Genomic DNA, 55,387 nt, shown 5'->3' on the forward strand with positions numbered 1-55,387 from the left:
CCGGTGGGTGGGAGCGGGGGTGCGGGGTACCCCCGCCACCCCCTGAGGAAGCGGCGGCTTCGCGCCGCCAAGGAGTCGCTCCATTGCCCACCCCGGAGCACCCACGGCAGCTTCGCGCCGCCGGGGAGCCGCTCCGCTCCCCCGCCGGAGCACCCACAGCAGCATCACACCGCCAAGGAACCGCTCCATTCCCCCGCCGGAGCACCCACAGCAGCATCACACCGCCAAGGAAGCGCCCCCTGCCCCCGCAGCACCCACGCCCACGTGGGAGCCTCCGCTCGCTATCGCAGGTGCGACGTGTCGTTCAGCAGTCTCAGTGACGCGTTGCCGTCCGCGTAGTACGCCACCGCGGACACCGAGGCCGCCGAGAGTTCCATACGGAACATGGCTTCCGGCGGGGCGCCCAGCGCCAGCCGGACCAGGGTCTTGATCGGCGTCACATGGGTGACCAGGAGGACCGTGCGGCCCGCGTAGCGGGCGGTGAGGCGGTCGCGGGTGGCCGCGACGCGGCGGGCGACCGCGGCGAAGCTCTCGCCGCCCCCGGTGGGGACCGCCTTCGCGGAGGCGAGCCAGGCGTCCAGGTCGGGGCCGTAACGCTCACGCACCTCGGCGAACGTCAGACCCTCCCAGGCGCCGAAGTCCGTCTCGCGCAGGCCGTCCTCGATCCGGACCTCCAGGCCGAGCCGGGCCGCCACCGCGGCCGCTGTTTCGCGGCAGCGGCGCAGCGGGGAGCTGACGATCTCCTCGATCGTGCCGCGGGCGACCAGCGACTGGGCGATGCGTTCGGCCTGGTGGCGGCCGGTCGCCGAGAGTTCGGGGTCGCTCCCGCCGCTGCCCGAGAACCGCTTCTCGGGGGTGAGGGCCGTCTCGCCGTGCCGGAGCAGTACGAAGGTGGTGGGTGCGCCGAGATCGGGCGCAGCGGCCCAGCCCACCTGGGGTGCGCTCGGGGATGCGGCAGCCGTGGCCGTTGCCGTGCCCGTCCCGGCTCCCGGGCGGGAGGCCAGGGCCGCGCGGGCCCTGGCCGCGCCCGCTGCCGCGTCGCCGGGCGGGCCGGAGACGGGCGGCAGGCCGGCGGTCGTCGAGGGCCGGGGGGTGTCGAGGGCGGCCGTCGACGACGACGGCTCCCACTGTTTGCCACGCTTGCCCGCGTCCATCGCCTCGTTGGCGAGCCGGTCCGCGTGCTTGTTCTTCTCGCGCGGGATCCACTCGTACGTGACGGCGGAGGCCGGCAGAATCCTGGCGGCCTCCGCCGCGAGCGGCTTCATGTCGGGGTGCTTGATCTTCCAGCGGCCCGACATCTGTTCCACGACCAGCTTGGAGTCCATCCGGACCCGCACCTGGAGCGCACCGTCCGCCGAGGCGTCCGGCACCAGCGCCTTCGCCGCCTTCAGGCCCGCGATGAGGCCCTTGTACTCGGCGACGTTGTTCGTCGCGACGCCGATGTACTCGGCGGCCTCGGCAAGGGTCTCCCCCGTCACCGGGTCGATGACGACCGCACCGTAACCGGCGGGCCCGGGGTTGCCCCGGGAGCCGCCGTCGGCCTCGATGACGAACCGGCGCGGCTGGGTCATTACAGGCCCGACTCCGCCGTACGGACCAGAATGCGGTGGCAGTTCTCGCAGCGCAGCACCGTGTCCGGGGACGCCGCCTTCACGTCGTTGACCTCGGTGATGTTCAGCTCGAGCCGGCAGCCCTCGCAGCGGCGCTGGTAGAGGCGGGCTGCGCCGACCCCGCCCTGCTGGAAGCGGAGCTTGTCGTACAGCTTCAGCAGGTCCGCGGGGACGGAACCGGCGACGATCTCGCGCTCCTTGGTTACGGTCGCGGCCTCCTCGTCGAGCTCCTTGGTCGCGGCGTCACGGCGGGCGGTCGCGTCGTCGGCCTTGGCCTGGACGGCGGAGACCCGGTCGGACAGCTCGGTGACGCGCTCCTGGGCGGACTCGCGGCGCTCCATCACTTCGAGGACGACGTCCTCCAGGTCGCCCTGGCGCTTGGCCAGCGAGGCGATCTCGCGCTGGAGGCTCTCCAGGTCCTTGGGCGAGGTGACCGCACCCGAGTCGAGGCGCTGCTGGTCACGGGTGGCGCGCTGGCGCACCTGGTCGACGTCCTGCTCCGCCTTGGTCTGCTCGCGGGCGGTGTCGCTCTCCTCGGTCTGCGAGGCGACCAGCAGGTCACGCAGTTGCGCGAGGTCGCTGGTGAGCGACTCGATCTCGGTGTGCTCGGGCAGCGACTTGCGCCGGTGCGCAAGCTGCGACAGGCGTACGTCGAGGGCCTGGACGTCAAGGAGTCGGATCTGGTCGGCGGGCGCGGCGTTCAGTTGGGGGCTCCAGAAGAGTGGTGGGTGGTGGTGGTCCAGGGGTCGGTGACCTGGTTCGAGACATGGACCCGCAGGTCCCATCCGTGGCGGTCGGAAATCGCGTCGAGCTGCGCTGCGGCCTGTTCGCACCAGGGCCATTCGGTGGCCCAGTGTGCGGCGTCGACCAGGGCGAGCGGGGAGCGCTGGATGGCTTCGGAGGCCGGGTGGTGGCGCAGGTCGGCGGTGAGGAAGGCGTCGACGCCGGCGGCGCGCACCGCGTCGAAGAGGCTGTCGCCGGAGCCGCCGCTGACCGCGACGGTGTGCACCGTCGCCGCCGGGTCGCCCGCGAGCCGGATGCCCTGCGCGGTGGCGGGCAGCCGGGCGGCGGCGCGGGCGGCGAAGTCGGCCAGGCTCTCGGGGTGGTCGAGCACACAGATCCGGCCGAGGCCGCGACGGCCCTTGGGGTCGGCCGGATCCGGTACGAGGGGACCCTCGACGCGCAGGTCGAGCGCACCGGCGAGGGCGTCGGAGACGCCCGGGTCGGCGGTGTCGGCGTTGGTGTGGGCGACGTGCAGCGCGATGTCGTGCTTGATGAGGGTGTGCACGACCCGGCCCTTGAAGGTGTCGGCCGCCACCGTCGTCGTACCCCGCAGATAGAGCGGGTGGTGGGTGACGATCAGCTGGGCGCCGAGCCCGATTGCCTCGTCGGCGATCTCCTGGACGGGGTCGACGGCGAAGAGCACACGGTCGACCTGCGATGCCGGATCTCCGCAGACGGTGCCGACCGCGTCCCAGTCTTCGGCCCGCTCGGGCGGCCAGAGAGCGTCGAGCTCGGCGAGGACTTCAGACAGACGGGGCACAAGGAAAGGCTACCTGTCCTCCGTGCCCCGTCGCCCATGGCTTCGGTGACCCGTGCTGACGGGCCACAGCGTGCCAGTGAATCGTTACTTCACGAGGTCGGCACGGAGGTCGTCGAGGACCAGGTTCGCGGCCGTGACACCGAGGCCGAGGTACCAGGTCTCGTCGGAGACGTCCTTGGCCCGGCCGTCCTTGACCGCCTTGAGGTTCTTCCACAGCGGGTTGGACTGGGTGGTGTCACGCTTGGTGGCCTTCACGTCGCCGTAGACGCCGGTGAAGATCCAGTCGGCGTCGGCCTCGTCGATCTTCTCCGGGCTGACCTCCACGGCGAGGTCGTTGATCTGCTGGTTCTTGGGCCGCGGCAGACCGGCGTCGTCGAGGATGGTGCCGATGAAGGACGCCTTGGCGTAGAGACGGATCCGGTCCGGCATGTAGCGGACCATGGAGACGGTCGGCTTGTTCGGGCCGACGTCCTCGCCGAGCTTCTTCGCCTTCGCCTCGTAGGCGCCCAGCTTGCTCTTCGCCTCGGCGGTCTTGTCCAGTGCCTCGGCGTTGAGGAGGTAGTTCTCCTTCCAGGTGAAGCCCGGGCGGATGGAGAACACGGTCGGCGCGATCTTGGAGAGCGCGTCGTACTTGTCGGCGGCGCGCAGCTGGCTGCCGAGGATCAGGTCGGGCTTCAGGCCGGCGATCGCCTCAAGGTTGAGGTTGTTGATCGTGCCGACGTTCTTCGGGTTGCCCGCCGCCTTCTTCAGGTACGAGGGGACGGACGCGTCGCCCTCGGAGGGGGCGTAGCCGACCGGCTTCACACCCAGCGAGACGACGTTGTCGAACTCGCCGACGTCCAGCACGACGACTCGCTTGGGGGCGGACTTGATCTCGGTCTTGCCCATGGCGTGGGTGAGGGTCCGGGGGAACTGGCCGGCCTTGGCGTCCGTCCCGTACTCCGCCGTCTTCTTCGCGGCGTCGGCGAAGTCCTTGCCGCCCGTCGCGACGGCCGCCTTCTTGTCACCGCCGCCCTCGGACTTGGCCGAGCCGCCCGAACCTCCGTCGTCGCCCCCGCAGGCCGAGAGGGAAAGGGCGGCAGCCACTGCCAGGCCGACTGCGGCAGTACCGCGGCGACGAAGGGACATCACTTGCTCCAGTTCAAGGTCACACAAGTATCGCTTAGGGCTGCCTTACCTTACTCACCACGTCTCGCGCCGAGCACAGGCACCCCCTCACCCTCAGGCGAATCCGGGCATCACCACCCTTATGTGTGAAGTGGCGGGTCTCGTGTTGTTCGGCAGGAAGTGCGAAAACTAGCTTCGGTTGCCGGAGGTGACCAGTCCATGACTGCCTGTGCCATCGAGAACGAGACCGCGGAGGCGGCCGGGTCCGCCGGGGACGCCGGGGACGCGGTGCTGGAAGACGACGAGCCGGGTGAACCGGGCGTGCCCACGGGGGCCGCCCTCGCCCCGCCCACGTTCACGATTGCCGCGGACGGTTCGTACGCGGCCCGGCTCGCCCTCCGCAACGTCGCCGCGGAGGCCTCCAACGAGGCCGCGCAGGCGTGGTTCGTGGAGCGCTGGACGCTCGACGGGCACGAGCCGTACGCGGTGCCGCTCCCCCTCGATCAGCCGGAGGAGCCGGACTCCCAGGTGCTGCCGCTGGCCGACGGGCGGGTGCTGATCCGACGCCGGGTCGCGGACCGGCATGCGTTCTCGCTGCTCTATCCGACCGGCCCCGGTACCGGTGAACTGCCGCTCGGCACCGTCGGATGCGCGGATCTGACCCTGTTGCCGCCGTCACCGGACGGCGCGAGCGCATACGCCCTGTCGGCCGGTGCGCACTCCACCGCCGTCTGGCTGGTGGCGGGCGGCGCCTTCGGGCCCGAGCAGGTCGCGGAGGTTCCGGGGCGCTGCTCCGGCGGGGTCTGGCTGGACCGGGCGGGGCGGATGCTGGCCCTGGACCGGGAGATGCCGGGCGGCGGTCCGGTCAAGGCGGTGGCCGTGGACCTGGAGCGGGGCGGTGAGGTGACGCCGCTGTTGCAGATCGCGCCGGAGAGCAACGACCGGCTGCTGCTCGCCGACGCGGACAGCGGGCTGCTGCTGATCCGCTCGGACGCGCCGGGGCACGACCGGCTCGGATGGGGGGTGCTGGGCAGCTGTCTGCCGGTGCGTTTCCCGGAGTGCCTGCGCCCGGCGGATGTGGCGGTGACGCCGTTCGCCGTGCAGCCGGGGCAGATGCTGATGCCGGAGAGCTGTGCGGTGGCCCTGCGGATCGACGGGGCGGCGGGCAGCTGGCTCGGGGTGTGGCGCCCGGCGGGGCGCCGGCTGCATCAACTCGCCGCACCCGAGGGGTGGCAGGCCGGTCGCGGGGTGTGGACCCGGGACGGCGTACTCAGACTTCCGTACGCCAACGAGAACGTGGTGTGCGGGGTGGCACTGCTGGAGGCGCCGGTGGACGGGGAACGCGGCACGGGACCGGCGGCGGAAGCGGGCGCGGAATGCGGCATGCACGCGGGTGCGGAAAGCGGTATGCAACCGTCCGCCGCCGCCGCGCCTCTACCGATGTGCAAGCCGATTCCACTGGGGCAGGCGCCTCTCATGGGGCGCATGGTGCCTGGTTAAAATCCTGGGCCTGGGCTACGCAGCCGTACATCGGTCGCCGACGGTGACCGTGCCGTGTTGCGGTGGCGTGATCGGCCCTGGTGACACACACGTAAGCGATCACAACGGGGTGACTTCCCACATGTCTGAAGCCCGAACCGACACGACCCAGACGCGTCCGCCGGGGGCGGACGCGGAATGGGCCGGAGCCGGCGGCTCCGGAAAGCACCGAGGGGGTGTGTCGATGGAGGACACGGCAGCACAGCCGCACGGCCGCCACCGCCGCCCGTCCGAGGGGAACAGCAGGGCGGCCTGACCGCGCGGAACATCAACGAGGGACGGGTGGGCCCCGGCAGCCGATCGGCTATCGGGGCCCACCCGTTTCCGTTGCGGTCAGCCCCGCTTCAGACCGAGCACCTCCGCCGCGGCGAAGGTCTCGCCCGTCGGGCGGTCCTCGTAGTACGGGGAGATCAGCTCGTCCAGCTCGTCGAAGGAGAACGTCTCCTTCGACGAGTCGAACTTCGCCGCCACCCTGGGGCGTTCGACGATCGCGACCATTCCGCCGTGCACGACGAGCAGTTGCCCGTTGACCTTGGCGGCAGCCGGGGAGGCCAGATAGCCGACCAGCGGCGAGACATGCTCGGGGGCGAGCGCGTCGAGCCGGCCGTCCGTCGGTTCCTGGAAGCCCGCGAAGACGTCCTCGGTCATCCGGGTGCGGGCCCGCGGGCAGATGGCGTTGGCGGTGACGCCGTACTTGGCCAGGGCCAGGGCCGTGGAGGTGGTGAGGCCGACGATGCCGCCCTTGGCCGCCGCGTAGTTCGGCTGGCCCGCCGAACCGGCCAGGAACGCCTCCGACGAGGTGTTGACGATCCGGCCGTAGACCGGGCCGCCGGACTCCTTGGAGCGGGCGCGCCAGTGGGACGCGGCGAAGTGCGTGGTGTTGAAGTGGCCCTTGAGGTGGACCCTGATGACGGAGTCCCACTCGTCCTCCGTCATCGAGAAGACCATTCGGTCGCGCAGGATGCCCGCGTTGTTGACCAGGACGTCGAGCTTTCCGTACGTGTCGACGGCCAGCTCCACCAGGGCACGGGCCTGGTCGTGGTCGGAGACGTCGCCGAGGTGTGCGACCGCCCGGCCACCCGCCGCCCGGATCTCCTCGGCGACCTCCTCGGCGGGGGTCGCGGACGCCTCGCCGGAGCCGTCGCGGCCCGGCTGCCCGTAGTCGTTGACGACGACGGACGCGCCGAGCCGCGCCAGTTCCAGCGCTTCGGCGCGTCCGAGGCCGCGGCCCGCGCCCGTGACGATGGCGGACATGCCGTCCAGGGGAAGTGACATCGGAATCTCGGAGTCCTCTCAGGTGGAAGCAGGGAGGGGGCAGGGTGGGGACAGGATGGGGACAGAGCTGGAGGGGGTCAGAGCTCGATGCAGGTGCGCAGCGACTCGCCGGTCCTCATCTGGTCGAGGGCGTCGTTGATGCCGTCGAGCCGCACCCGGTGGGTGATCATCGATTCGAGGTCGATCCGGCCGGCCCGCCAGAGCGCGATGGCCCGTTCGTACGACCGGAGCACATCCCCTCCGCCGTACATGGAGGGCAGGATCCGCTTCTCGTCGAAGAACAGCTCGAACATGTTGACCTGGAAGTTGTCGTCCATCGCGCCCGCGCCGACGATGCAGAGGGTGCCGCCGCGCCGGGTGTTCTCGTACGCCGTGCGGGCGGTGGCCGACTTGCCGACGACCTCGAAGACGTAGTCGAAACCCTCGCCCGCGGTGATCCGCTGCTTGGCGTCGGCGAGTTCGTCCGGGGACACGGCCTCGGTCGCGCCGAACCGCAGTGCCGCCTCGCGACGGGAGGCGACCGGGTCGACGGCCACGATCTGGGCGGCGCCCTGCACCTTGGCGCCCTGGATCGTGGAGATGCCGACTCCGCCGCAGCCGATGACGGCGACCGACGAACCGGCCTCCACCTGTGCGGTGTTGATGGCCGCGCCCAGCCCGGTGGTCACCCCGCAGCCGATCAGCGCGGCGATCTCGAACGGTACGTCGTCGGGGATCGGCACCGCGCAGCCCGCGCCGACGACGACCTCCTCGGTGAAGGTGCCGGTGCCCGCGAAGCCGAAGACATCTCCCCCGGGGCGCTTGAAGTTGGGGGTTCCCGCGTTCATGAAGCCGGCCAGGCAGAGCTGGGTCTGGCCGCGTTTGCAGGACGGACACGCCCCGCATGCGGGCAGCCAGCAGACCAGTACCCGGTCCCCCGCGCTCAGCCCGGTGACACCGTCGCCGATGTCGACGACCTCGCCCGCGCCCTCGTGGCCCGGGATGAAGGGGGCGGGCTGCGGCAGCACGCCGCTCATCGCGGAGACATCGGAGTGGCACAGTCCGGTGGCCCGGATGCGGAGCTTGACCTTGCCGGGGCCGAAGCCCACCGCCTCGACGTCGTCGAGGACTTCCAGTTTGTCCTGACCTATCTCGTGCAGTACGGCTGCGCGCATGGTGCGGCTCCCCTCATGGGCCTGTGGACCTCTTGGAGTTGGTTCAGGAGTGTTCGACGAAGGTGTCGCCGAGGACCGGGGCGTCGTCCCGCTCGACGGCCCTCACCTCGACCCGGACGCGGTCCTTGCCGGTCCACATCTGGATACGGAGGGTCTCGCCGGGGAAGACGACCCCGGCGAAACGGGTGCGGTAGGAGCGGATACGGGTCACATCGCCACCGAGCAACGTGTCGGTGACGGCCTTGAGTGTCATGCCGTAGGTGCACAGCCCGTGCAGGATCGGCCGGTCGAATCCTGCGAGCCTGGCGAACTCGGGGTCGGCGTGGAGCGGGTTCCAGTCCCCGGAGAGGCGGTACAGCAGCGCCTGGTCCGGGCGGATCGACCGCTCCACCACGTGGTCGGGGGCGACGGCTGGGTACGCGACCCGCTCGGAGGGGCCGCGTTCGCCGCCGAAGCCGCCCTCGCCCCGGACGAAGATCTGGGCGTCGTTGGTCCACAGCGGGCCCTCGTCGTCGGCGGCCTCGGTGCGCAGCACCAGCACGGCCGCCTTGCCCTTGTCGTACACGGCGGCGGCCTTCGAGGTCTGTACGGCGCTGCCCTTCACGGGGATCGGCCGGTGCACCCGTACGCTCTGCCCGCCGTGCAGGACGGCGGCGAGGTCGACGTCGATGCCGGGCGAGGAGAGTCCGCCGACAACTCCCATGCCCGCGCCCGCGACGGTGGCGAAGGAGGGCAGCACCTGGAGCCGGGACTCCAGGGTGTAGCGCAGCTCGCCGGGACCGGCGCCCGCGCCGATCCCGAGGTGGTAGAGCTGGACGTCCTTGTGGTCCCAGCTGATCCGGGTGGACCGGGGTTCGGCGGCGACAGCCTTTTCGGCATCAATGGGCATGGGGAAGCTGCTCCTTGATGGTGGGAAGACCTCGGCGCGGCCGTCCGCACCGTCGGCCGCACCGAGGTCGTGCGGGACCGGCCTCCGCGCCCGTTCTAGAACGCGTTCTAGCCGATGACTCCCATGTATAACGCAGCTCCCAGCAGTTGTGAAGACTGCTGCTGACGTAGCGTCAGATCCAATCCGCGGGCGGCCGCCGGGCCATGACATATGTCATCGCGAAGTCCGTACGCACACCTCTGCCGGGACCCGGGGCGCCCTCCGTATCGTCGTGGTCATGAAGCAGACAACGGGGAGCGCGGCCGCGGTGGTCCTCACCGCGGCGGTCAAGACCTTCGGCCGGGCGGGGCGGACCGTACGGGCCGTGGACGGAATCGATCTGTCCATCGGCCGCGGCGAGACCGTCGCCCTGCTCGGCCGCAACGGGGCGGGCAAGTCCACCACCATCGGCCTTCTGCTGGGTCTGAACGAGCCGGACTCCGGCAGTGTGCGGGTGCTGGGCCGAACCGCCGAGCAGGCGGTACGGGCCGGCCTGGTCGGCGCCATGCTCCAGGACGGGCGGCCCATCCAGCGGGTCACCGTCCGCGAGCTGATCGCCTTCGTCGCCTCGACCTACCCGCAGCCGATGCCGGTGGCCGAGGCGCTCTCGCTGGCGGGCGTCTCTGCGTACGCGAACCGGCGCATCGACAAACTCTCCGGCGGCCAGACCCAGCGCGTCCGCTTCGCCGTCGCACTGGCCGGCAACCCGGAACTGATCGTTCTGGACGAGCCGACGGCCGCCCTGGACGTGGAGGCGCGCCGTACGTTCTGGGACTCGATGCGGGCCTACGCCCGGCGCGGCAACACCGTCCTCTTCTCCACCCACTATCTGGAGGAGGCCGACGAGAACGCCGACCGGATCGTCGTCATCGACCGGGGCCGGATCGTCGCAGACGGCAGCGGCGACACGATCAGGGGCTCGGCCGGCAGCAGTCTCGTCTCCTTCGACCTGGCGGGCCGGCCGACCGAGGGCCTGGAGCTGCTGCCCGGCGTCGTCACCGTCGAGGTGTCCGGGGACCGGGCGCTGCTGCACACGGACGACTCGGACGCCACCGTCGTGGAGCTGGCCCGCCTCGGCGCGATCCGTGACCTCCAGGTCTCCCGGGCCACGCTGGAGGACGCGTTCCTCGCCCTCACCGCACCGGTCGCCGCAGCGCCCGCAACCGATTCCGAGAGGGAGACCGTGTGATGTTCCGCTACATCGTGCTCGAAGTGCGCAGGACCCTGCGTGACGGCTTCTTCCTGATCTTCGGCACCGGGATGCCGGTGATGATGTATCTGCTCTTCACCAACATCGGCGGGGGCGAGGGCGTCGACGGCTGGAAGACGGCCTCGATGGTCGGCATGGCCGCGTACGGTGCACTGGGCTCCGCCATGTCGATCGGTACGGGGGTCGCCTCCGACAAGACGCTCGGCTGGCTGCAGCAGCTGCGGGTCACCCCGCTCGCCCCTTCGCAGGCGGTCGTGGGCCGGGCGATCAGCGGTTCGGTGACCGTCCTGCCGACGATCCTGACGGTGCTGCTGGCCGGCGGACTGCTCAACGGGGTGCGGCTGGACGCCTGGCAGTGGATCGCTCTGGCACTGCTGCTGTGGATCGGCGCGCTGCCGTTCACCCTGCTCGGCCTCGGCAACGGCTACCGGCTCACCCCGCAGGGCACCGGCGTCGTCAATGTGGCCTGTCTGATGGGCTTCGCGATCGTCGGCGGGCTGTGGTTCCCGCTGGACCTGCTTCCCGAATGGCTGCGTTCCATCGGCAGGTTCACCCCCGCCAACCGGTTCGCCGACCTGGGCTGGGCGACCACCGAGGGGCACGCGCCCGACACCGGCACGATCGCCGTGCTCTGCGCGTGGCTCCTGCTGTTCGGTACGTACGCCGTGATCTCGTACCGTCGGTCCGCGAGGACCGTGTGACAGGAGTGGACCATGTGACACGAGAAGACCGTGTGGCAGGAGTGGACATGGCCAGGAGACGAACGGGCACGGGGACGAGTACGGGTACGGGTACGGGTACGGGTACGAGTAGGCGTACGGGCACATGGCGGGAGCGGCGCAGATGCCGCGACGACCGGCGCCCCGGCCCGCCCGGACCGTACACCCTGCTGCCCTGGCTCCTGATGGGCATGGGCGCCTTCTCCAACCTCTTCCAGGGCGAGACCCCCAACCCCTGGCTCGGCGGTCTCGGGCTGTTCACCTTCAACTCCCTCTACATCTCCGTGGTGTTCCGCGGCTTCGACAAGAAGAAGCGCGAGAGTCCGGTGTCGTACTGGCTGCTCGCGGCGATGGCCACCGTCACGTTCGGGCTCGCGATCGGCTACGGCGGGAGCTGGCTGCTGTTCTTCCCGCTGCTCTCGCTGGCCTGCGGCACCATCCTGCGCCACCGGCAGCTGGCCGCCGGCCTGCTCTCCCTGGCCGTGGTCGCCAGCCTCATCGCCGTGTGGCGCGGAAACGGCGGCTCGGACCCGTGGACGATCGGATACGGCACCTTCATCTCGGGCGCGGTGACCGCCGCGATCCTCACCCTCGCGGAGACCGTGATGGAACTGCGCGCCACCCGGCAGGAACTGGCCCGTACCGCCGTCGAGAAGGAACGGCTGCGGTTCTCCCGCGATCTGCACGATCTGCTGGGCCACACGCTGTCCGTGATCGTGGTCAAGTCGGAGGCCGCGCGCCGGCTCGCGCCGCGCGACATGGATGCGGCGCTCCTCCAGGTCGCGGACATCGAGTCCGTCGGCCGCCAGGCCCTCACCGAGATCCGTGAGGCCGTCACCGGCTACCGCGAGGGGAGCCTCGCCACCGAACTGGACCGGGCCCGGTCCGCGCTGACCGCCGCCGGGACCGAACCGGTGCTCCGCCGCTCGGGACCGCCGCTCGCCCCGCAGACGGAGGCGCTGCTGGGCTGGGTGGTACGGGAGGCCGTCACCAATGTCGTACGCCACTCCAACGCCACCACCTGCTCGTTCGTCGTCGACGGCACATCCGAACGGGTCCGGCTGACGGTCACGGACGACGGCTACGGCCCCGACCCCGACGCACCGGCCACGCCCGGCATCGGCGGCACCGGACTGACCGGCCTGACCGAGCGCCTCGCCGCGGCGGGCGGCTCGCTCCGGGCGGGCCCGGGGCCGGAGCGCGGCTTCGTGCTCACCGCGGAACTGCCGGTGGACGGGCCGGACGAGGCCGCTTCCAGCGACGCCTCGGACTCGCCTCGCACGCGGGGCCGGTGAGCGGGGCCCGAAACACCGTTCCGCACTGCTTCACCACGTCAACGCGCCCGGCACTGACGCCGTTTACGTTCGGGGCGTTCTACGCTGCCTGCGGCTTCCCCGTCTCGGCCTGACGGCTCACGTGATCTACCGATGGGTGGCGAGGAATCGGCATCGGATGCCCGTCGGCACACCGGCCTGCGCGTTCCCCCGTACCTCCGACCGAAAGTCCTCCATGTCCCAGGTACCCACCTGTATTCTCAGCAGCTTCGAAGCTCCCCAGGTCATCCACGGCCATCAATTGGACCAGTTCGTCCAGATCGGCTCGCTGACCAAGGCACTCACCGGGACCGTGCTGGTCCGGCTGGCTTCAGCAGGAGTGCTCCAACTCGACGATCCGCTCGAACAGTTCCTCCCCGTGCCGACGGGCACGGGCATAACCCTGCGGCACCTCGCGGAACACACCGCCGGCCTGCCCAGGGTTCCACCGCGTCTGCGACGGCTCGACCCTTATGCCTCCTTCGACGCTCAGGCCCTGGACGCCGTCGTACATCGGCTCGACTCCCTCACCACCAGCGCCCCGGGCGAGGCGGAGGAATACTCCAACCTCGGCTATGCCATCCTCGGCGCTGCGCTCTCCTCAGCGGCGCGCACACCTTACGAGGATCTCCTGAACCAGTACGTGCTCACGCCCCTGGACGTCAGCGAGGTGACCTCGGACCCTCCGCAGGACAGGCGGCTTCGCGGGCGCGGGCTCTTCGGCCGGCCGCGCCGCCCCTGGACCATGAACGGTGCCATCCTGCCCGCCGGAGGGCTGTGGGCCACCCCGCGCGCGGCCGCCCGTCTGGTGACCACTCTGCTCGTCGACCGAAAACTGGGCGACCCCGCACCGTCCTGGCAGACATCCGGCCCCCTGCTCTGGCACAACGGCGCCACCCGCGACGACTCAGTCTTCGCCGGCGCGATGACGGACGGCAGATGGGTTCTGGTCCACCGCCTCTCCGGGCCGCCAGAGGCTACCGACAACCTGGCCATCGAAATCCTGAAGAACGCGGGTACCGAACCGCCCCTCTGAGCCTGGTCGGCGGCTGCCGTACACCTACGCGGGTGCCCTGTCTGAGACGCTGGCCGTATGACTGACATGCCCGGCGGGCGCCCCTCGAAGTGTGTACGTGTCCTCCTCGCCGAGGACCAGGGCATGATGCGGGGTGCGCTCGCCCTGCTGCTGGGCCTGGAACCGGACATCGAGGTCGTGGCGCAGGTGGCCGCAGGGGACGAGATCGTGGATGCGGCGCTGCTGTCGCGCCCCGATGTGGCGCTCCTTGACATCGAGCTCCCGGGCCGAAGCGGTCTGGACGCCGCCGCCGATCTGCGCGAGGAGGTGCCGGACTGCCGGGTGCTGATCCTCACCACGTTCGGCCGGCCCGGCTATCTGCGCCGGGCGATGGAGGCCGGGGCGGCGGGGTTCCTGGTCAAGGACGGCCCCGTCGAGGAACTCGCCACCGCGATCCGCCGGGTGCTGAGGGGTGAGACGGTCATCGACCCGGCGCTGGCCGCCGCCGCGCTCAGCGCCGGACCGAGTCCGCTGACCGCGCGGGAGCGGGACGCGTTGAACGCCTCCGTGGACGGGGCGACGGTCGCCGACATCGCGGCGAAGCTGCATCTGTCCGAGTCGACGGTACGGAACTATCTGTCGTCGGCGATCGGCAAGACGGGTACGCGCAACCGGATGGAGGCTGTCCGGGCGGCGCGGCAGCAGGGCTGGCTGTAGGCGGGCCAAGGACGGGGCGGGCGGGCGACGGCGGTGTCCGGTCCGGTCCGGTTCCCCGCCCGTCCGGCACGTGAGGACATGCCGTGGCCACGTGCCACCCGGCCCCGGCCCCGCCGCCGCGCACGAGCCACCCGCCCCTGCCCCTGCCCCTGCCCCTGCCCCTGCACTACCGCCGCAGCAACGTCACCACCGCCGCCCCGCCGAGCCCGATGTTGTGGGCCAGGCCGACCCGGGCGTCCTTCACCTGCCTGCCCTGCGCCTCCCCCCTGAGCTGCCAGGTGAGTTCGGCGGCCTGGGCGATTCCGGTGGCGCCGAGCGGGTGTCCCTTCGAGATCAGCCCGCCGGACGGGTTGACCACCCACCGGCCGCCGTACGTGGTGGCCCCGGACTCGACGAGTTTCCCGGACTCGCCCTCGCCGCACAGCCCGAGCGCCTCGTAGGTGAGGAGTTCGTTGATGGAGAAGCAGTCGTGCAGCTCGATGACGTCGAGGTCGGTGGCCGAGAGCCCCGAGGCCTCGTACACCTGCCGGGCGGCGGCCCGCGACATCGGTTGTCCGACGGCGTCGATGCAGGTACCGGAGGCGAAGGAGTCACCGGTGTCGGTGGTCATGGCCTGGGCGACGATCTCGACCGCCTTGTCGCCGAGCCCGTGGCTCTCGACGAAGCGCTCCGATACGACGACGGCGGCGGCCGATCCGTCGGAGGTGGGCGAGCACTGGAGCTTGGTCAGCGGGCGGTGGATGGTCCTGGCGGCGAGGATCTCGTCGACCGTGTACGCGTCCTGGAACTGGGCGTACGGGTTGTTCACCGAGTGCCGGTGGTTCTTGGCGCCGACCGCCGCGAGCTGCGCCTCGGTCGTCCCGTACCGCTCCATGTGTTCGCGGGCCGCGTTGCCGAAGATCTGGGCGGTCGGCGGGGTCATCTCGAAGCCGTGGGCGGCGGCCATGATCCCGTAGTGCCGGGCGACGGGGGACGTCTTGAAGTCGCCGCCGTCGGAGCCGCCGCCGAGCGCCCCGCGCGCCATCTTCTCGAAGCCGAGCGCGAGTACGCAGTCGCTGATACCGCCTTCGACGAACTGCCGGGCCATCATGAGCGCGGTGGAGCCGGTCGCGCAGTTGTTGTTGACGTTGTAGACGGGCACTCCGGTCAGGCCGAGTTCGTACACCGCCCGCTGCCCGGCCGTGGAGGCCTGGAAGCAGTAGCCGACGGGGACCTGCTGCACCTGCTCATACGCGATCCCGGCGTCGGCGAGCGCCGCTGTCCCGGCCTCCTTCGCCATGTCCCAGTACTGCCAGTCGCGCGTTTCGGGCTTCTCGAACTTCGTCATCCCGACGCCGACGATGAACGCCTTCATGGTCTCCCTCTCGGGCCGCTTCCGCTGCCACTTTCCGACACATCTGACGATGCGTCAGATAATGGCAGCGGGAGTCGGTCAGCGGAAGGCTGCGTGCCCGGTGAGTGCCTGGCCGAGCGCGCGCCGATGTGCGGCTGGATCCGCTCGGTGCGGAACTGACGGACGGTGTCGCGGACCGCCCGTGTCCCTCGTCGGTGAGGAGGTTCTCCAGGCCGGGCGGGTCGGACGGGTCGAGGGGGATGCGGGCACGTAGCTCCACCCCCGGACAATGCCGGCCCGGCGCGGACGGGACGCTCCCCGCGTCACTGATCGCGCGGGAGGCCGAGGATGCGCTCGGCGACGACATTGAGCTGAACCTGGGTGGTGCCGCCCGCGATGGTCAGACAGCGGGACATCAGGAAGCCGTGCACGGCCCGCTCCCCCGCCCCTTCGCCGACCGCCCCGGCCGGGCCGAGGAGTTCGAGGGCCAGTTCGGCGACCTTCTGCTGGTGGGTGGTCTGGACGAGTTTGCGGATGGAGGCCCCCGCGCCGGGTTCGAGTCCGGACACCTGCTGCAGAGTGGTCCGCAGTCCGATGCAGGCGAGAGCGTGGGCCTCGGCGGCGAGTGCTCCGATCCGGGCCCGGTACGTGCCGTCGAGTTCGCCGGAGCGGGCGATCAGCGCCTCCAGGTCGGTGTCGAAGGTCATCTGGTCGGCCATGTGGACGCGCTCGTTGCCGAGGGTGTTGCGGGCGACCCGCCAGCCGTCGCCGATCTCGCCGACGAGGGCGTCGGCGGGCAGCAGGGCGTCGTCGAAGTACACCTCGTTGAAGAGGGAGTCGCCGGTGATCTCCTTCAGCGGGCGGATGTCGATGCCCTCGGTGTTCTTCATGTCGACGAGGAAGTAGCTGAGCCCCTGGTGCTTGGGTGCGTCCGGGTCGGTCCTGGCGAGCAGGATTCCGTGGTCGGCCCATTGAGCGGCGCTCGTCCAGACCTTCTGCCCGTTGATCCGCCAGCCTTCGTCGGTCTTCTCCGCCCTCGTCCGGAGCGAGGCGAGGTCGGAGCCCGCGCCGGGTTCGGAGAACAGCTGGCACCAGAGGAGTTCGCCGCGCAGGGTGGGCAGCAGGTAGCGGTCCTGTTGCTGTGCCGTCCCGTGGGCGATGAGTGAGGGGACGACCCAGGTGGCGATCCCGAGGTCGCTCAGCTTCACCCCTTGCTCCTTCAACTCCTGCTGTACGGCGAGTTGTTGGACGGGGTTGGCGCCCAGTCCGTAGGGGGCGGGGAGGTGCGGGGCCGCGTAGCCGGTCGGCGCGAGGGCGTGGCGGGCGGCCTGCGGGTCGAGGCCACGGGCAGCGGCGACGGCCCAGCCCGCCTCGGCGCGGTGGGCCGCGGCCTCTGCGGGGAGTTCGAGGGTGAGTTCGCGGCGCGCCCCGCCCTCGGCCAGCCGTACGGCCCGCAGCCGGTGGGCGTCTCCGGCCCCCAGCAGCTGCCGGGCCACCAGGGCCCGGCGCAGATACAGATGGGCGTCGTGCTCCCAGGTGAAGCCGATGCCGCCGAGGATCTGGATGCAGTCCTTGGCGCAGCCGTACGCGGCGTCGAGGGCGTCCGACGCGGCGAGGGCGGCGGCCATGGACCGTACATCCGGGTCCACCTCCTCGTCGGCGGCCCGGACCGCGTCCCACACCAGCGCGCGGGCCCGCTCGACCCGTACGAGCATGTCGGCGCAGAGGTGCTTGATGCCCTGGAACTGTCCGATGGGGCGGCCGAACTGTTCGCGGACCTTGGCGTATTCGACGGCGGTGTCCAGTGCCCGGGCCGCGGTTCCGCACGCTTCGGCGGAGAAGAGGACGGCGGTGAGGTCGCGGACGTGTGCGGTGTCGGTCCGTACGACGCGTTCCCTGGGGACGAGTACGCCCTCGGCGCGTATCTCGGCCGTGGGGCGGGTCGGGTCGGCGCTGCGGTGCGGGCGTGCGGTCAGTCCCTCGGTGGCGGCGTCGACGGCGAACCAGAGGGTGCCGGTGGCCGATTCGGCGGGGAGCAGGAGGAGGTCGGCATCGGCGCCGGAGAGTACGGGCGGGGCCGTGCCGTCGAGGAGGTGGCCGTCCTCGTGCTCCACGGCGGTGAGGGTGCCGGGGCCGAGGGCGACGGCGCCGATGCGCGTACCGGCCGCGAGGCCGCGTACCGCCTCGCCCGCCCCCGACGCGTGCAGTACGGCGGAGGTGAGGGCGCTCGCGAGATACGGGCCGGGGAGCGCGGCCCGGCCCGCCTCCTCCAGGACCACGGCCAGATCGAGGAGCCGGCCGCCCCCGCCCCCGCACTCCTCGGGCAGATGGATGGAGAGGAGGCCCTGTTCCACGAGCCCGTCCCAGTACCCGGGGCGCACGCCGGGGGTACCGGGGGCGTCCGCGTCCAGGAGTTTGCGGATCTCCTCCGGCGGTACGGCGCGCGCCAGCCAGCCCCGTACGGCCTGCGCCAATTCCCTCTGCTCTTCGGTGATTCCGATGCCCATGCGGATCCTCGCCGGTCGCAGCCACTGGAACGGCGCAAGAGTAGAACACGTTCCAATCCGACGGAAGGTCGGACGACAGGGGAATCGGCGCACGCTTCGGACCGGGTGCGCGGCCGTGCCCCGTTCGTACCCCGCTCACCGGAATACCTCGGACATGCGGAAGGTTTCACCCTGCACACACCTGGCGGTCGGTGCTGCCCGCCCAAGGACCCGCACGCCTCTTCAGACCCTCGATCACGCCGCCGGAGGCCGCACGTATGCCACAGACGACGAACGAACAGCACGCCGGGGAACTCCCCGATCCGCGGCCGCGCAAGGCGGGCGGCGGTGTCGTCCCCGTACTCGCCTTCGCGGGTATCACCGTCGCGGTGATGCAGACCCTGCTCGTCCCCGTCATCAAGGATCTCCCCGCCCTTCTCCACACCGATCCGTCCAACGCCACCTGGGTGATGACCGCGACCCTGCTCGCGGGGGCCGTCTCCACCCCGATCATGGGGCGGCTCGGCGATCTCTACGGCAAGCGGAAGATGCTGCTCGCCAGCCTCGCCGTGATGGTGATCGGCTCACTGATATGCGCCTTCACCGACGATCTCGTCGTCATGATCGTGGGACGCGCGCTCCAGGGCTTCGCCATGGGCGCCATCCCGCTGGGCATCGGCATCATGCGCGACGAGCTGCCGCGCGAGAAGCTCGGCTCGGCGATGGCGCTGATGAGTTCCTCGATCGGGGTGGGCGGCGGACTCGCGCTGCCCGCCGCCGCGCTGGTCGCCCAGCACTCCGACTGGCACACCCTGTTCTTCGGTGCGGCCGGTCTCGGTGTGCTGTCGATGGCGCTCACCGTCCTCGTCGTGCCGGAGACCACGCTGCGTGCACCCGGACGGTTCGACATCGTCGGTGCGCTCGGGCTCTCGCTCGGTCTGGTCTGCCTGCTGCTGCCCATCACCAAGGGCAGTGACTGGGGCTGGACCTCGGGCACCACACTGGGTCTGATCGCCGCCGCCCTGGTGATTCTGGTCCTGTGGGGCCTCTTCGAGCTGCGCAGCCCGGCGCCGCTGGTCGATCTGCGGACCACGGCCCGGCGCGAGGTGCTGCTCACCAACCTCGCCTCGATCATGGTCGGGGTCGCCTTCTACGCCGTCTCGCTGGTCCTGCCGCAGCTGCTCCAGCTGCCGGCGTCGACGGGATACGGCCTCGGCCAGTCGATGGTGGTCGCCGGGCTGTGCGTGGCGCCGCTCGGTCTGACGATGATGTTCGTCGCCCCGCTGTACGCCCGGCTGTCCGCCCGCCGCGGCCCCAAGGTGTCGCTGATGCTCGGCATGCTGATCATCGCGATCGGTTACGGGGCCGGGCTCGGGCTGATGAGCGCCGCCTGGCAGACCGTCGTGATCGCGGTGGTGCTCGGGGCCGGTATCGGACTCGCGTACTCCTCGCTGCCCGCACTGATCATCGGGGCCGTCGATCCGTCCGAGACGGGTGCGGCCAATGGTCTGAACACCCTGATGCGGTCGATCGGTACGTCGGTGTCGAGCGCCGTGATCGGCATGGTGCTGGCGAACACCTCGGTGCGGACGGGCGGGGTGTCGTTGCCCTCGATGGAGGGGTTCCACATCTCGTTCCTGATCGCGACGGGTGCGGTGGTGGTCGGGCTGGTGCTGGCCGCGTTCCTGCCGTCGCAGCGCGATGCGATGCGCCCGGCGCTGCTGGCGAGCAGCGACGACGACGCGTCGGCCCCCGCACTCTCCGTATCCCGCCCGGTCGCCGGCTCGGGCGGCTTCCGCGGCCGGGTGCTGGACGCGGACGGTACGCCGGTGGCCCGCGCCAATGTCACGCTGATCGACCACCGGGGCCGGCAGGCCGGTCTCACCGTGGCGGACGAGGACGGCCACTACATGCTGGCCGCCCCGTCCGGCGGCAACTTCGTGCTGGCCGGATCGGCCGCCGGATACGCGCCGCGCGCCTATCCGGCGGCCTACCCCGGCAACGGGCTGCCGGTCGATGCCGATCTGGTGCTGAGCGTCAGCGCACCGGAGCGTCGAACCGCGGTGTCGTCGTGAGCAGATGAGAGACGTCCGCCCCCACCGGAAGCTCCTGCGGCTGTGCGCCGCGGGTGAACAGCCGGGCGGGGCGGGCGCCCTGCACCCGGGCCTGGCGCCCGTTGACCCGCAGCCATGACCCCTCGCGCAGGCCGAGCACCGGCACGTCGTTCTCCTCCAGGAACTCGGTGAGCCGCTCCTCGCGGGTCTCGCCCTTGTGGGTGCTCTCCGGGTCCGGGTCCAGATAGTGCGGGTTGATCTGGAACGGGACGAGGCCGAGCGTCTCGAAGGACGGCGGCTGCACGATGGGCATGTCGTTGGTGGTACGGAGGGTGGGCGCCGCCATGTTCGTACCCGCGCTGGCCCCCATGTACGGCAGCCCGTCGCGCACCGCTTCGATCACGGCGTCCCGCAGACCGGTCCGGTACAGGGCGCTCAGCAGCCGGAAGGAGTTGCCGCCGCCGATGAACACGGCGTCGGACGCGGCGAGTTCGGCGACCGGGTCGGCGTTCTCATGAACCCCGCGGACGGTGATGCCGGACGGTGCGAGGGCATCGCGGACGCGTGCGGTGTACGTGGTGTAGTCGGCGAGCGCGTAGGGGACGAAGGCCAGTCGGGCGCCGGAGGGCAGGAACGCGGTGACGGTGTCGAGGGCGTGTTCCAGATAACCGCAGCCGTACTGGGTGGAGTTGGAGAGCAGCAGCAGATTCACGAGGTTCCTCTTGGTTCTGTTCTGATTCGTCAGGTGGTGCGCGTGCGGCGGGGGCGGGGCTTCGGGCGCTGCGGAGGCTGGGTGAGCCGCCTCTCCAGCAGCTGGGCCGCATGGCGCAGGGCGTCGAGCCGGTCCTCCGGCGCCCCGCGGAAGAGCTCCTCGGCGCCGCCGAGGCTGAGGCTGCCGTACGGTTCGCGCCCGAGGAAGACCGGTACGGCGACGGTCGCGATTCCGGTGTCGTACTCGCCGACCGTCCAGGCGTACCCCTGGGCGCGGACCTTGAGGAACTCCTCCTCCAGCCGGTCCGGGTCGGTGACCGTCCGGTCGGTGAAGCGGGCCATCGGGCGGCCCCGGAAGAGGCGGTGGCGCTGCTCGTCGGGCAGATACGCGTAGTACGACTTGCTGGTCGCCCCGGCGTGCGCCGGGTAGAGCTCGCCGACCAGCGGGTAGTAGCGCAGCGGCCCGGCCTCCCCCTCCTCCGCGGCGACGCACCGCATGTGGAAGCTGTCCGGCAGACAGAACAGGACCGTGTCGCCGGTGACCCGGCGCAGCTCCTCCAGGACCGGCCCGGCCAGCAGTTCCAGCGATCCGGAACGCTCCCAGAGCCTGCCCAGGCGCAGTACGGCGGGGCCGATGCGGTAGCGGCGGGTGACCGGGTCCGAGACCAGGAAGCCGCGCCCGGCGAGGGTGGCGAGCAGCCGCTGGGCCACCGAGGTGTCCCAGCCGAACTCCTCGGCGACCTCGGTGACGCCCCAGTCGGGCCGGGTCCGCTCGAAGGCGAGCAGCACGAGGAGCGCCCGGTCGACGGTTTGCAGCGCCCCGGCGGGCGTGCGCCGGTCCATATCGAAGTCCGCCATCGTCATCTCACCATTCAGACCTGAATTGCAAATAACGGGAAACAGTTGCGCTCAACGCTATCCGATCCCGAATGTTGCCTGAGCACCCCGCCCCGCGCTTCCCCCGTCGAGCGCCGGCCCGGGTGCCCGGATGAGCGAGAAAGGCCCCCCATGTTGAAGTACGTGCTGGACATCGTCGATCTGCTGGACGATCCCCAGGTCAATGGCAAGACGGTCGCCGGGTACCTCGACTCCGTGAGCGGGGCCAAGGGTTCGTCGGCGCAGGTCACCACGGTCGTCGGCGAGCAGGGCTCGACGGACTTCGTGATGGTCCGCATCCCGGGCGCACAAGGGCGCACATCCGGGGGCAGCGCCCGCACGCTGGGCGTGGTGGGCCGGCTCGGCGGCATCGGCGCCCGGCCCGGGGTGGTCGGCATGGTCTCCGACGCCGACGGCGCGGTCTCGGCCGTCGCCACCGCCGCCAAGCTGCTCGACATGCGCCGCCGCGGCGATGTGCTGCCCGGCGATGTGATCGTCGCCACCCACATCTGCCCGAACGCGCCGACCGAGCCGCACGACCCGGTGCCGTTCATGGGCTCGCCCGTGGACATCGCCACCATGAACAGCCACGAGGTGACCGGTGAGATGGAGGCTGTGCTCTCCATCGACACCACCAAGGGCAACCGGATCATCAACCACAAGGGCCTCGCCCTGTCGCCCACCGTCAAGGAGGGCTGGGTGCTCCGGGTCGGCGAGCAGCTCGGCGAACTGCTCGCCGTGGTGACCGGTGAGCCGTTGGTCACGTACCCGGTGACCACGCAGGACATCACCCCGTACGGTAACGGTGCACACCACATCAATTCGATCCTGCAGCCCTCCACCGCGACGGCCGCCCCGGTCGTCGGCCTGGCCATCACCTCGGCCGCCGCGGTACCGGGCTGCGGTACGGGCGCGAGCCACGAGGCGGACATCGCGTCCGCCGCCCGCTACGCCGTGGAGGTCGCCAAGGCCTACGGCAGTGGCCACCTGGACTTCCACGACGCGGTGGAGTTCGACAACCTCGTCAACCGCTACGGGTCGCTGGCTCACCTGCAGACCTTCGGCCGTACACCCCAGGAGTCCTGATGGCAGCCGCCCCGCAGGCCGAGGCCGTGGCCCCCGAGGCCAAGAGCATCGGCAGCGACGACTACGCGCTCTCCCGTGTCCCGCGTGACAAGCGGTTCGGTTTCTGGTCCATGCTGCTGCAGTGGCTGGCCCAGTCCGGCTCGATCTCGCAGTTCACCCTCGGCGCCACCATCGGCGTCGGCATGACCTTCGGGGACGCCTTCCTCGCCTTCACGCTCGGCGCGGTGATCCTGGAGGTCGTGATCTTCGCGATCGGCCTGGCCGGTATGCGCGAGGGTCTGGCGACACCGATGCTGACCCGCTGGGTCGGCTTCGGCCGCAACGGCTCGGCGCTGGTCAGCTTCGTCATCGCGGTCAGCCTGGTCGGCTGGTTCGGCGTCCAGAACACGATCTTCGGCAACAGCGTCTCGGCGCTGGTCGGCGGCCCGTCCTGGATGTGGTGCGTACTGGCGGGCATCGCCATCACCGCACTGGTGATCTTCGGCTTCAAGTACATGGCCGCCTTCGCCAAGATCGTCACGCCGCTGTTCTTCGCGATGGTCGCCTGGTCGGTCATCTCGACACTGAAGGACCACTCGTTCAGCGAGCTGATCCACTCGCCGCCGCCCGGCCAGACGATCCCGCTCGCCGTCGCCGCCACCGCCATCGCGGGCGGCTACATGACCGGCGCCATCGTGTCCCCGGAGATGACCCGGTACAACCGGAAGGGCTCGCACGTCTTCCTGCAGAGCGCCTCGTCGATGATCCTCTCCGAGTACATCGTCGGCCTGACCGGTGTGCTCCTGGGCCACCTGGTGAAGAGCAACGAGGTCTCGCACATCGTGCTCTCCACCTCCGGCGCCTTCGGCGTCATCGTGGTCCTGATGTCCACCGCCAAGATCAACGACTGGAACCTGTACGGCTCCTCCCTCGGCGTCGTCAACTTCTTCCAGGTCGTCTTCGGCAAGCGGCTGCACCGCGGCGCGGTCACGATCGTCCTCGGCATCGCGGGCACGGCCCTGTCCGCGGTCGGGATCATGACCCACTTCACCGAGTTCCTCTCGGTCCTCGGCGTCGCCATCCCGCCGATCGGCGGCATCATCGTGGCCGAGTACTGGGTCGTCAAGCGGATGCGCAAGCCGCTGGACGAGACCCGGGAGTCGGAGACCCTGCCGAAGTCCTCGCCGACCTGGGTGCCGATGTCCATCGCCATCTGGATCGCGGCGTTCTGCGTCGGCAAGTTCTACGACGGCGGCATCCCGGCCCTGAACTCGCTGGCCACCGCCTTCATCCTGTACAGCGTCCTCGGCCTGCTGGGCTGGGTGAAGCCGTACGGCACCTCCACCCTGGACGACGAGGACGACGCCGCCCCCGCCGCCCGCGCGACAACCCCTGTGGGAGCAGCATGACCCCCCTCGACCCCACCGCCCCCTCCCTCGTCCCGGCGTCCGCCGAGGCCCAGGACGAGGTCATCGAACTCTGCGCCGAACTGATCAGGTTCGACACCTCCAACCCCACCAGCAACGAGCGTGCGAGCGCCGACTGGGTGGTGGGCCGCCTCGCCGAGGTGGGCATCGAGTCCGAGCTGGTCGAGTCCGCCCCGGGCCGCGCCAGTGTCATCGCCCGGATCGCGGGCGCCGACCCGGAGCGCGGCGCCCTCCTGGTCCACGGCCACCTGGACGTGGTCCCGGCCGACGCCTCCGAGTGGCAGGTCCCGCCGTTCTCCGGCGAGATCCGCGACGGCTACCTCTGGGGCCGCGGCGCGATCGACATGAAGGACACGGTGGCCGTCATGCTGGCGACCGCCCGCCACTTCGTCCGCACCGGCACCAGGCCCTCGCGCGACCTGGTCCTGGCCTTCCTCGCCGACGAGGAGGCGGGCGGGAAGTTCGGCGCCCACTGGTTGGTCGAGCACCGCCCGGAGCTGTTCGCCGGGGTCACCGAGGCGATCGGCGAGGGCGGCGGCTTCTCCTTCGCCATCGACGACACCCGTCGCCTCTACCCGATCGAGAACGCCCAGCGCGGCATGGCCTGGATGGAGCTCACCGCCACCGGCCGGGCCGGCCACGGCTCGTCCCCCAACGACGAGAACGCGGTCACCGACCTCGCCGAGTCCCTCACCCGGATCGGCCGCGAGACCTTCCCCATCCGGCTGATCGAACCGGTTCGCGCCCTGCTCGAAGAGGCCGCCCGCCTCTACGGTGTCGAGTTCGACGAGAACGACATCGAGGGCAGCCTCGCCAGGCTGGGCCCGGTCTCCGACTTCATGCAGGTGGTGCTCCGCAACTCCGCGAACCCCACCATGTTCGACGCGGGCTACCAGACCAATGTCATCCCCGGAAAGGCGACCGCCCGGGTGGACGGCCGCTTCCTGCCCGGCCACGAGCAGGAGCTGATCGACACCATCGACAAGCTCCTCCTCCCCTCGGTCAGCCGCGAGTGGGTCAACCACGACATCGCGCTGGAGACCACGTTCGACGGCCCGCTGGTCGACGCCATGTGCGAGGCCGTGCGCGCCGAGGACCCGGACGGCCACCCCGTCCCGTACTGCAACCCGGGCGGCACCGACGCCAAGGCCTTCACCCACCTCGGCATCCGCTGCTTCGGCTTCAAGGGCCTCAAGCTCCCGCACGACCTGGACTACGGCCGCCTCTTCCACGGCGTGGACGAGCGCGTCCCGCTGGAGGGCCTGCGCTTCGGCGTCCGGGTCATGACCCGACTCTGGCAGAGCTGCTGACCTCCATATCGCAGCCCCGCCGGGGGCGCCCCGACCCGGGCTCACCCCTCGTATGCCCCCGCCGATGCCTTCGGCGGGGGCGTACGCACTGCGGCGCGGCACCACATAGCACCCAATAGCACACGGTGCTACGTTGTTGCCATGGCAGCGCAGCAGGAGATCACGCAACGCGACCTGCGCAACAGGTCGAAAGAAATCATGGACGCCGTCCAGGGTGGGCAGGCCTTCACCGTCACGCGGGACGGACACCGCATCGGCGAGCTGATCCCGTTGCGCCGACGCAGGCGGTTCGTCCCGCGCGGTGAGTTCGCCGCCATGTCCCGCACCGCTTCCGACATCTCGTTGGACGCCTTCCGGGCGGATCAGGACGCCACCGCCGAGCAGAGGCTGGACGACCCGTATGCCCGTTGAATACGAACAGGGACTACTCGACACCAACATCATGATTCTGCGTAGATGGGTGGATCCCGAGGAACTCCCCGCAGAGGTGGCGATCAGCGCCATCACACTGGCCGAGCTCTCCGCCGGACCGCACGAGGTGCGGCGGAACGAAGAGCAGGACGACTACGACGAGTTCGCCGAGCGGGCCCGTCGGCTGGATGTCCTCCAACGTGCCGAGAACGAGTTCGACCCGATCCCCTTCGACGCGGAGGCAGCCCGAATCTACGGCAGGGTCTGTGCTGCCGTGATCGGCGCCGGTCGCAAGCCGCGGCGCCGGGTGGCCGACTTGATGATCGCGTCCATCGCCATCGCCGAGGATCTCCCCCTCTTCACCACGAACCCCGATGATTTCAAGGGACTGGACGACCTGCTCACGGTCGTCCCTGTCACAAGGCCGCAGGTTCTCCACGACCGATAGGCCGCCGGGTGCACCCAGCCCCGGGCTCACCCCTCGTACGCCCCCGCCGATGCCTTCGGCGGGGGCGTACGGCACGATGGGGCGCCGTCGAACGCGTACCCCGGTCTTAGAACCGTCCCCACCAGGAGGAACCCGTGCCCGCCGAGTCCGTCGCCGCGCCCAAGCCCGAGATTCTCGCCGCCTTCCAGGCCGCCAAGGGCTTCATGCCGGTGGTCGAAGGACTCGCGCTGTACCGGGCCGCCGTCGAGGCCGCCGCGCTGGGGCTGCCGGTCCTTGAGGTCGGGACGTACTGCGGGCGCTCCACCATCCTGCTCGCCGATGCCGCCCGGGCGGCCGGCGTGACCGCTCTCACCGTCGACCACCACCGCGGCAGCGAGGAGCAGCAGCCCGGCTGGGAGTACCACGACCCGACCGTCGTGGACCCGGAGGTCGGCCGGATGGACACGCTGCCGACGTTCCGCCGGACCCTGCACGCAGCAGGTCTCGAAGACCATGTCGTGGCCCTGGTCGGACGGTCTCCGCAGGTCGCGGCCGTCTGGGGCGGGAAGCTCGGCTTCGTCTTCATCGACGGCGGTCACACCGACGAGCATGCGAACGGTGACTACGAGGGCTGGGCGCCACATGTCGCCGACGGCGGGCTGCTCGTGATCCACGACGTGTTCCCGGACCCCGCGCACGGCGGCCAGGCCCCGTACCGCGTCTATCTGCGGGCGCTGGCCTCGGGCGCGTTCAGCGAGGTCTCGGTGACGGATTCGCTGCGGGTGCTGCGGCGCACGGGACCGGGGATCTGAGACCGACGCCCCGATAGCATCGCGGGGTGCCGTACGACGAGAGCGTTCCCCCCACCCCGCGCCGCCGGCCCCTGTTCGTCGCCGCCGCGCTCGCAGCCATGTGCCTGACTGCCGCGGGCTGCGGCGCGGGCGGTGGCAGCGGCGGGGCACAGGACCTGCCCCGGCAGGGCAGCAGCGGTACCTCCGCCGCGCCGCCGTCGGCCTCGCCGTCGAAGAGCGCTCCGGCGCCGGAGAAGACGTCCGCATCGCCCACCCCGTCCGCGAAGCCCTCGAAGTCCACGGGCGGCCGGGCCGCCGGGCCGCTGTCCGGGAAAACCGTCGTCATCGATCCCGGGCACAACCCGAACAACCATCTGCACACCCGCGAGATCAACCGCCAGGTGGACATCGGCACCACGCACAAGGAGTGCGACACCACCGGAACATCGACCAACTCCGGCTATGCGGAAGCGCAGTTCACCCTTGACGTGTCGCATCGGCTGCGCACGCTCCTGCGGGCGCAGGGCGCGAAGGTCGTGCTGACGTACGACAACAACCGCCCGTACGGGCCCTGTGTCGACGAGCGGGCCCGGATCGGAAACGATGCCGAGGCCGATGCGGTGGTCTCGGTGCACGCGGACGGTTCCGCGGTCGGCAACCGCGGCTTCCATGTGATCCTCCCCGCGCCGGTGCGGGGAGGCGCGGCGGACACCTCCGAGATCGTCCAGCCGTCGCGCGATCTCGGCACCCGGATCGCAGGTCTCTTCGTCCGCGATACCGGAAGTGCGCCTTCCAATTACGTAGGCGGCAATACGGGGTTGGACATCCGCAAGGACCTGGGCGGACTGAATTTGTCGACCGTGCCCAAAGTGTTCATCGAATGCGGCAATATGCGTGATCCGAAGGATGCCGCCCTGCTCACCAGTGCGAGTTGGCGCCAGAAGGCGGCGCAGGGCATCGCCGATGGCATCAGCAGCTACCTGAAGGGGTAGCAAGAGGTAGTTCTGAGGCGAAATTGGGGGGAAGTGCGCCCAGGTCCCGGGCAGGGACACAACCAGTCCGGGCAGACGATAGATTCATCCGTACGATGGGGAGCCGCCCCCGAGCTTCGCGCCGTGCCCGCCCTACCGGTGGCAGCGACGACCGCCCCGACGAGACGATCGACTAAGGACCTTCACGTGAATATCCGCTCCCTCACTCGAGGCGATGGCGTGGTGATCGGAGCAGCGGTCGTGCTGTTCATCGCCTCTTTCCTCGATTTCTTCTCCTACGGCGACCTCAACGTAAACTCGCCGAACGCCTGGGAGTCGTTGGGCAACGCGCTCGGTGTCTACATGGTCGGGGTGGCCGGTGCGGCACTGATCATCCTGTCCCGCTCGCAGCCCCAGCCCCGCAAGGTCGCGGGTCTGGATCTCAGCCAGTTCGGTGTCGCGGCTACGGTCTTCGCCGCCTGGAACCTCTTCTGGACGATCATCGACCTCGGCCAGGTCGACGCCGGTGCGGGTCTCATCCTCGGCCTGATCGCCGCCCTGGCGCTGGCCGCGGGCGCGATCGCCACTCCGCTGGTCCCCGCGCTCAAGGCCCCGCTGGCCGCCGCCCCGCGTCCGCAGGCCGTGCAGTCGCCGTACGGCGGCCAGCCGCAGCCCGGCCAGGGATACGGCTACCCCGGCGCCCAGCAGCAGCCGTACGGTGCGCAGCCGGGTCAGCCGCAGCCGTACGGTGCGCAGCCGCAGGCCGGTCAGCCGCAGCCCGGTCAGCCCGAGCCGCAGAAGGCCCAGCCGGCTCCGGCGGCCGGTGCTCCGGCGGCCGGTGCGACGGCCGGTGACTTCACGCCGTTCTGGTTCGCGGTGCCGGTGGCCCGCCCGCTGTACGGGGAGGACGGTTCGCCGTCGCCGATCGCCGAACTGGCGCCCGGTACCTGGTATCTCGCGGTGGAGCAGCGCGGTCCGGGCCTCATCGCCCAGACGCAGGACGGCCGTCGTGGTGTGCTCCAGGACACCACGGGCATCCAGCGCGGCTGAGTCCACGCTTCCGTAGTACGAACAGCGGCCTCTCGCCCCTTCCGGGCGGGGGGCCGCTGTCGTACTCTCCGTCCGTGCGTCAATGATCTGACGTGACGTCAGAAATGGTGGGAGGCAGCGGAATGCGGCTCGGACTCGCACTCGGTTACTGGGGCCGCGGCCCGAACCCCGCCCATCTGGAGCTCGCCCGGGAGGCGGAGGAGCTGGGGTACGGCTCGGTGTGGACGGCGGAGGCCTGGGGCTCCGACGCGTTCACCCCGCTGACCTGGATCGCCGCGCACACCTCCCGTATCCGGCTGGGCACCGGCATCGCGCAGATGGCGGCGCGCACCCCGACCGCGACCGCCATGCACGCCCTGACCCTCGACCATCTCTCCGGCGGCCGGATGATGCTCGGTCTGGGGCTGTCCGGGCCGCAGGTGGTGGAGGGCTGGTACGGGCGGCCGTTCCCGAAGAGCCCGCTGAACGCGACCCGCGAGTATGTCGACGTCATCCGCCAAGTGCTCCGCCGCGAGGCCCCCGTTGAGCTGGACGGGCGCTTCCACTCCCACCCGTACAACGGTCCGGACGCCACCGGTCTGGGCAAGCCGCTGAAGCCGATCACCCATCCGCTGCGGCCGGAACTGCCCGTACTGCTCGGGGCGGAGGGGCCGAAGAACATCGCGCAGACGACCCGGATCGCGGACGGCTGGCTGCCGCTGTACTGGTCGCCGCTGCGCACCGATGTGTACGAGGCGTCGCTCACGGACCTGCCCGACGGATTCATGATCGCGCCGATGGCCCGTGCGCAGGTCTGTGACGATGTCGCCGAGGGGCTGCTGCCGGTGAAGGCGATGCTCGGCTTCTACATCGGGGGGATGGGGCACGCGGCCCGTAACTTCCATGCCGATCTGATGGCGCGGATGGGTTTCGAGGAGGAGGCGCGGCGGATTCAGCGGCTGTTCCTCGAAGGGCGCAAGCAGGAGGCGGTGCTGGCGGTGCCGGATGCCTTCGCCGACGAGATCTCGCTCGTCGGACCGCGCCAACGGATCGCGGAACGGCTGGAGTTGTGGCGCAAGGGGCCGGTGACCGACCTGCTGGTGACGGCGCCGGACCCGCACACCCTGCGGGTGCTCGCGGAGCTCAACTAGGGCCCGGACGGCCTGGATCCGCCGGCCAGGACCCGGTGCCGACCGGGGCGGGGCGTACGCGCCGTCGTGGCGCGGTGCGCTCCCAGGGCTGGGGGTCGGGGTACGTCAGGAGTTCCAGGGTGCTGCCCCACGGGGTGCGCAGATACGCGAACCGGTTGCGCTCCCCCGCCTCGGGGCCCGGCAGCGGCTGCGCCTCGGCGAGCAGCGTGGCTCCCGCGGCGACACAGTCCCGTACGGCCGCGTCCAGATCGTCGGCGTAGAGCGCCACATGCTGCCAGCCGAAGTCGCAGGGCAGCACCGGGGGTTCCCGGCGTGGGCCCTGGAACTCGAACAGCTCGATGCCCGGGCCGTCGCCAGGAAGGGCCAGCATCCGGATCGCCAGCTGCTGTGTGCCCGCCGGGACACCGAGCCGTCGCTCGACGTCCGGCCCGCCCTGCGGGCGGTCCTGGCGGCGCAGGGTGTCGTACAGCACCTCGGCGCCGAACGCCCTGACGAGAAAGAGGGTGGCGGTCTCCAGGTCGGGGACCGTGACTCCGATGTGGTCGATGCCTCGCACGCTTGTGGCCGTCATGGGTTCACCGCTCCTGTCCCGGGGCTGCGCAGACCGCCCCGTCCGCCCCGGAGCGGGCCCGCTCCGGGGTCGTGCCCCCGTGCGACCAGGCCAGCAGTTCGTCGGCCGGCCACGTGCTGATGACGCGTTCCGCCGGGACGTGGCACTCCTCGGCGCGGGCGCAGCCGTGGATCTGCCAGTCCAGCTGTCCGGGCGCGTGTGCGTCGGTGTCGATGGCGAACAGGGTGCCCGCGGCGACGGCGCGGCGCAGCAGCCGGCGGGGCGGGTCGAGCCGTTCGGGCCGGCTGTTGATCTCCACCGCCGTGCCCGCCTCCGCGCATGCGGCGAAGACCTCGTCGGCGTCGAATCGGGACTCGGGGCGGCCCCGGCCGGTGATCAGCCGCCCGGTGCAGTGTCCGAGAACGTTCGCCCGCGGGTGGCGGACGGCCGCGAGCAGGCGTCTGGTCATCGGGGCGGCGTCCATCCGTAGTTTGGAGTGTACGGAGACCACCACGACGTCCAGCTGTTCCAGCAGCTCCTCCTCCTGGTCGAGGGAGCCGTCGGGCAGGATGTCGCACTCGATGCCGGTGAGCAGCCGGAACGGCGCCCAGCCCGCATTGAGCTCGGCGATCACGTCCAGCTGCCGGCGCAGCCGCTGTGGGGAGAGTCCGTTCGCCACGGTCAGCCGGGGCGAGTGGTCGGTGAGGACCGCCCACTCATGGCCCAGTTCCGCCGCTGTGCGGCCCATCTCCTCGATCGGGCTGCCGCCGTCCGACCAGTCGGAGTGCAGATGGCAGTCGCCGCGCAGCAGGGCGAGGAGGCTCTCGCCGCCCTCGGGGAGCGGGGCGGCGGCGGCCTCCTCCTCCAGCCGCTCCAGGTAGCCGGGCACTTCCCCGGCCACCGCCTCGCGGATCACCTGCGCGGTCTTCGGCCCGATGCCCCTGACCGACTCCAGCGAGCCGTCCGCCACCCGCTGTGCGGCCTCGCCGTCCGCCATCGCCGCCAGCGCGTCGGCTGCCGTTCGGAATGCCTGCACGCGGTAGGTGTCGGCCCTGCCGCGTTCCAGCAGGAAGGCGATCCGTTTCAGGGCGCGGACGGGCTCCATCGGCACCTCCACAGGGGCCGCCGGACACAACGGGCTGTCCTCTCCAGCTTGGCTCAGCACCGCCGCGCCCGCACAGCGGACGGAGACCGCACAGCGGGCGGCGGCCGGTATTGACTCAGCCGAACGCCGCGCGCTCCAGCCAGAAGTCCAGCAGCTCCGCGTCCCCCAGCACTTCGACCCGGTCGCTGTCCGGAGCGAGGCGCCGGTTGAAGACCAGCATGACGTCGGTGAGCGTGCCCCGCAGCGCCACGGTCGCCTTCCCGTGGGCGCGCCGCCAGGTGAAGCCGTCCTCACCGAACTCGATCAGCCACTCGGCACCCGGCACGTCCGTGGCGTGCAGATGGATCGAGCGCCCGCCGCCGCGCAGTTCGGCGGCCTCCTTGTCACCCTCGGCCTGCGCGAAGGCGACGATCTCCAGCCACTCCTCGATGGTGTCCGCGGCCAGCTCCGCTGCCACCTCGTAGCCGGTCTTCGCGGTGAGTGCCGCGTCGGCCTGGTGGACGATCGACTCGTGCGCCATGCGACGTGCCCAGAAGCCCGTGTTCTGCTCCCCCGCCCAGGACCAGACCTTCTGGTCCGGGCCGGCCGCCCGCAGCGCCTCGGCGGTCTTCGCCGCGCCGTCCGCCAGCCAGGCGTCGAGCACGGCAAGGTCGTCGCCCTCCGGTGTGAACTCGGGTACCCGTTCGTCCGGGACCTCTTCGGTCGCCCGGGTACGGACGATCTCACCCACCCAGCGATGGGCGCCGCCGAGATGGACGGCGAGGTCGCGCAGGGTCCAGTCGGGGCAGGTCGGTACGGTCGCGCCGAGGTCGGCGCCCTTGATCACCGCCCTCAACGCGTCGGTGCGGCTGATGATTTCGTCACAGTAAAGGTCGTGCGCAAGTGAGCTCATGCCGCGCACCGTAGTGCGCGGCGGCCCCTCGCGCATGTGATTATCCGCCGAGCTGAGAGCTGGTGGGCACCTGGTCCTTCACTTCGGCGCCCGCGCTCTTGCCCGCGTCCTTGATGCCGCTGATCACGCTCTCGAAGGCGCCGATGTCGCCCTCGCCCGCCTGGCCCTTGCGGAGCTTGCTGCCGAGCCCCTTGAGCGATTCGATGCCCGCCGTCAGCGGCGCGACCGCCTTCGACAGCAGCGGGTCGCCCTTGGCGTTGACCACCGCGGCCTTCAGCCGGTTGTAGGCGAAGCCGCCCGCGAGCCCGGCCTTGACCAGAGCGAACGTCCGCCCGTCCGCGCCCTTCTTGAACTTGCCCGCACGGTACGGCTTCACGATCCACTGGTACGTCGCACCGGCCGCGAGCCCCGCATTGGCGACGAATCGCGTCTTGGCGAACTTCTGCGCCTCGGCCGAGGACGTACCGCTCGGGGAAGCGGAACTGCTCGCGCCGCCGCTCTCGTTGCCGCCGCACGCGGTGGCGCCCATCAGCACGGCGCAGGACAGCAGCAGTGAGACGAGCAGACGGCGGAGCGGTACGGGACGGTTCACGGCGGAACTGGGCACAGCGGGCCTCCCTGGCCGGGCGCATCACGGTGATCTTTACGGTGAGTGACGCCTCTCGGCACTCTCCGTAAGGCTCGCCCGGCCCCGGGCGGCGTGCCACCCGGGGCCGCCGTCCGGGTTTCTCCCGCCGGAAAACGGCAACCCGGAATCCATGTCTCCTCGAACAGGAACGAGAAGCACCACCGCAGCACGTGTCATAGCCGTCGTGGCCGACATCATGGCCTTCGTCATCGGCTTGTGGATCCTGATGTACCTGCTGGACGCCAACCGGGGCAACGACCTGGTGAACGTCGTCCAGCACACCGCACGCTGGCTGGCGAGCTGGTCGTACGACCTGTTCACCTTCGACGATGCGTGGGCGCGAGTGGTCTCCGGATACGGGCTGGCCGCCGTCGTCTACCTCTTCGTGGGTCACGCGGTGGCCGGCCGCATCCGGCACTAGCGGGCCGGTCCAGGGCCTGTCGTCGAACTGTCGTCTGCCGCGCGACGCCTGGCCCTAGCCGCAGCAGTCCGGTTCCAGCCCGTGCGGCAGCCGTTCGCCGCTGAAGACCGCGGTGGTCGCCTCGTCGCCGCCGAGCGCGGCCACGGCGAGCAGCAGCGAACCGGCGGTCCAGGTGGTGAGCTCCTCCGGCCAGAACGCCCGGTTGCCCTCGAAGACGTACCCGGTCCAGTACATGCCGCCGTCGGCACGCAGGTGCTGGATGGACTGGAGGATCTCCAGCGCCCGGTCGGACTCGCCCATCACCCAGAGCGCCAGGGCGAGTTCACAGCTCTCGCCGCCGGTCACCCACGGATTGGGCAGCACGCAGCGCACTCCGAGGCCGGGGACCACGAAGCGGTCCCAGCTCTCCTCCATCCGCTCCTTGGCGGCCGCTCCGGTGAGCGCGCCGCCGAGGACCGGGTAGTACCAGTCCATCGAGTAGCGGCTCTTGTCGAGGAAGCGTTCCGGGTGGTTGCGGATCGCGTGGGCCAGCGCACCGGTCGCCAGCTCCCAGTCGGGCTGCGGCTCCTCGCGCCGTTCGGCGATGGCGAGTGCGCAGCGCAGCGCCTGGTGGATGGAGGAGCAGCCGGTCAGCAGAGCGTCGTCGACGGGGGTTCCGTCGGCTTCGCGCTTCCAGCCGATCTGGCCGCCGGGCTGCTGGAGCCGGAGCACGAATTCGACGGCGGCGTAGACGGTCGGCCACATCCGGTCGACGAACGCGTCGTCGCCGGTGGCGAGGTAGTGGTGCCAGACGCCGACGGCCACGTACGCGCAGAAGTTGGTCTCCAGACCGCGGTCGGTCGGCCGCTCCGGGTCTCCGTCGTGGTACGCGGCGTACCAGGAGCCATCCTCGTTCTGATGCCGGGCCAGCCAGTCGTACGCGCGTTCCGCGGCGGCGTGCTCGCCCGCCGCGTCGAGGGCCATGGCGGCCTCGGTGTGGTCCCACGGGTCGAGATGGTGGCCGCGGAACCAGGGCAGCGCACCGTCCTCGCACTGCGCGGCGAGGACGGCGGCGACGGTCTCGGCGGCCTGCTCGGCGGTGAGGACTCCGGGCAGTACGAGGTGTTCGGTCTGCTCGGGAGTGGTCACGCCTCGGCCCTGGAGAGATCCTCGGCAGCGGCTGCCACGGGCAGGTGCGGCTTGGTCGCGTACGCCACGAAGCTCTTGCCGACGACCGGGTTGAGCAGCTGCTCGGCGACCCGCGTGACGGCCGGCTTCTTCATGATGTCCCAGACCAGCAGCTTGTGGTACGCGCGGACGGGCAGCGCTGCGTCCTTGCCGTCGCGGCCCACCCCGAACGCGCACTTGAGCCACCAGTAAGGCGAGTGCAGCGCGTGCGCGTGGTGGGTGCCGTACGGCTTGAGGCCGGCGCCGCGGATCCGGCCGAGCAGTTCGTCGGCCTTGTAGATGCGGATGTGGCCGCCCTCGACCTCGTGGTACGCGTCGGAGAGCGTCCAGCAGACCTTCTCGGGGCCGTAGCGCGGCACGGTGATCGCGATCCGGCCGCCGGGCTTGAGGACCCGGACCATTTCGGCGAGCACGCCCTTGTCGTCGGGGATGTGCTCCATCACCTCGGAGATGATCACGACGTCGAAGGACTCGTCCGGGAACGGCAGATTGAGCGCGTCACCCTCCATCGCGGTGGCGGTGGCGCCCTCGGGAGCCTCTCCGGCCTCCTTCATCGCGGCGAACCACTTCGCGACCTCGCGGATCTCCTCGCCGTTCTGGTCGAGGGCCACGACCTGGGCGCCGCGCCGGTAGCACTCGAAGGCGTGGCGTCCGGCGCCGCAGCCCAGGTCGAGCACTCGGTCACCTGCGGCGAGCGGGAAGCGGGTGAAGTCCACGGTCAGCACGAATGCCTGCTTTCGCGGTCGAGGGGGATCAGGGGGCGGAGACGAGGACGGACGGCGGTGTCAACGACGGCCGCCGGGGTTCGTGGTGGCTGCGCGGGCGGCGATCGCCTCCCGGTAGAGCTCCGCGGTGCCGATGGCGGCCTGCTTCCAGGTGAACCGGGACAGCACCCGGGCGCGGCCCGCGGCGCCGAGCCGGGCCCGCAGTTCCGGGTCGCCGAGCAGCCGGGCGAGCGCGCCGGCCAGTGCCCCGGCGTCGGCGGGCGGGACGGCCAGGCAGGTCTCGCCGTCCGCTCCCGCGACCTCGGGGATCGCGCCGCCGGTGGTGGCGACGAGGGGCGTGCCGGTGGCCATGGCCTCGGCGGCGGGCAGCGAGAAGCCTTCGTACAGCGAGGGGACGCAGGCGATCTGGGCGCTGCGCACCAGGTCGACGAGTTCGGCGTCGCTGATGCCCTTGACGAACTCGACGGCGTCCTGGAGTCCGTGCCGCTCGATGGCCTGCGCGACCGGTCCGTCCTCGGCCCGCTTGCCGACGACCACGAGGTGCGCCTGCGGGTTCTCGGTACGGAGCTTGGCGAGCGCCTCGACGAGGTGGACGAGGCCCTTCAGCGGGACGTCGGCGCTGGAGGTGGTGACGATCCGGCCGGGGACCTCGGCGACCGACGGGTCGGGCGACCACAGGTCGGTGTCCGCGCCGATGTGCACGACGTGGACACGGTCCCCCCGCACCCCGAGATGGTCGACGATCTCCTGCTTGGAGGAGCCGGAGACGGTGAGCACCGAGGGCAGCCGGCGCGCGACCCGCTTCTGCATGCGGGTGAAGGCGTACCAGCGGCGTACGGAAGCGCGTCGGCGGCGGGTCTCGGCGGCGTCCAGGTCCAGCTGCCGGTCGACCGTGATCGGGTGGTGGATCGTGGTGACGAGCGGGGCGCCGAGGTCCGCCAACAGCCCGTACCCGAGGGTCTGGTTGTCGTGGATGACGTCGAACTCGCCGCGGCGGGCGGCGAGATGGCGTCGGGCGCGCAGGCTGAAGGTGAGGGGTTCCGGGAAGCCGCCGGTCCACATGGTGGCGACCTCCGCGACGTCGATCCAGTCCCGGTACTCGCCGCGCTTCGGGGTGCGGAACGGGTCGGGCTGGCGGTAGAGGTCCAGGCTCGGCAGCTCGGTGAGCGGGACGCCCTCGTCGAGCACCGGATAGGGCTGGGCGCCGATCACTTCGACGCTGTGGCCGAGGCGGGCGAGCTCGCGGCCGAGGTGGCGTACGTAGACGCCCTGGCCGCCGCAGAAGGGGTTGCCCTTGTAGGTGAGGAGTGCGATGCGCAACGGACGGTCGCCGGCGATGTCCGACGTGTCGCTGCCCGTGCGGGGGCCCGTCTCTATGGCCTCAGCGGTCACACTCGGCCCCCTTCTCACTGCGTGTTCGCCGGAGCGTAACCGCTCACGCTAATCTAGAACAAGTTTCAGACTGGATCGTTCAATGAGCTACGAATCTACCGGCAGGTAGCGTCGGCGCAACGGCCGGATCAGGTGATTCGCGCCACGACCGGCCACCCTGGCATGCTGTGCGCCGCCGGGAGACCGAGCGCCTCCCTCCGGTTGCGGACAGAAGCCATGGATGGGGACACATGACAGCCGAAGCCAAGCCGGCATCGCCGCCCCTGACCGAGCGGCAGGAGGCCCGCCGCCGCCGCATCCTGCACGCCAGCGCCCAGCTCGCCAGCAGGGGCGGCTTCGAGGCGGTGCAGATGCGCGAGGTCGCGGAGGCCGCCGAGGTCGCCCTGGGCACGCTGTACCGCTATTTCCCGTCCAAGATCCATCTGCTGGTCGCCACGATGCAGGACCAGCTCCAGCACATGCACACGACGCTGCACAAGCGCCCCCCGGCCGGGGACGACGCGGCGCAGCGGGTCGCCGACACCCTGATGCGGGCGTTCCGCGCCCTGCAGCGCGAACCGCACCTGGCGGATGCGATGGTACGGGCGCTGACCTTCGCGGACCGCAGCGTCAGCCCGGAGGTGGACACCGTCTCGCGGATCACGACGGCGATCATCCTGGACGCGATGGGCCTGGAACATCCGACGCCGCAGCAGCTGTCCGCGGTCCGGGTCATCGAGCACACCTGGCACTCGGCGCTGATCACCTGGCTGTCGGGGCGGGCATCGATCGCCCAGGTGAAGATAGACATCGAGACGGTGTGCCGGCTGATCGACGTGACGGCACCCCGGGACGCTTCCTGACGGGTCCTGGCGGGCCGCGCCCCGGAGGGCCTTTCGTCACACATCCCTCACCGTTCTGTCCGGAAGGGCCACAAACCTCTCCTTAACATGGTCATGACCAGCACCGATGGAGAGGAAGACATGGCTGACCAGTCAGGCAGTGCAGGCGGCGCGGCGGGGACGCAGGACCCGGGCGCATACCCGGGGGGCGTGTCGGGCTACGGCGCCCAGCCGCCGTACGGCTACGGGTACCCCGGTGGCGCTTCACTGCCCAGCGGCAAGGCGACGGCCTCGATGGTGCTCGGCATCCTCGGGCTGCTGCTCATCCCGATCATCCTGCCGATCATCGCGCTGTGCCTCGGCATCTCGGCCCGGCGCATGGCGGACCGGGGCGAGGGAGGCGGCCGCGGCCAGGCGACCGCCGGAATGGTGATGGGCATCATCGGCTGCGCGTTCGCCGCCCTCGGCGTGATCGCGGCCACGGTCCAGGCGATCGCCGGCGTGTGACGGGTCACCGCCCGCGGCGCTGAGACCTCGGTGCCGCGCCGCGCCCCGGACCGTACGATCAGGTCCCCGGGGCGCGGCCCCCGGCTTCGGCCCATGTGCGGCCCCCACATGCGCACCGCGTCAGGTGGGGTGCCCTGCACCATGTCGACGGCGGCACGGTGTTCATACGGTTCGGCGACATCACATGAATACGCCGAGGAGCCGGTCACCATGCGTCGCAGAGCCACAGGCACCGCCCGTCACCACAGATCCCTCTCCGCCGTCGTCACACTGGCCTCGGCCGGCCTTCTGCTCGTCGGGTGCACCGCCGCCGGGAAAGCGGGCGAGGCCGATTCCGCGTCCGGCAAGGACGCGAAGGACCAGAGCGTGAAGGTGGGCCTGGTCTACTCCCGTACGGGGCTGCTCGCGGACTACGGGAAGCAGTACCGCGACGGGTTCATGGCGGGCCTGGACTACGCGACGAAGGGCACCGGAAAGGTCGCCGGGCACCGTATCGAGGTCACTGAGCAGGACGACGCGGGCGACCCGGGCAAGGCAGTCTCCGCGGCCAAGAACCTGATCGGCAAGGGCTACAAGGTGCTGGCCGGCACCACCGATTCCGGGGTGGCCCTCCAGATGGCACCACTCGCCGCCCAGAACAAGGTGCTGTACATCAGCGGCCCGGCCGCCACCGACGCCGTGACCGGCATCAACGACTACACCTTCCGCTCGGGCCGGCAGTCCTACCAGGACATCCTCACCGCCGGGGCGATGCTCGGCGAGGCCAAGGGCAAGAAGGTCACGGTGCTGGCCCAGGACTCCACCTTCGGCCAGGCCAATGTCGCCGCCGTGAAGGCCGTGCTCGGGGCCAAGGGCGCGAAGGTGGGCTCCGTGCTGGCTCCGCCCAGCGCCACGGACCTGACCCCGTTCGCCCGGCAGGTGAAGGCGGGCGGACCCGATCTGGTCTTCGTCGCCTGGGCCGGCTCCACCGCACCGGCGCTGTGGACCGCACTGGACCAGCAGGGCGTGCTGGGGGCGGGCAAGGTCGTCACGGGTCTCGCCGGAACGGCCTCGTACCCGATCTTCGGGAACGCCGGTTCCAAGGTGTCGTTCCTGGCGCACTACTTCCCGGGCGCGGGCGGCGGCAACGCCGTGGAGAAGTCCATGCTCGACTCGGTCACCGAGGCCGGCGGCACCCCGGACCTGTTCACCCCCGACGGCTTCACCGCGGCGCAGATGGTCGTGCACGCCGTCGAGGAGGGCGGCGCCACCGATTCCGCCGCCATGGCCAAGGCCCTGGAGGGCTGGAGTTTCGACGGGGTGAAGGGCAAGGAGCAGATCCGTGCCGAGGACCACGCACTGGTGCAGCCGATGTTCGTCGCGAAGCTCAAGGGGAAGGGCGCCAGTGCCCGGCCGGAGCTGGTGAGCACCGAGCCGATGGACAAGGTGGCGCCGCCCGCGAAGCCCTCGGCGGGCTGAGAGATGGCCGTACCGGACATCACCGCCAAGCGCCCGGGCGGGGCGCGGACCACCGCCCCGGTGCTTCAACTGGCCGGGCTCGGCTGGGGAGTCGGCGGGGCGACGATCGTCGAGGACGTCACGCTGAGCGTCCACGAGGGCGAGTTCCTCGCCTTCATCGGTCCCAACGGGGCCGGCAAGACTTCCCTGTTCAACCTGATCAGCGGGCTGACCACGGCCACGTCGGGCACGATCGCGCTGGACGGTACGGACATGACGGACCGCCCCGCGCACGCACGCGCGAGGCGCGGCATCGGCCGCACGTTCCAGACGTCCAGCCTCTGGCCGGGGATGACCGTGGCCGACCATGTCCGGCTGGCCGCTCAGGCGGCCGGGGGCGGCTCGTACCGGCTGTGGCGGCGCGCCTCCCCGTACACCGCCGAGGTGGACGGCGTACTGGAACGCACCGGCCTCGGCCACCGGGCGCACGCGATGGCGTCCGAGCTGTCGCACGGTGAGAAGCGGAAGCTGGAACTGGCGGTGCTGCTGGTGGGCGAGCCGCGGCTGATGCTGCTGGACGAGCCCATGGCCGGGGTGAGCGCGGAGGAGGTCCCCGCGCTGACCGAGCTGATCCGCACCCTGCACCGGGACGAGGGCCGCACCGTCCTGATGGTCGAGCACCACATGGACGTCCTGCTGGGCCTGGCCGACCGGCTCGCCGTGATGCACCACGGCCGGCTGCTGGCGCTGGACACCCCACAGGCCGTGACCGCCGACCCGACCGTTCAGCAGGCGTACCTCGGGGAGGGGCTGTGACGACAGGGCCCCTGCTCACCGTACGGGACCTGCGGGTCCTGATCGGCGGCCGGCACATCCTGCACGGCGTGGACCTGGACGTCGCCCGTCACGGGGTGACCGCGCTCCTCGGCCGCAACGGCGCCGGGAAGACCACGACCGTACGCGGCGCACTCGGCCTCGTCCCGCGCACCGGCAGCGTACGGCTGGACGGCGAGGAGACCGTGTCGATGCCCACCCACACCGTGGTGCGGCTGGGCATCGGTTACGCCCCCGAGGACCGGGGCATCTTCGCCGGACTGACCGTCGCGGAGAATCTGCGCCTGGCCGAGCGGCGCGGTGCGGGCGAGCCCGCGTACGCACTCGTCCATGAGCTCTTTCCCGAACTGAAGCGTCGGGAGCGGCAGTTGGCCGGGACACTGTCCGGCGGGCAGCAGCAGATGGTGGCCATCGGCCGCACGCTCCTGAACGGCAACCGGCTGATCATCGCCGACGAACCCACCAAGGGCCTGGCACCGAAGGTGGTCACCGAGGTCGCCCAGGTGCTGGAGCGGGCCGCCGAGGCGGTGCCGGTGCTGCTCGTGGAGCAGAACCTCGCCGTCGTGCGACGCCTGGCCGAGCACTGTGCGGTGCTCGCCGACGGCCGGACGGCCCATCAGGGACCGGCCGCCGAGCTGCTGGGCAATGCGGAGGCGGCACGGCGGCTGCTGGGCGTGGGACACGGCCCGCTCACTACGCACACCCTGGAGGCGGATTCCTGATGTCCACCGTCGTTCTGCTCACCATGACCGGACTCGGTCTGGGAGCGCTCTACTTCCTGATCGCATCGGGACTCTCACTGATCTTCGGCCTGATGGACGTGCTCAACTTCGCGCACGGGGCGCTGCTCTCCATCGGCGCGTACGGCACCTGGTGGGCGGCATCCGGCAATCTGCCCGGCGCAGGACCGGGCGGAGCGGGCTTCGTCCTCGCGGTCCTGTTCGGTACGGCAGTGGGCACCGCGGCCGCCGTGCTGCTGGAACTCGCCGTCGTCCGCCCGCTCTACACCCGGCCGCGCGAGCAGGTCCTCGCCACGGTCGGGGTGGGGCTCGCCGTCCCGGCGCTGCTGTCGGGGATCTGGGGCTCGGACGCCCGGACCTTCCCGGGGCCGAAGGCGCTGTCCGGCACCTTCGGGCTGCTCGGCGCCCAGGTGCCGGTCAACCGGCTGATGCTGGTCGCGGCGGCAGTCGTCGTACTCGTGGCACTGCGGCTCTTCCTCGGCCGCACCCGGCACGGTCTGGTCGTACGGGCCGGGGTCGAGGACCGGGCGATGGTCACCGCCCTCGGTATCGACGTGCGGAAGGCGTTCACGCTCGTCTTCGCGATCGGCGGCTGCGCCGCCGCGCTCGGCGGGGCGCTCGGCGGCCTGTACTTCGGCTCGGTCGACCCCCGTCAGGGCACCTCGCTGCTGATCTTCGCGTTCGTCGTGGTGGTCACCGGAGGCATGGGCTCGGTGACCGGCGCCGCCGTGGCGTCCGTCGTCATCGGCCTGGTCCAGCAGTTCGCCAACTACTACACCGCAGCGGGCCTCGGCGACCTGGCCGTCGTCGTCCTGCTCGCCGCGCTGCTGCTTCTGCGGCCGCGCGGACTGACCGGGAGGCTCGCGTGAGCACCGTCACCGAGACACACGACCGCACCGGCGAAAAACACACGGCCGCGCCGGGGCCCGGGAACACCGCCCGGCTGCTGCGCCGCTGGTGGCCCGCCGCCGCACTGCTGCTCCTCTTCGTCGCGCCGTACAGCGCACTGCCGCTGCCCGGGCTCCTGGACGGCCCGCTCGGCAGCCCCGGAAGTCTTCAACTCCTCGCCACCTGCCTGCTGTTCGGAGCGCTGGCGACGGGCTACGACCTGCTGCTCGGCCGCACCGGGCTGCTCTCCTTCGGGCATGCGCTCTACTTCGCCGCAGGCAGCTATGCCACCAATATGTTCCTGCTGGAGGCGGGCCTCCCGTTCGCCGTGTCCGCACTGCTCGGCCTCTGCTTCGGGATCGCGCTCGCGCTGGTCCTGGGGTCGGTGAGCCTGCGGGTCACCGGCATCGGCTTCTCCATGGTGACGCTGGCCTTCGCCCAGGCGGGCTCGATCCTGGTCTCCCGCAACCCCGGTGGATTCACCGGCGGAGAGGAGGGCCGGGCCGCCCCCGCCGATCTGCTGCCGTCCGCGCTCGTGGGCATCGAACACACCGCGAACCTCTACTGGGTGGCACTCGCCTATCTGGTCCTCACCCTCGCCGTCGTCCACTGGGCGGTCCGCTCCCCCACCGGACGGGTCTGGGAGGGCATCAAGGAGAACGAACGCCGGGTGGAGGTCCTGGGGTTGAAGCCGTACGGCTTCAAGCTGACGGCCTTCGTCCTGGCGGGCGCGCTGGCCGCGCTGGGCGGCCTGGTGCACCTGCTGCTCACCGGCGGCTCGACCCCCCAGACGACCACCTCCGACTTCACCCTCTCCCTGCTGGTGATGGTGGTGCTGGGCGGATCGGGCACCCGCTGGGGCCCGATGGCCGGCGGCATCCTCTACACCTGGGCCGATCACCGGCTCGGGGATCTGGCCGGGTCGGGCGCGGTCGCCGATCTGCCCGCGGTGCTGCGGGTGCCGCTCTCCCAGCCGCTGTTCCTGCTCGGTGTGCTGTTCGTGGCCGTGGTACACCTGCTGCCCGGCGGCCTGGCCCGGCTGCCGTCCCGGCTGGCCGCGGTACGCCGCGGGCCCGCCGCCACCGAAACACTCCCGGCCCGGAAGGAGAACGGACGCCCGTGATTCCGCACGAAGAGGTACAGGTCCCCGTGGCCGGGGGCGAGTTGGCGGTACTGAGGTGGCCGGCCCGCGAGCCGGACGCACCGGTCGTCGTCGCCCTGCACGGCATCACGGCCAACGCACTGTCCTGGGGCCCGGTGGCGAGGCTGCTGGACGGCCGCATCACCCTGATCGCCCCGGATCTGCGCGGCCGGGCCGGGAGTTCCGCTCTGCCGGGACCGTACGGGATCGCCACGCACACCGATGACATCGCCGCCCTGACCGCGGCCCTGGGCCTGGACCGGGTGGTGCTGGCGGGCCATTCGATGGGCGCGTTCGTGGCGGCGCTGGCCGCCGTACGGCATCCGGAACGGTTCGGGCCGCTGCTGCTGGTCGACGGCGGCATCGGCTTCCCCGCCCCGACCCATCTCTCCCCGGACGAGCTGATGACCGCCGTGATCGGCCCGGCCATGGACCGGCTGTCGATGACCTTCCCCGACCGGGCCGCGTACCGCTCGTTCTGGAAGGCGCACCCCGCGTTCGCGGGTGCGTGGTCGGCCGAGGTGGATGCGTACATCCAGCGCGATCTGACCGGGGACGAACCCGCCATGCACTCCACCTGCCGGATCGAGGCGGTACGCACCGATGGCGTCGGCCTCTTCGACGAGGAGGTACTGACGGCGGTACGGAAGCTGCCGGCTCCGGCGACGCTGCTGTGGGCACAGCGGGGCCTGATGAACGAGGAGCAGGGCCTGTACGACGAGACCCGCCTGGCAGCGGCCGACCTCGGGGGCACGGAGGTGACACCGGTACCGGTACGGAACGTCAACCACTACACACTGCTGACGGGCGACACGGGCGGCGGCGAGATCGCCCGCCACTTGCTGACCATGTCCGGCACTTGAGGACACCACGAACCCACCCGCGCGCTACCCAGCCCGCCGCGCAAAATCAAGCCCGCCCTGCGCTTGAGGACACCTTCCGACCCGCCGCACAAAATCAAGCCCACCCGGCGCTTGAGGACACCTTTCCGACCCGCCGCGCAAAATCAAGCCCGTCCGGCGCTTGAGGACATCTTTCAGCCCGTCCGGCGCTTGAGGACAAAGACAACGGAACGCACCCCGAGCGGCCGGACGGCCCCTACCGCTCCCGCCCGCCCGCCAACAAGTGCAACCGCAACGCGAGTTGCAGCTCCAACGCCCGTCCGGGCTCGTTCCAGTCCCGCCCCAGCAGCACCTGCACCCGGTCCAGCCGCTGCACCACCGTGTTGACGTGCACGTGGAGTTCGTCCTTGGCACGGATGAGACTGCCCCCGGACCCGAAATAGGCACCGAGCGTACGCACGAGATGAGTGCCGCGCTGCGCGTCGTACTCCAGCAACGGCCCCAGCGTCGCCGAGACGAAGCCATCGACGTCCTGGGCGTTGCCCAACACCACGCCGAGGAAGCCGAGTTCATCGACGCACGCGCCTTCCCCCGTACGCCCCAGGACCCGCATGGCGCGCAGGCAGCGGGCGGCCTCCCCGTATGCGGAGGCCAGCTCCCGGGCGCCGCGGGCCGGCCCGGTGGCGGCGACGGTGACGGGGGCCTGGGTCAGCTGCCCGAGCTGGGCCGCCGCCGCGCGTGCCGCGTCACCGGCGGCCGGGCCGGGCGAGCCGGCCTCTATCAACAGCACCACGTTTCCCGCGTGTTCGGCGCTCACCCCGTGGATGTCCCCGCCGAACAGATAGCGCATCGCGGCAGGGGCCAGCCGCTCCCGGGCTCCGCCCTCGGCCACCAGCAGCAGATGCGGGCGGTCGAGGTCGATGCCGAGGCGCCTGCCGCGTTCGGCGAGTCCGGCCGGGTCGCGGTCCGCTTCGGTCAGCAGATCGGTGATCAGCTCTCCTCGGATCCGGTTCTCGGTCTCGGCGACCGTGCGCCGCAACAGCAGAAGGAGTCCGGTGACCACCGAGGCCCGCTCGAACAGCCGCCGGTCGGAGTCGTCGAGCTGTTCGCGCCGGTGCAGGACCAGACCGGCCAGGAGTTCCCGTCCGGCGAGGACCGCGCAGATCCACCGGCCGTCGCGTTGCACGGCGCGGGCACCCGTACGGGACTCCTCGGCGGTCTCGGCCAGCCACCCGGCATCCATGCTGTCGGCGGCGAAGTCCACTCCGTCGGGGCGGACCGCCGCCAGGGGCCGCCCGCCCGGGTCGTGAATGGTGAGCGGGGAGTCCAGCAGTCCCGCGACCGCCGCGGCGACATCCTTGACGTCACGGCCGCGCAGGACCAGGTCGGTCAGCCGGTCATGGGACTCCTCGGCCCGCTGCATGGCCGCCGAGTGGGCCCGTACGGCCGCATTGGCCTCGGCCAGCTCGGCGTTGGTTTCCGCCAGTTCGTCCAGCGCGGAGCGGGTGTCGGCGAGCGCGCGGGCGGTGTCGATGGCGATCGCGGCATGTGCGGCGAGCGAGCACAGCAGGGCGACCTCGTCCGGACTGAAGACGCGGGGTGCGCGGTCGGCCGCGAAGAGGACGCCGATGACCTTTCCCGTACCGCCGCGGCTGGAGCCGAGGAGCAGGGGCACACCCAGGATGGCGACGAGCCCCTCGTCCAGTACCCCGGCGTTGATGTTGCGGGTGTGGTGGAAGCGGTCGTCGGTGCGGTAGTCGGGGGTCGCGTACGGGCTCGCGGTCTGCGCCACCAGACCGCCGAGCCCGTGGCCGAGCTCCAGCCGCAGCCGTTGGAAGAGCACCGACACCGACCCGTCGGTGACCCGCATATAGGTGTCCCCCGCCTCCTCGTCGGGGAGCGTGAGATACGCCGTGTCCGTGCCGAGCAGCATCCTGGCCCGGCGGACGATCGCCTTCAGCACGTCGTCCAGGTCACGGGATGCGGCCAGATCGCCCGCGGTGTCGAAGAGCGCGGTGAGCTGGAGCTCCCTGCGCCGGTGCTGCCTCAGGGCGCCCCTGATCCGCAGGGCGGTGGCGGTGGCCCGCTCCACCTCAGCCAGATCGCCCGCGGGCACACCGGCGGCCCGCGCCTGCGAGGAGACGGCGCCCAGCGTCTCGGCAGGGGCGTCGTCGGCCAGCAGGTCGAGGAGGCGCCGCAGATGGGGCGCGGCGGAGGCGGACGGTTCAGACATGGGCGGCCATCGTTCGTAGAGGTCGTCGGGGTCGTAGGGGTCGGGGGGCGGGGGGATCAGTTGGCGGTCCAGCCGCCGTCCATGGAGAGCGAGGTGCCGGTGATGTGCCCGGTACGCGGCCCGCAGAGCCACAGCACGGCCTCGGCGACGTCGTCGGGTTCGATCAGGCGCTTGATCGCGCTGCGTTCCAGCATGACCCGGCCCACCACCTCCTCCTCGGAGATGCCGTGCGTACGGGCCTGGTCCGCGATCTGGTTCTCGACCAGGGGGGTGCGTACGTACCCGGGGCTGACGCAGTTGCTCGTCACCCCGTGCTCCGCCGCTTCGAGCGCGACCACCTTGCTGAGCCCCTCCAGTGCATGCTTCGCCATCACATAGGCCGATTTGTAGGGGCTGGCCCGCAGGCCGTGCACGGACGAGATGTTGACCACGCGTCCCCAGCCGCGTTCGTACATGCCCGGCAGGGTCCGGCGCAAGATGCGGAACGGGGCCTCCGCCATGACGCGCTGGATCAGCACGAAGCGGTCCGGCGGGAACTCGTGCACGGGGGCGACATGCTGGAGCCCGGCGTTGTTGACCACGATGTCCGCGTCGGCAGGCAGCGTGTCCACCGCGTCGGGGGCGGAGAGATCGACCACCCATGCCGTCCCGCCGATCGCCTCGGCCAGGTCCTTGGCGGCGTCGGCGGCCTTGTCCACCACATGGACATGGGCGCCCGCGGCGGCCAGGGCCTGTGCGCAGGCTCGCCCGATACCGCTCGCGGCACCGGTCACCAGGGCGGTGCGCCCGGCGAGGAACCGGTCTGCGGGCGACGGCGAGGGACCGGCGGCGGGCGGCGGGACGGTGGGCGGGGCGGCATGCGGGGCGGGCCCGTGGTCCGGGCTCTGAGGAGTCTCCATGGTCGTCACCGTAAGGAGACCGAAGCCCACGTCACACGGGGTCGGTGCACACACCGTCGTACGTCGGCATGGTGGCGGCGTACATGGTGCGGGCCCGGGCGGGAGCCGTCAGTGGGCCGCGTCCAGCGCCGCCCGCTGCTCCGCGGTCAGCTCCAGGTCCACCGCTGCCAGGCTCTCGTCCAGCTGCTCGACCGAGGAGGCGCCGACCAACGGGACGAACGGGACGTCGCCGCCGATGAGCCAGGCGAGGACCACCTGGTTGACACTCGCCCCGGTCTCCTCGGCCACCGCACGCAGCGCCGCCTGCCGCGCGGCGGTGCCCGGGTGGTCGAACTCCGGGCCCAGCGGCTTGTCCGCACGGACGTAGGCACCGGCCAGCAGCGGCGAGTAGGCGACCGGCACGAGTGCGGGTTCGGCCCGCAGATAGCTGAGCAGGTCCCCGCCGGCCACGCCCTCCCGGCCGTCCGGGGAGCGCCGGCTCGGCAGGTCCGTGCGCTGCCGCAGATAGCTGTGGTGGTACTGGAGGACCTCGTAACCCGGCAGTCCGGCGTCCGCGGCGATCGTGCGGGCCCGTTCCACCTGCCACGCCCAGTGGTTGCTCACTCCGAGCAGTCCGACGGTGCCTTCGGTGACCAGTTCCCCGAACGCCTCGACGGTCTCCTCCATCGGCACGTCCCGGTCCTGGACGTGCGCGTACAGCAGGTCCAGTTTGTCCACGCCGAGGTGTTCCCGGCTCTGCTCCGCGGACTCACGTATCACCTTGGCCGAGAGCCCTTCGATGCCCTGGGAGAAGTCGGTGGCGGGGACGTTCGGCCGGGCGCCGACCTTGGTGGCGATGACGATCTCGTCCCCGACACCACGGCTGCGGCGCCAGCGGCCGAGCAGCTTCTCGCTCTCCCCGCCCCGGGTGCCGTTGACCCAGAACGCGTAGTTGTCGGACGTGTCGATGAAGGTTCCGCCGGCCTCGGCGTACCGGTCGAGGATCGCGAACGACGTCGCCTCGTCGGTGAGCGTGCCCATCAGCATGGCGCCGAGGCTGAGCACACTCACCTGCCGGCGGGTGGTGGGGTCGGTGCCGATGGTGCGGTAGCGCATGCGGGTCCTTTCCCAGCAGCCCGTCTGAGTACGGGCGTTGACCGGGAGTCTGCATGCTGGAGCGCGCTCCAAGTCAACACGCGCAAGGGCGGCGCCGCACACAGCCGGGACCGGGGAGTGTCCGCCGGGCCCATGGGCGCGGGAGACCCCGCCTCGTAGCGTCCGCCCCGCACTCATCACAAACGCACATACCCCGCACTGTCCGAACAGGGAGGCACCCGTGCGCCCATCGATCCTGCGACGCCTGCTCCGGCGCGTCGCGTCCACGGCCGCGCTCGCCCTCGTCGCGGCGACGCTGAGCACCGTGGGGGCCGCCCAGCCGGCCGCTGCCGCCGGTGGTCTGCAGCAGGTCACCGGCTTCGGCACGAACCCCGGCAATCTGCAGATGTACGAGTACGCCCCCGCAGGTCTGCCCGCGAACGCACCGCTGGTGATCGCCCTGCACGGCTGTACGCAGACGGCCAACGACTACTACACCGACTCGGGCTGGCCGAAGTACGCCGATCAGTGGGGCTTCGCTGTGGTCTTCCCGCAGACCACATCCGCCAACAACGCACTGTCCTGCTTCGGCTGGTTCGACCCGGCCGAGGACACCCGGGGCAAGGGCGAGGCCGCCTCCATCGTGCAGATGGTGGAGCACGCGAAGCAGCAGTACGGCTCCGACGGCCGCCGGGTGTACGTCACCGGCCTCTCGGCGGGCGGCGGCATGACCGCCGACCTGCTGGCCGCGTACCCGGACGTGTTCGCGGGCGGCTCCGTGGCCTCGGGCCTGCCCGCCCAGTGCGCAACGAGCCAGGCGGCCGCGTCCGGCTGCCAAACGGGCCCGCAGAAGCTGACGCCCGCGCAGTGGGGCGACAAGGTACGCGGCTCCTACCCCGGCTACTCGGGCCCCTGGCCCCGCGTGGCGATCTGGCAGGGCACGTCCGACTTCACGGTGTACCCCGCCAACGCCACGGCCCTGCGCGACCAGTGGACGGACGTCTGGGGCATCGGCCAGACCCCGTCGTCCACGGACACCCTCCCCGGCAACACGACACGCAGCATCTACAACGACGCCTCCGGGAAGCCCGCCGTGGAGACGTACTCCATCTCCGGCATGGGCCACGGCCTGGCCGTGAGCCCCGGCTCGGGCACCGACCGGTGCGGCACAACGGCCGCGTACTTCCTGAGCGCCATCTGCTCGACGTACTACACGGGCGTCTTCTGGGGCCTGGACCAGGGCACACCCGGTGGCGGCGGCCAACTCCCCGCCCCGTCCGGCCTGCAGGTCACAGGCGTCACGGCGAACAGCGCCTCACTGTCCTGGAACGCGGTCCCGGACTCGGCCTCGTACGCGCTCTACCGCAACGGCACGAAGGTCGCCTCCCCCACCTCCACGACGTACACGGACACGGGCCTCACCGCCGGTACCGCCTACCGGTACACGGTGGCAGCGGCCGACGCATCGGGCACACCCGGCATCACGTCACCCCAGGTGACGGCGACCACGACCGGCTCCACGCCCGCGCAGTGCTTCACGGCGACCAACTACGCACACGTGACCGCGGGGAGGGCGCACACCACGGGAGGCTATGTGTACGCCAACGGCTCGAACGAGAACATGGGCCTGTACAACGTCTTCGTCACGCACACGCTGAAGGAGTCACCGGCGGGATACTTCGTGATCGCCGACACCGGGTGCACGACGTAGACGGACAGCAACTGGGCGGTCATGGCCCGGGGTTCGCGGTGCTCGCAGTGTTCGCGGCGTTCGCGGGGGTCTTCGCAGGGCCCAGCTCGCGGATGATGCGGGTCAGGTCGGCCGGGGCGGCCGCGAGGCGGACCGGTGTGCCCGCGTCGTCGAGTTCGGCGATGTGCCAGCTTCTGGGGACGCTGTCGCCGTCGTCGCCCCGGGCACGCCGCAAGTCCTTGACGGTGAGCCGCTCCACCGGTATCCGTTTCGCCGCGAACCGGCCCGGGCCCGGGTGGGGTGTCACCGCTGGCGGGCCGCCTCCGAGGACGATGTGGGTGCCGAAGCCGTGCGGGTTGTAGTCGGTGTGTTCCAGGAAGCGGGCGGCCAGGAACACCTCCTCCTCGGCGAACCCTTCAATCGCTCCGGCCTCTCCGGGCGTACGGACGCGGGTGGCGTGCCAGGCCCAGGTGAAGAGGCCCAGCGTGGCCGGCAAGCCTGCGGCCGCCCATGTGATCGCTACGGGAGAGGCGAGCAGGGTCGTGGGGTGGAGGTAACAGAGCGGCAGCAGCCACAGGGCTGTACCGACGAGCACGCCCGCGAACGGAAGGGCCGACGGGATGACCTCGTCGTCGGGCAGCCGGCGCCCGCGCAGGCGCAGCAGCACCTGGGCGCCGGGGTAGCCCGCGGCGAGGACGCAACCGGCCGCGATGACGGCCAGGTCCCCGGCGGCGGGGATGTGCTCGCGCCACACGTGGCGCTCTCCGGCGACCTCCCTCACCCTGCCGCGCCAGAAGGTCAGTTCGACGCTGTCGCCGGGCTGGAACTCCTGGGCGTCCTCGCGCGAGACCGCGAGTCGCTCCAGCGGCCGGCTGTCGGCGAAGTACAGCCAGCTGCGCCGCTTGGGCCGGTTGGCCTCGGTCTGCGCGATCACGGACCGCAGGGTGGTCAGGCACTCACCTCGCTCCGTGGCGGGCGTCTCGGCGGTGCACGGGGTGGCCGCCTTCCACGCCTGCGCATCGGACGCGGTGCTCGGTACGAACCACGCGGCCAGGCCCGCGCACGCGAGCAGCAGCACGCACAGGCCCACCGACCCGGCCCAGCCGCGCCCGGCGGTGCGGTACGAGACGACGGGGATGTGGTTCGACTCCGGGGCTCCGTAACGGCGGTGCAGCGCGCGGAGCGCGTCCAGTTTCGCGTCGAAGTCCGGGTCGTCGGAGGACCAGCCCTGCGGCAGGGGCAGGAGCCGCTTGTGTCCGTCGCGCAGCACCAGGATGACGCGCCGGACATCCTGGATCCGGGAGTTGTTCGCGTACTTCAGGCGTACGCGCAGGTCGGCGACGTCGCGCCACGGCACACTACGGCGGCGCAGCAGCGTCCGGGAGTGCAGGCCGTACGCGTCGGCGCTCACCTGGGCGGTGACCGCGCGGAGCGACGCGATGCCCACCAGCGCGGGAAGCAGGCCGACGCCCAGCCACACGTCCAGGCCCGAGTACGCCATGCGCACCACGGCCAGGCTCACCCCGGCCGCACCGAGTCCGACGAAGGACCACAGGGTGCGCCTCCGGAGGGGACGGCAAGTCACTTCCCGGACATCGGTCATGCGTGGAATCCTGCCATCGGCCGGGCCGCACTTGCTTGTGCAGTATCCGGCAGCTTCCTGGCCCGCAACACTGCCGACTGCCTACGCGGTGAAGCCCCGATGCGACTGGTGGAGAACCATATGTGCGGGGGCCGCGTCATCCGGAATCCACGGTGCCTGACATTCGGCTTGTTTTGCGTTTGTTCACGTTGGTGTGCGAGAGGGAGCGTGGCACCCTTGGGCGGTGCTGCTCACGGATCACGAACATCGCATCGAATTACGCCCGCTGCGCTACCGGTTCCCGGCGGTCATCGGCGACCGGTTCGACGACAACTGGCTGGTCGTCGGAGGTGAGGTGACCACGCCCGAGGCCAGTTGGTCCTTCGACGACCCATGCCTGCTGGCCGAAGAGGCACGCCAGATCTCGCCGTGGCTGCGCGCCGCCGGCGGAGAGACTCTGACGGGCACGCTGCCGGATCTCTCCTTCCTTGAGCCCGTTCTGTCCTTCAGTCATGCCGCGGGGCGCCGTGGTGTCGGGGCAGTCCGAGTACACCTCAGCTACGAGGCAGCACCCGCCTGGCGGTCGGGCGGCAAGAGCTCGGACGAGTGCGTGATCGAGATCAGGGCCACTGCTGAAGAACTGCGCCGGGCAGCGGACGAATGGGACCGCTGCCTGGCGCCGTTCCCGTCCCGCTGACCCGTCCGCCGAGCCGAGTCGGAGATTCACGGGAACACCCCTCAGGTCGCGTCGAGTTCGGCGAACTCCGCATCGGTGAGCTTCAGGTCGGCCGCTGCCGCCGAGTCACGAATGGTGGCCGGCCGGGACGACCCCGAAATCGGGACGACGACGGGGGACTTGGCCAACTCCCATGCCAGACACACTTTCTGCGGGCTGACCTCGCGTTCCTCGGCGATCCGGGCGAACGCGGCGTACGAGGAACCCAGGCCCCCTGCCCGGGAGATGCCCGAATCGGCGTACGGCACATTCGGGTCCGGCACGTGCAACTGGTAGAGCCCGAGGGCGTCCACACCCAATCGCTTGAGCGAGCCCTCGCACGCCTCCCGCAGGGTCGCGGGATCCCCGTTGAAGGACCATGCACCGTCGGCTTCGCGTGCCGCTCCGCCCTTCGTGCCGACCAGCACCTCGGAGGTGTCTGCGCCGTACGCCGCGAGCGCCCGGGCGATCAGCGACTCGTTGTGTCCGGTCTCGGAGGAGTTCAGGCAGTACGACATGGCCGTGTCGATGAACGTGATCCCGGCGTCGAGCGCGGCGTGGATGGTCGCGACCGCGCGCTCCTCATCCGGCCGCCCTTCGATGGACAGTGGCATCCCACCGAGCCCGATGGCGCTGACCACGGCGCTGCCGATGCGGCGGTTGTGCATGTCTGTCCCCCCTTGGGGTGTCGCGGTGCGAGGCCCGCGACTTCACGCCTCCGGGCTCATCTCCACCGCCGTTCCACAGACAGGGCCCGGCACGTACGCATTACGCGCCCACCCCGCCCCTGGACCGCCTCGACGACCTCGGGCCACTGCCGGACGGCATCACCGGCCGCGGCCTTCCTCGACCGGCCGGGTGGCGGCCTGGAGAAGCCGTCGTCCGAGAACGTGGATGGCTTCTCGTAGTTCACGTGGCCCGGCAATGCGGAACGGCGCCTTGATCGCTGTGAGTTGTTCGGCGTACCAGTCCGGTTCGTCGGTGGTGGCGACGAGGCGGGTGTGGTCCGCGTCGATTGCCTCCAGGCGACCCAGGTTCCGCGGGATCCACCCGGCGACCGTGGTGGCGGGAGCATCGATGAAGACCTCCACCTCGTGCTTCCACCCTTCGGCAAGGTGTTCTTCGAGTGTCCCCACCGGGTCGGGATCAGCCGGCGGGGTGAACGTGTCGTCAAGAACGTCGACTGCGGTAACCCGGTCCACCCGGAGGACTCGTCTGGCGTTCTTCGTGTGCGACCAGCACAGGAGATACCACCGGCCATGACGCACGACGACGGCCCACGGATCGACTTCCATCACCCGTTCCTCTGCGTGACCCATGCGGTATCCGAGTCGCAGCCGGCGACGCGAGGCACAGGACTGAACGAGGACGGCCGTGGTTTCGGGGCTCGGTCTCGCGGCGCCGGGATCCGGACCTCGTGCGCTCACCCGCCGGACGGCGTCGGCCGGCTCGGCGACCGGCTCGGGAAGAACGCGGATGATCTTGCCGAGCGCGTTCTCCACCGGGTCGGTCGTGTCGGCCGCGCCGTGACGCCCCTCCAGTACGGCCATCACGAGCCCAAGGGCCTCGGGAGTGGTGAACATCAGCGGCGGAAGCCGAAGACCACGACCGACGCGGTAACCCCCGTAGGGGCCCCGCGTGGACTCGATCGGGACACCGGCCTCCCGCAGGATGCCGACGTACCGGCGGGCCGCCCGCCCCGAGACACCGAGCCTGTCGGCCAACCGGTCCGCCGTGATGCCGGGGCTGTTCTGGATCAGCTCAAGAACCAGGAGCGTCCGAGCGGTCGGGCTCGCGTCGGGCACCATCAGCAATCACTCCAGATTCCGGAAGTAGATCGTCCGGAATAGACCGTACCGTGCGGACCATGAGTGACAACAACGAGTCAGTTCTCGCTGAACCTCCCGTCGCGGGCGACGAGACCGCCACCCTCCTGGGCTCCCTGGAGCGCCAGCGCGCAACGCTGGCGTGGAAGTGTGGAGGACTGGACGCGGCCGGCCTGAGGGCGACGGTCGGCGCCTCGTCGATCACCCTGGGCGGGCTGCTCAAGCACCTGGCCCTCGTCGAGGACGACTATTTCTCCGGGCGGCTGTTCGGGCGTGAGCCGGGGGCCCCGTGGAACATGGTGGACTGGGACGCCGACCCCGACTGGGAGTGGCGCTCGGCCGCCGAAGACACCCCCGAGCAGCTCTATGCGCTGTGGCAGGACACCGTGGCCCGCTCCCGCTCCCTGGTCGCGGAGGCGCTGGCCGACGGCGGCCTGGACCAACTCGCCCGGCGTATCCGGCCCGGCGGCCGGGCGCCCAGCCTGCGGCGCATCCTGATCGACATGGTCGAGGAGTACGCGCGGCATGTCGGCCATGCCGACCTCATCCGGGAGTCGGTGGACGGGCTCGTCGGAGAGGACCCGCCGCGGTGACGTTCATATCTCCCGGACAGGCCGACTCAGGAGCGACATGGTTGCGATGACGCCAGGCACGACCCAGCAGGTCACAGATGACCAGATCTCGATCGTCCCCGCCAACGAAGCCTCATGGGACGACCTGCAGGCGATCTTCGGCACAACGGACCATCCGTCCAAGTGCCAGTGTCAGCGCTTCAAGATCCGGGACTCCCGGTGGCGCTCGGTCTCCGTCGACGAACGCGCCGAGCGGCTGCGCGAGCAGACCGGTTGTGGCGGTGCGGGTGCTCCTTCGACGAGCGGCCTCGTCGCCTGTCTCGATGACGAGCCGGTCGGGTGGTGCGCAGTCGAGCCCCGAACGTCCTGCCCACGCCTGCTCCGTGCCCGCGTCCCCTGGACCGGCCGGGACGAGGACAGGACCGACGACGGCGTCTGGGCCGTGACCTGTTTCGTCACCCGCAAGGGCTTCCGCCACCGCGGCATCACCTACGTGCTCGCACGCGCCACGGTCGATTTCGCGCGCGAGCGCGG

Annotated in this window: 53 protein-coding genes (1 of these 53 cut by a window edge); 29 read left to right on the forward strand and 24 right to left on the reverse strand. The window is 71.1% G+C overall.

The genetic code is table 11. The annotated features are described in order from the left end of the window. Positions 1–281: 281 nt before the first annotated feature. From ACGFU7_RS02870 to ACGFU7_RS02885, 4 genes are all read right to left on the reverse strand, one after another. Complete coding sequence (locus ACGFU7_RS02870) at positions 282–1,571, reverse strand: bifunctional RNase H/acid phosphatase (protein ID WP_393691623.1); 1,290 nt, start codon at positions 1,569–1,571, stop codon at positions 282–284. After that, positions 1,571–2,314 carry a zinc ribbon domain-containing protein gene (locus ACGFU7_RS02875; RefSeq protein ID WP_393691850.1) on the reverse strand — a complete coding sequence of 248 codons (744 nt, stop codon included), beginning with the start codon at positions 2,312–2,314 and terminating at the stop codon, positions 1,571–1,573. The genes ACGFU7_RS02870 and ACGFU7_RS02875 overlap by 1 nt, the downstream gene beginning before the upstream one ends. Continuing rightward, a complete protein-coding gene (locus tag ACGFU7_RS02880) occupies positions 2,311–3,153 on the reverse strand; it encodes a Nif3-like dinuclear metal center hexameric protein (protein ID WP_393691625.1) in 843 nt (280 codons plus the stop codon). Before ACGFU7_RS02880 ends, ACGFU7_RS02875 begins: the two co-directional genes overlap by 4 nt. An 84-nt stretch (positions 3,154–3,237) precedes the next feature. Then, positions 3,238–4,281 carry an ABC transporter substrate-binding protein gene (locus tag ACGFU7_RS02885; protein WP_393691627.1) on the reverse strand — a complete coding sequence of 348 codons (1,044 nt, stop codon included), beginning with the start codon at positions 4,279–4,281 and terminating at the stop codon, positions 3,238–3,240. 198 nt (positions 4,282–4,479) lie between these two features. Here ACGFU7_RS02885 and ACGFU7_RS02890 point away from each other — a divergent pair, with 198 nt between their 5' ends. Beyond that, entirely contained in the window at positions 4,480–5,760 is a 1,281-nt protein-coding gene (locus ACGFU7_RS02890; protein WP_393691629.1) for a hypothetical protein, read from the forward strand. Between the two features lie 372 nt (positions 5,761–6,132). On the opposite strand, the gene ACGFU7_RS02895 is transcribed toward ACGFU7_RS02890, so the two are convergent. The 3 genes from ACGFU7_RS02895 to ACGFU7_RS02905 form a co-directional block, all read right to left on the reverse strand. Then, positions 6,133–7,074 (reverse strand): 3-oxoacyl-ACP reductase, encoded by a 942-nt coding sequence (locus ACGFU7_RS02895; protein WP_393691631.1) that lies wholly within the window; start codon positions 7,072–7,074, stop codon positions 6,133–6,135. Between the two features lie 77 nt (positions 7,075–7,151). Further along, positions 7,152–8,228 carry a Zn-dependent alcohol dehydrogenase gene (locus tag ACGFU7_RS02900; protein WP_393691633.1) on the reverse strand — a complete coding sequence of 359 codons (1,077 nt, stop codon included), beginning with the start codon at positions 8,226–8,228 and terminating at the stop codon, positions 7,152–7,154. Positions 8,229–8,271: 43 nt separating this feature from the next. Continuing rightward, positions 8,272–9,117 carry a MaoC/PaaZ C-terminal domain-containing protein gene (locus ACGFU7_RS02905; protein ID WP_393691635.1) on the reverse strand — a complete coding sequence of 282 codons (846 nt, stop codon included), beginning with the start codon at positions 9,115–9,117 and terminating at the stop codon, positions 8,272–8,274. Positions 9,118–9,394: 277 nt separating this feature from the next. Between ACGFU7_RS02905 and ACGFU7_RS02910 the strand changes: the two genes are divergently transcribed. The 5 genes from ACGFU7_RS02910 (at position 9,395) to ACGFU7_RS02930 (ending at position 14,130) form a co-directional block, all read left to right on the forward strand. Next, on the forward strand, positions 9,395–10,345 hold the full coding sequence (locus tag ACGFU7_RS02910; RefSeq protein WP_393691637.1) for an ABC transporter ATP-binding protein: 951 nt from the start codon (positions 9,395–9,397) through the stop codon (positions 10,343–10,345). Further along, positions 10,345–11,067 (forward strand): ABC transporter permease, encoded by a 723-nt coding sequence (locus ACGFU7_RS02915; protein WP_393691639.1) that lies wholly within the window; start codon positions 10,345–10,347, stop codon positions 11,065–11,067. Before ACGFU7_RS02910 ends, ACGFU7_RS02915 begins: the two co-directional genes overlap by 1 nt. Before the next feature lie 47 nt (positions 11,068–11,114). Next, positions 11,115–12,380, forward strand: a complete 1,266-nt coding sequence (locus ACGFU7_RS02920; RefSeq protein WP_393691641.1) for a sensor histidine kinase — start codon at positions 11,115–11,117, stop codon at positions 12,378–12,380. 157 nt (positions 12,381–12,537) lie between these two features. Then, positions 12,538–13,434: a serine hydrolase gene (locus tag ACGFU7_RS02925; protein WP_393691643.1), complete on the forward strand. Its 897-nt coding sequence runs from the start codon at positions 12,538–12,540 to the stop codon at positions 13,432–13,434. Positions 13,435–13,491: 57 nt separating this feature from the next. Continuing rightward, complete coding sequence (locus tag ACGFU7_RS02930) at positions 13,492–14,130, forward strand: response regulator (RefSeq protein WP_393691645.1); 639 nt, start codon at positions 13,492–13,494, stop codon at positions 14,128–14,130. 166 nt (positions 14,131–14,296) lie between these two features. On the opposite strand, the gene ACGFU7_RS02935 is transcribed toward ACGFU7_RS02930, so the two are convergent. Then, on the reverse strand, positions 14,297–15,484 hold the full coding sequence (locus ACGFU7_RS02935) for a lipid-transfer protein (RefSeq protein WP_393691647.1): 1,188 nt from the start codon (positions 15,482–15,484) through the stop codon (positions 14,297–14,299). A 302-nt stretch (positions 15,485–15,786) separates the two neighbouring features. Then, a complete protein-coding gene (locus ACGFU7_RS02940; RefSeq protein WP_393691649.1) occupies positions 15,787–17,970 on the reverse strand; it encodes an acyl-CoA dehydrogenase in 2,184 nt (727 codons plus the stop codon). Positions 17,971–18,227: 257 nt separating this feature from the next. Between ACGFU7_RS02940 and ACGFU7_RS02945 the strand changes: the two genes are divergently transcribed. Then, positions 18,228–20,024, forward strand: a complete 1,797-nt coding sequence (locus ACGFU7_RS02945) for an MFS transporter (protein WP_393691651.1) — start codon at positions 18,228–18,230, stop codon at positions 20,022–20,024. Here the strand turns inward: ACGFU7_RS02945 and pepE are convergent. Then, entirely contained in the window at positions 19,987–20,715 is a 729-nt protein-coding gene (gene pepE, locus ACGFU7_RS02950) for a dipeptidase PepE (RefSeq protein ID WP_393691653.1), read from the reverse strand. The two genes, ACGFU7_RS02945 and pepE, sit on opposite strands and share 38 nt — an antisense overlap. Positions 20,716–20,744: 29 nt before the next feature. Continuing rightward, positions 20,745–21,572 carry an IclR family transcriptional regulator gene (locus ACGFU7_RS02955; protein ID WP_393691655.1) on the reverse strand — a complete coding sequence of 276 codons (828 nt, stop codon included), beginning with the start codon at positions 21,570–21,572 and terminating at the stop codon, positions 20,745–20,747. A gap of 150 nt (positions 21,573–21,722) precedes the next feature. Here ACGFU7_RS02955 and ACGFU7_RS02960 point away from each other — a divergent pair, with 150 nt between their 5' ends. The 9 genes from ACGFU7_RS02960 (at position 21,723) to ACGFU7_RS03000 (ending at position 30,172) form a co-directional block, all read left to right on the forward strand. Further along, positions 21,723–22,676 (forward strand): DUF1177 domain-containing protein, encoded by a 954-nt coding sequence (locus ACGFU7_RS02960; RefSeq protein WP_393691657.1) that lies wholly within the window; start codon positions 21,723–21,725, stop codon positions 22,674–22,676. Next, on the forward strand, positions 22,676–24,064 hold the full coding sequence (locus tag ACGFU7_RS02965; RefSeq protein ID WP_393691659.1) for a cytosine permease: 1,389 nt from the start codon (positions 22,676–22,678) through the stop codon (positions 24,062–24,064). The genes ACGFU7_RS02960 and ACGFU7_RS02965 overlap by 1 nt, the downstream gene beginning before the upstream one ends. After that, positions 24,061–25,392 carry a M20/M25/M40 family metallo-hydrolase gene (locus tag ACGFU7_RS02970; RefSeq protein WP_393691661.1) on the forward strand — a complete coding sequence of 444 codons (1,332 nt, stop codon included), beginning with the start codon at positions 24,061–24,063 and terminating at the stop codon, positions 25,390–25,392. The genes ACGFU7_RS02965 and ACGFU7_RS02970 overlap by 4 nt, the downstream gene beginning before the upstream one ends. A 141-nt stretch (positions 25,393–25,533) precedes the next feature. After that, positions 25,534–25,803, forward strand: a complete 270-nt coding sequence (locus ACGFU7_RS02975; RefSeq protein WP_393691663.1) for a type II toxin-antitoxin system Phd/YefM family antitoxin — start codon at positions 25,534–25,536, stop codon at positions 25,801–25,803. Further along, positions 25,793–26,251, forward strand: coding sequence for a type II toxin-antitoxin system VapC family toxin (locus tag ACGFU7_RS02980; protein ID WP_393691665.1), 459 nt, complete (start codon positions 25,793–25,795; stop codon positions 26,249–26,251). The genes ACGFU7_RS02975 and ACGFU7_RS02980 overlap by 11 nt, the downstream gene beginning before the upstream one ends. A 134-nt stretch (positions 26,252–26,385) precedes the next feature. Next, positions 26,386–27,042, forward strand: a complete 657-nt coding sequence (locus ACGFU7_RS02985; RefSeq protein ID WP_393691667.1) for a class I SAM-dependent methyltransferase — start codon at positions 26,386–26,388, stop codon at positions 27,040–27,042. A 26-nt stretch (positions 27,043–27,068) separates the two neighbouring features. Then, the gene (locus ACGFU7_RS02990) at positions 27,069–28,013 is read left to right on the forward strand and encodes an N-acetylmuramoyl-L-alanine amidase (protein ID WP_393691668.1); all 945 of its coding nucleotides are present in this window, start codon (positions 27,069–27,071) and stop codon (positions 28,011–28,013) included. Positions 28,014–28,232: 219 nt separating this feature from the next. After that, a complete protein-coding gene (locus tag ACGFU7_RS02995) occupies positions 28,233–29,042 on the forward strand; it encodes a hypothetical protein (protein ID WP_393691852.1) in 810 nt (269 codons plus the stop codon). Between the two features lie 122 nt (positions 29,043–29,164). Next, positions 29,165–30,172: an LLM class F420-dependent oxidoreductase gene (locus ACGFU7_RS03000; RefSeq protein WP_393691854.1), complete on the forward strand. Its 1,008-nt coding sequence runs from the start codon at positions 29,165–29,167 to the stop codon at positions 30,170–30,172. Here ACGFU7_RS03000 and ACGFU7_RS03005 read toward each other — a convergent pair. The 4 genes from ACGFU7_RS03005 to ACGFU7_RS03020 form a co-directional block, all read right to left on the reverse strand. Continuing rightward, positions 30,165–30,743, reverse strand: coding sequence for a VOC family protein (locus tag ACGFU7_RS03005; protein ID WP_393691670.1), 579 nt, complete (start codon positions 30,741–30,743; stop codon positions 30,165–30,167). The genes ACGFU7_RS03000 and ACGFU7_RS03005 overlap by 8 nt on opposite strands. Before the next feature lie 4 nt (positions 30,744–30,747). Continuing rightward, positions 30,748–31,827, reverse strand: coding sequence for a PHP domain-containing protein (locus tag ACGFU7_RS03010; RefSeq protein WP_393691672.1), 1,080 nt, complete (start codon positions 31,825–31,827; stop codon positions 30,748–30,750). Between the two features lie 115 nt (positions 31,828–31,942). Beyond that, positions 31,943–32,719, reverse strand: a complete 777-nt coding sequence (locus ACGFU7_RS03015) for a maleylpyruvate isomerase N-terminal domain-containing protein (RefSeq protein WP_393691674.1) — start codon at positions 32,717–32,719, stop codon at positions 31,943–31,945. A 40-nt stretch (positions 32,720–32,759) separates the two neighbouring features. Beyond that, positions 32,760–33,311: a hypothetical protein gene (locus ACGFU7_RS03020; protein ID WP_393691856.1), complete on the reverse strand. Its 552-nt coding sequence runs from the start codon at positions 33,309–33,311 to the stop codon at positions 32,760–32,762. A gap of 166 nt (positions 33,312–33,477) precedes the next feature. On the opposite strand from ACGFU7_RS03020, the gene ACGFU7_RS03025 reads away from it, so the two are divergent. Beyond that, complete coding sequence (locus ACGFU7_RS03025) at positions 33,478–33,768, forward strand: hypothetical protein (protein ID WP_393691676.1); 291 nt, start codon at positions 33,478–33,480, stop codon at positions 33,766–33,768. A 54-nt stretch (positions 33,769–33,822) separates the two neighbouring features. Here the strand turns inward: ACGFU7_RS03025 and ACGFU7_RS03030 are convergent, their stop codons facing one another. Genes ACGFU7_RS03030 through ACGFU7_RS03040 form a run of 3 tightly spaced genes read right to left on the reverse strand, consistent with a single transcriptional unit; the run spans position 33,823 to position 37,052 of the window. Continuing rightward, positions 33,823–34,896 (reverse strand): prenyltransferase, encoded by a 1,074-nt coding sequence (locus ACGFU7_RS03030; protein ID WP_393691678.1) that lies wholly within the window; start codon positions 34,894–34,896, stop codon positions 33,823–33,825. Next, the gene (locus ACGFU7_RS03035; RefSeq protein ID WP_393691680.1) at positions 34,893–35,660 is read right to left on the reverse strand and encodes a class I SAM-dependent methyltransferase; all 768 of its coding nucleotides are present in this window, start codon (positions 35,658–35,660) and stop codon (positions 34,893–34,895) included. Before ACGFU7_RS03035 ends, ACGFU7_RS03030 begins: the two co-directional genes overlap by 4 nt. Before the next feature lie 60 nt (positions 35,661–35,720). Next, positions 35,721–37,052 (reverse strand): glycosyltransferase family 4 protein, encoded by a 1,332-nt coding sequence (locus ACGFU7_RS03040; RefSeq protein ID WP_393691682.1) that lies wholly within the window; start codon positions 37,050–37,052, stop codon positions 35,721–35,723. Positions 37,053–37,282: 230 nt separating this feature from the next. Here ACGFU7_RS03040 and ACGFU7_RS03045 point away from each other — a divergent pair, with 230 nt between their 5' ends. The 8 genes from ACGFU7_RS03045 to ACGFU7_RS03080 all read left to right on the forward strand — a co-directional run bounded on the left by ACGFU7_RS03045 (position 37,283) and on the right by ACGFU7_RS03080 (position 44,283). After that, a complete protein-coding gene (locus ACGFU7_RS03045) occupies positions 37,283–37,894 on the forward strand; it encodes a TetR family transcriptional regulator (RefSeq protein WP_393691684.1) in 612 nt (203 codons plus the stop codon). Between the two features lie 120 nt (positions 37,895–38,014). Further along, complete coding sequence (locus ACGFU7_RS03050; RefSeq protein WP_393691685.1) at positions 38,015–38,380, forward strand: DUF4190 domain-containing protein; 366 nt, start codon at positions 38,015–38,017, stop codon at positions 38,378–38,380. A 210-nt stretch (positions 38,381–38,590) separates the two neighbouring features. After that, positions 38,591–39,838 (forward strand): substrate-binding domain-containing protein, encoded by a 1,248-nt coding sequence (locus ACGFU7_RS03055; RefSeq protein WP_393691687.1) that lies wholly within the window; start codon positions 38,591–38,593, stop codon positions 39,836–39,838. Between the two features lie 3 nt (positions 39,839–39,841). Next, positions 39,842–40,633: an ABC transporter ATP-binding protein gene (locus ACGFU7_RS03060; RefSeq protein WP_393691688.1), complete on the forward strand. Its 792-nt coding sequence runs from the start codon at positions 39,842–39,844 to the stop codon at positions 40,631–40,633. Then, positions 40,630–41,373 carry an ABC transporter ATP-binding protein gene (locus ACGFU7_RS03065; protein WP_393691690.1) on the forward strand — a complete coding sequence of 248 codons (744 nt, stop codon included), beginning with the start codon at positions 40,630–40,632 and terminating at the stop codon, positions 41,371–41,373. Before ACGFU7_RS03060 ends, ACGFU7_RS03065 begins: the two co-directional genes overlap by 4 nt. Continuing rightward, a complete protein-coding gene (locus ACGFU7_RS03070; RefSeq protein ID WP_393691692.1) occupies positions 41,373–42,260 on the forward strand; it encodes a branched-chain amino acid ABC transporter permease in 888 nt (295 codons plus the stop codon). The genes ACGFU7_RS03065 and ACGFU7_RS03070 overlap by 1 nt, the downstream gene beginning before the upstream one ends. Beyond that, a complete protein-coding gene (locus ACGFU7_RS03075; RefSeq protein WP_393691694.1) occupies positions 42,257–43,402 on the forward strand; it encodes a branched-chain amino acid ABC transporter permease in 1,146 nt (381 codons plus the stop codon). Before ACGFU7_RS03070 ends, ACGFU7_RS03075 begins: the two co-directional genes overlap by 4 nt. After that, positions 43,399–44,283, forward strand: coding sequence for an alpha/beta fold hydrolase (locus tag ACGFU7_RS03080; RefSeq protein WP_393691696.1), 885 nt, complete (start codon positions 43,399–43,401; stop codon positions 44,281–44,283). Before ACGFU7_RS03075 ends, ACGFU7_RS03080 begins: the two co-directional genes overlap by 4 nt. Positions 44,284–44,518: 235 nt before the next feature. Here the strand turns inward: ACGFU7_RS03080 and ACGFU7_RS03085 are convergent, their stop codons facing one another. The 3 genes from ACGFU7_RS03085 to ACGFU7_RS03095 all read right to left on the reverse strand — a co-directional run bounded on the left by ACGFU7_RS03085 (position 44,519) and on the right by ACGFU7_RS03095 (position 48,489). Next, positions 44,519–46,495: a helix-turn-helix domain-containing protein gene (locus ACGFU7_RS03085; RefSeq protein WP_393691698.1), complete on the reverse strand. Its 1,977-nt coding sequence runs from the start codon at positions 46,493–46,495 to the stop codon at positions 44,519–44,521. Between the two features lie 56 nt (positions 46,496–46,551). Continuing rightward, a complete protein-coding gene (locus tag ACGFU7_RS03090; RefSeq protein ID WP_393691700.1) occupies positions 46,552–47,394 on the reverse strand; it encodes a 3-hydroxybutyrate dehydrogenase in 843 nt (280 codons plus the stop codon). Between the two features lie 108 nt (positions 47,395–47,502). After that, positions 47,503–48,489, reverse strand: a complete 987-nt coding sequence (locus tag ACGFU7_RS03095) for an aldo/keto reductase (protein WP_393691702.1) — start codon at positions 48,487–48,489, stop codon at positions 47,503–47,505. Positions 48,490–48,709: 220 nt separating this feature from the next. Between ACGFU7_RS03095 and ACGFU7_RS03100 the strand changes: the two genes are divergently transcribed. Beyond that, positions 48,710–50,179 (forward strand): PHB depolymerase family esterase, encoded by a 1,470-nt coding sequence (locus ACGFU7_RS03100; protein WP_393691704.1) that lies wholly within the window; start codon positions 48,710–48,712, stop codon positions 50,177–50,179. A 19-nt stretch (positions 50,180–50,198) separates the two neighbouring features. Here ACGFU7_RS03100 and ACGFU7_RS03105 read toward each other — a convergent pair whose 3' ends face one another. Further along, positions 50,199–51,761: a PH domain-containing protein gene (locus ACGFU7_RS03105; protein WP_393691706.1), complete on the reverse strand. Its 1,563-nt coding sequence runs from the start codon at positions 51,759–51,761 to the stop codon at positions 50,199–50,201. A gap of 223 nt (positions 51,762–51,984) precedes the next feature. Between ACGFU7_RS03105 and ACGFU7_RS03110 the strand changes: the two genes are divergently transcribed. Next, complete coding sequence (locus ACGFU7_RS03110; protein ID WP_393691708.1) at positions 51,985–52,437, forward strand: hypothetical protein; 453 nt, start codon at positions 51,985–51,987, stop codon at positions 52,435–52,437. 41 nt (positions 52,438–52,478) lie between these two features. Here the strand turns inward: ACGFU7_RS03110 and ACGFU7_RS03115 are convergent, their stop codons facing one another. Both ACGFU7_RS03115 and ACGFU7_RS03120 read right to left on the reverse strand, forming a co-directional pair. Next, positions 52,479–53,123, reverse strand: a complete 645-nt coding sequence (locus ACGFU7_RS03115; RefSeq protein WP_393691710.1) for an aldo/keto reductase — start codon at positions 53,121–53,123, stop codon at positions 52,479–52,481. A gap of 159 nt (positions 53,124–53,282) precedes the next feature. Continuing rightward, a complete protein-coding gene (locus ACGFU7_RS03120; RefSeq protein ID WP_393691712.1) occupies positions 53,283–54,263 on the reverse strand; it encodes a helix-turn-helix transcriptional regulator in 981 nt (326 codons plus the stop codon). 59 nt (positions 54,264–54,322) lie between these two features. Here ACGFU7_RS03120 and ACGFU7_RS03125 point away from each other — a divergent pair, with 59 nt between their 5' ends. Together ACGFU7_RS03125 and ACGFU7_RS03130 are read left to right on the forward strand one after the other, a co-directional pair. After that, positions 54,323–54,874 (forward strand): DinB family protein, encoded by a 552-nt coding sequence (locus tag ACGFU7_RS03125; protein WP_393691714.1) that lies wholly within the window; start codon positions 54,323–54,325, stop codon positions 54,872–54,874. Positions 54,875–54,920: 46 nt separating this feature from the next. Beyond that, positions 54,921–55,387, forward strand: partial view of a GNAT family N-acetyltransferase gene (locus ACGFU7_RS03130; protein ID WP_393691716.1) — the 5' portion only. Its footprint extends 160 nt past the window's final position; 467 of the gene's 627 nt are visible here — the first part of the coding sequence; its start codon is at positions 54,921–54,923; its stop codon lies off the right edge, out of view.

Source organism: Streptomyces sp. NPDC048473 (assembly GCF_043200155.1).
In the GTDB taxonomy this organism is placed as follows: domain Bacteria; phylum Actinomycetota; class Actinomycetes; order Streptomycetales; family Streptomycetaceae; genus Streptomyces.

What these genes read in the sequence shown, in the direction of transcription:
- ACGFU7_RS02905 (WP_393691635.1), bottom strand. Translation starts at nt 9,117, where the DNA reads ATGCCCATTGATGCCGAAAAGGCTGTCGCCGCCGAACCCCGGTCCACC.
- ACGFU7_RS03025 (WP_393691676.1), top strand. Translation starts at nt 33,478, where the DNA reads ATGTCTCCTCGAACAGGAACGAGAAGCACCACCGCAGCACGTGTCATA.
- ACGFU7_RS02900 (WP_393691633.1), bottom strand. Translation starts at nt 8,228, where the DNA reads ATGCGCGCAGCCGTACTGCACGAGATAGGTCAGGACAAACTGGAAGTC.
- ACGFU7_RS02890 (WP_393691629.1), top strand. Translation starts at nt 4,480, where the DNA reads ATGACTGCCTGTGCCATCGAGAACGAGACCGCGGAGGCGGCCGGGTCC.
- ACGFU7_RS03115 (WP_393691710.1), bottom strand. Translation starts at nt 53,123, where the DNA reads ATGCACAACCGCCGCATCGGCAGCGCCGTGGTCAGCGCCATCGGGCTC.
- ACGFU7_RS02885 (WP_393691627.1), bottom strand. Translation starts at nt 4,281, where the DNA reads ATGTCCCTTCGTCGCCGCGGTACTGCCGCAGTCGGCCTGGCAGTGGCT.
- ACGFU7_RS03125 (WP_393691714.1), top strand. Translation starts at nt 54,323, where the DNA reads ATGAGTGACAACAACGAGTCAGTTCTCGCTGAACCTCCCGTCGCGGGC.
- ACGFU7_RS03045 (WP_393691684.1), top strand. Translation starts at nt 37,283, where the DNA reads ATGACAGCCGAAGCCAAGCCGGCATCGCCGCCCCTGACCGAGCGGCAG.
- ACGFU7_RS02930 (WP_393691645.1), top strand. Translation starts at nt 13,492, where the DNA reads ATGACTGACATGCCCGGCGGGCGCCCCTCGAAGTGTGTACGTGTCCTC.
- ACGFU7_RS03050 (WP_393691685.1), top strand. Translation starts at nt 38,015, where the DNA reads ATGGCTGACCAGTCAGGCAGTGCAGGCGGCGCGGCGGGGACGCAGGAC.
- ACGFU7_RS03005 (WP_393691670.1), bottom strand. Translation starts at nt 30,743, where the DNA reads ATGACGGCCACAAGCGTGCGAGGCATCGACCACATCGGAGTCACGGTC.
- ACGFU7_RS02915 (WP_393691639.1), top strand. Translation starts at nt 10,345, where the DNA reads ATGTTCCGCTACATCGTGCTCGAAGTGCGCAGGACCCTGCGTGACGGC.
- ACGFU7_RS02945 (WP_393691651.1), top strand. Translation starts at nt 18,228, where the DNA reads ATGCCACAGACGACGAACGAACAGCACGCCGGGGAACTCCCCGATCCG.
- ACGFU7_RS02980 (WP_393691665.1), top strand. Translation starts at nt 25,793, where the DNA reads ATGCCCGTTGAATACGAACAGGGACTACTCGACACCAACATCATGATT.
- ACGFU7_RS02910 (WP_393691637.1), top strand. Translation starts at nt 9,395, where the DNA reads ATGAAGCAGACAACGGGGAGCGCGGCCGCGGTGGTCCTCACCGCGGCG.
- ACGFU7_RS02965 (WP_393691659.1), top strand. Translation starts at nt 22,676, where the DNA reads ATGGCAGCCGCCCCGCAGGCCGAGGCCGTGGCCCCCGAGGCCAAGAGC.
- ACGFU7_RS02960 (WP_393691657.1), top strand. Translation starts at nt 21,723, where the DNA reads ATGTTGAAGTACGTGCTGGACATCGTCGATCTGCTGGACGATCCCCAG.
- ACGFU7_RS03120 (WP_393691712.1), bottom strand. Translation starts at nt 54,263, where the DNA reads ATGGTGCCCGACGCGAGCCCGACCGCTCGGACGCTCCTGGTTCTTGAG.
- ACGFU7_RS03000 (WP_393691854.1), top strand. Translation starts at nt 29,165, where the DNA reads ATGCGGCTCGGACTCGCACTCGGTTACTGGGGCCGCGGCCCGAACCCC.
- ACGFU7_RS02955 (WP_393691655.1), bottom strand. Translation starts at nt 21,572, where the DNA reads ATGGCGGACTTCGATATGGACCGGCGCACGCCCGCCGGGGCGCTGCAA.
- ACGFU7_RS02925 (WP_393691643.1), top strand. Translation starts at nt 12,538, where the DNA reads ATGCCCGTCGGCACACCGGCCTGCGCGTTCCCCCGTACCTCCGACCGA.
- ACGFU7_RS03015 (WP_393691674.1), bottom strand. Translation starts at nt 32,719, where the DNA reads ATGAGCTCACTTGCGCACGACCTTTACTGTGACGAAATCATCAGCCGC.
- ACGFU7_RS03060 (WP_393691688.1), top strand. Translation starts at nt 39,842, where the DNA reads ATGGCCGTACCGGACATCACCGCCAAGCGCCCGGGCGGGGCGCGGACC.
- ACGFU7_RS02935 (WP_393691647.1), bottom strand. Translation starts at nt 15,484, where the DNA reads ATGAAGGCGTTCATCGTCGGCGTCGGGATGACGAAGTTCGAGAAGCCC.
- ACGFU7_RS02970 (WP_393691661.1), top strand. Translation starts at nt 24,061, where the DNA reads ATGACCCCCCTCGACCCCACCGCCCCCTCCCTCGTCCCGGCGTCCGCC.
- ACGFU7_RS03055 (WP_393691687.1), top strand. Translation starts at nt 38,591, where the DNA reads ATGCGTCGCAGAGCCACAGGCACCGCCCGTCACCACAGATCCCTCTCC.
- ACGFU7_RS02920 (WP_393691641.1), top strand. Translation starts at nt 11,115, where the DNA reads ATGGCCAGGAGACGAACGGGCACGGGGACGAGTACGGGTACGGGTACG.
- ACGFU7_RS02975 (WP_393691663.1), top strand. Translation starts at nt 25,534, where the DNA reads ATGGCAGCGCAGCAGGAGATCACGCAACGCGACCTGCGCAACAGGTCG.
- ACGFU7_RS03010 (WP_393691672.1), bottom strand. Translation starts at nt 31,827, where the DNA reads ATGGAGCCCGTCCGCGCCCTGAAACGGATCGCCTTCCTGCTGGAACGC.
- ACGFU7_RS03105 (WP_393691706.1), bottom strand. Translation starts at nt 51,761, where the DNA reads ATGACCGATGTCCGGGAAGTGACTTGCCGTCCCCTCCGGAGGCGCACC.
- ACGFU7_RS03095 (WP_393691702.1), bottom strand. Translation starts at nt 48,489, where the DNA reads ATGCGCTACCGCACCATCGGCACCGACCCCACCACCCGCCGGCAGGTG.
- ACGFU7_RS02895 (WP_393691631.1), bottom strand. Translation starts at nt 7,074, where the DNA reads ATGTCACTTCCCCTGGACGGCATGTCCGCCATCGTCACGGGCGCGGGC.
- ACGFU7_RS02940 (WP_393691649.1), bottom strand. Translation starts at nt 17,970, where the DNA reads ATGGGCATCGGAATCACCGAAGAGCAGAGGGAATTGGCGCAGGCCGTA.
- ACGFU7_RS02870 (WP_393691623.1), bottom strand. Translation starts at nt 1,571, where the DNA reads ATGACCCAGCCGCGCCGGTTCGTCATCGAGGCCGACGGCGGCTCCCGG.
- ACGFU7_RS03070 (WP_393691692.1), top strand. Translation starts at nt 41,373, where the DNA reads ATGTCCACCGTCGTTCTGCTCACCATGACCGGACTCGGTCTGGGAGCG.
- ACGFU7_RS03090 (WP_393691700.1), bottom strand. Translation starts at nt 47,394, where the DNA reads ATGGAGACTCCTCAGAGCCCGGACCACGGGCCCGCCCCGCATGCCGCC.
- ACGFU7_RS03085 (WP_393691698.1), bottom strand. Translation starts at nt 46,495, where the DNA reads ATGTCTGAACCGTCCGCCTCCGCCGCGCCCCATCTGCGGCGCCTCCTC.